47 protein-coding genes and 1 riboswitch (2 of these 48 only partly in view) are annotated in these 57,671 nt (G+C 64.5%); of the genes, 16 read left to right on the top strand and 31 right to left on the bottom strand.

The genetic code is table 11. The features are described from left to right. The 3 genes in view from WDO72_20535 to WDO72_20525 are tightly spaced (each overlapping or abutting the next) and all read right to left on the bottom strand, a layout consistent with a single transcriptional unit that may run on beyond the window. Positions 1-197 carry the 5' portion of a GMC family oxidoreductase N-terminal domain-containing protein gene (locus WDO72_20535; GenBank protein ID MEJ0088062.1) on the bottom strand. The gene continues 1,429 nt to the left of window position 1, outside the view, so only the first 197 of its 1,626 coding nucleotides appear in the window; its start codon is at positions 195-197; its stop codon lies off the left edge, out of view. Then, the gene (locus tag WDO72_20530) at positions 194-1,699 is read right to left on the bottom strand and encodes an aldehyde dehydrogenase family protein (GenBank protein MEJ0088061.1); all 1,506 of its coding nucleotides are present in this window, start codon (positions 1,697-1,699) and stop codon (positions 194-196) included. The genes WDO72_20535 and WDO72_20530 overlap by 4 nt, the downstream gene beginning before the upstream one ends. Next, positions 1,699-2,178 (bottom strand): DUF3237 domain-containing protein, encoded by a 480-nt coding sequence (locus WDO72_20525; GenBank protein MEJ0088060.1) that lies wholly within the window; start codon positions 2,176-2,178, stop codon positions 1,699-1,701. Before WDO72_20525 ends, WDO72_20530 begins: the two co-directional genes overlap by 1 nt. Before the next feature lie 304 nt (positions 2,179-2,482). On the opposite strand from WDO72_20525, the gene WDO72_20520 reads away from it, so the two are divergent. Together WDO72_20520 and WDO72_20515 are read left to right on the top strand one after the other, a co-directional pair. Beyond that, complete coding sequence (locus WDO72_20520; protein ID MEJ0088059.1) at positions 2,483-4,252, top strand: flagellinolysin; 1,770 nt, start codon at positions 2,483-2,485, stop codon at positions 4,250-4,252. 64 nt (positions 4,253-4,316) lie between these two features. After that, positions 4,317-4,643, top strand: a complete 327-nt coding sequence (locus WDO72_20515) for an XRE family transcriptional regulator (GenBank protein MEJ0088058.1) — start codon at positions 4,317-4,319, stop codon at positions 4,641-4,643. A 13-nt stretch (positions 4,644-4,656) separates the two neighbouring features. On the opposite strand, the gene WDO72_20510 is transcribed toward WDO72_20515, so the two are convergent. The 11 genes from WDO72_20510 to WDO72_20460 form a co-directional block, all read right to left on the bottom strand. Beyond that, the gene (locus tag WDO72_20510) at positions 4,657-5,544 is read right to left on the bottom strand and encodes a methylenetetrahydrofolate reductase (protein MEJ0088057.1); all 888 of its coding nucleotides are present in this window, start codon (positions 5,542-5,544) and stop codon (positions 4,657-4,659) included. Between the two features lie 55 nt (positions 5,545-5,599). Continuing rightward, a complete protein-coding gene (locus WDO72_20505; GenBank protein MEJ0088056.1) occupies positions 5,600-5,833 on the bottom strand; it encodes a formate dehydrogenase subunit delta in 234 nt (77 codons plus the stop codon). Positions 5,834-5,837: 4 nt separating this feature from the next. Continuing rightward, positions 5,838-8,663, bottom strand: coding sequence for a formate dehydrogenase subunit alpha (gene fdhF / locus WDO72_20500; GenBank protein ID MEJ0088055.1), 2,826 nt, complete (start codon positions 8,661-8,663; stop codon positions 5,838-5,840). An 89-nt stretch (positions 8,664-8,752) separates the two neighbouring features. Further along, entirely contained in the window at positions 8,753-10,297 is a 1,545-nt protein-coding gene (locus WDO72_20495; protein ID MEJ0088054.1) for an NADH-ubiquinone oxidoreductase-F iron-sulfur binding region domain-containing protein, read from the bottom strand. Then, entirely contained in the window at positions 10,294-10,773 is a 480-nt protein-coding gene (locus tag WDO72_20490; protein ID MEJ0088053.1) for a formate dehydrogenase subunit gamma, read from the bottom strand. The genes WDO72_20495 and WDO72_20490 overlap by 4 nt, the downstream gene beginning before the upstream one ends. Beyond that, positions 10,770-11,630, bottom strand: a complete 861-nt coding sequence (gene fdhD, locus WDO72_20485; GenBank protein MEJ0088052.1) for a formate dehydrogenase accessory sulfurtransferase FdhD — start codon at positions 11,628-11,630, stop codon at positions 10,770-10,772. The genes WDO72_20490 and fdhD overlap by 4 nt, the downstream gene beginning before the upstream one ends. 26 nt (positions 11,631-11,656) lie before the next feature. Then, a complete protein-coding gene (folD, locus tag WDO72_20480; GenBank protein ID MEJ0088051.1) occupies positions 11,657-12,532 on the bottom strand; it encodes a bifunctional methylenetetrahydrofolate dehydrogenase/methenyltetrahydrofolate cyclohydrolase FolD in 876 nt (291 codons plus the stop codon). 16 nt (positions 12,533-12,548) lie between these two features. Then, a complete protein-coding gene (ahcY, locus tag WDO72_20475) occupies positions 12,549-13,967 on the bottom strand; it encodes an adenosylhomocysteinase (protein MEJ0088050.1) in 1,419 nt (472 codons plus the stop codon). 24 nt (positions 13,968-13,991) lie between these two features. Next, positions 13,992-14,068, bottom strand: a riboswitch (S-adenosyl-L-homocysteine riboswitch). 16 nt (positions 14,069-14,084) lie between these two features. Beyond that, positions 14,085-15,260, bottom strand: coding sequence for a methionine adenosyltransferase (gene metK, locus WDO72_20470; GenBank protein ID MEJ0088049.1), 1,176 nt, complete (start codon positions 15,258-15,260; stop codon positions 14,085-14,087). Between the two features lie 22 nt (positions 15,261-15,282). Then, a complete protein-coding gene (locus WDO72_20465; GenBank protein MEJ0088048.1) occupies positions 15,283-16,242 on the bottom strand; it encodes a carbohydrate kinase family protein in 960 nt (319 codons plus the stop codon). A 20-nt stretch (positions 16,243-16,262) separates the two neighbouring features. Beyond that, complete coding sequence (locus WDO72_20460) at positions 16,263-17,258, bottom strand: methylenetetrahydrofolate reductase (GenBank protein MEJ0088047.1); 996 nt, start codon at positions 17,256-17,258, stop codon at positions 16,263-16,265. Between the two features lie 37 nt (positions 17,259-17,295). On the opposite strand from WDO72_20460, the gene WDO72_20455 reads away from it, so the two are divergent. The 3 genes from WDO72_20455 to WDO72_20445 all read left to right on the top strand — a co-directional run bounded on the left by WDO72_20455 (position 17,296) and on the right by WDO72_20445 (position 21,520). After that, positions 17,296-18,732, top strand: a complete 1,437-nt coding sequence (locus WDO72_20455) for an MFS transporter (GenBank protein MEJ0088046.1) — start codon at positions 17,296-17,298, stop codon at positions 18,730-18,732. A 3-nt stretch (positions 18,733-18,735) separates the two neighbouring features. Further along, positions 18,736-20,190 (top strand): carotenoid oxygenase family protein, encoded by a 1,455-nt coding sequence (locus WDO72_20450; protein ID MEJ0088045.1) that lies wholly within the window; start codon positions 18,736-18,738, stop codon positions 20,188-20,190. A 76-nt stretch (positions 20,191-20,266) separates the two neighbouring features. Continuing rightward, positions 20,267-21,520 (top strand): gallate dioxygenase, encoded by a 1,254-nt coding sequence (locus WDO72_20445; GenBank protein MEJ0088044.1) that lies wholly within the window; start codon positions 20,267-20,269, stop codon positions 21,518-21,520. A 181-nt stretch (positions 21,521-21,701) separates the two neighbouring features. On the opposite strand, the gene WDO72_20440 is transcribed toward WDO72_20445, so the two are convergent. From WDO72_20440 to WDO72_20430, 3 genes are all read right to left on the bottom strand, one after another. Beyond that, on the bottom strand, positions 21,702-24,239 hold the full coding sequence (locus tag WDO72_20440) for a TonB-dependent receptor (protein MEJ0088043.1): 2,538 nt from the start codon (positions 24,237-24,239) through the stop codon (positions 21,702-21,704). A 182-nt stretch (positions 24,240-24,421) separates the two neighbouring features. Continuing rightward, entirely contained in the window at positions 24,422-25,501 is a 1,080-nt protein-coding gene (locus WDO72_20435; protein MEJ0088042.1) for an SDR family NAD(P)-dependent oxidoreductase, read from the bottom strand. 25 nt (positions 25,502-25,526) lie between these two features. Next, complete coding sequence (locus WDO72_20430) at positions 25,527-27,710, bottom strand: PQQ-dependent dehydrogenase, methanol/ethanol family (GenBank protein MEJ0088041.1); 2,184 nt, start codon at positions 27,708-27,710, stop codon at positions 25,527-25,529. Positions 27,711-28,005: 295 nt separating this feature from the next. Here WDO72_20430 and WDO72_20425 point away from each other — a divergent pair, with 295 nt between their 5' ends. After that, positions 28,006-28,389, top strand: a complete 384-nt coding sequence (locus tag WDO72_20425; protein ID MEJ0088040.1) for an EthD family reductase — start codon at positions 28,006-28,008, stop codon at positions 28,387-28,389. Positions 28,390-28,398: 9 nt separating this feature from the next. Next, a complete protein-coding gene (locus WDO72_20420; protein ID MEJ0088039.1) occupies positions 28,399-29,889 on the top strand; it encodes an amidohydrolase family protein in 1,491 nt (496 codons plus the stop codon). Between the two features lies 1 nt (position 29,890). On the opposite strand, the gene WDO72_20415 is transcribed toward WDO72_20420, so the two are convergent. Both WDO72_20415 and WDO72_20410 read right to left on the bottom strand, forming a co-directional pair. Next, positions 29,891-30,775, bottom strand: a complete 885-nt coding sequence (locus WDO72_20415) for an SDR family oxidoreductase (protein ID MEJ0088038.1) — start codon at positions 30,773-30,775, stop codon at positions 29,891-29,893. 76 nt (positions 30,776-30,851) lie between these two features. Further along, a complete protein-coding gene (locus tag WDO72_20410; protein MEJ0088037.1) occupies positions 30,852-33,407 on the bottom strand; it encodes a TonB-dependent receptor in 2,556 nt (851 codons plus the stop codon). A 194-nt stretch (positions 33,408-33,601) separates the two neighbouring features. Between WDO72_20410 and WDO72_20405 the strand changes: the two genes are divergently transcribed. Both WDO72_20405 and WDO72_20400 read left to right on the top strand, forming a co-directional pair. Beyond that, the gene (locus WDO72_20405; GenBank protein ID MEJ0088036.1) at positions 33,602-34,543 is read left to right on the top strand and encodes a LysR family transcriptional regulator; all 942 of its coding nucleotides are present in this window, start codon (positions 33,602-33,604) and stop codon (positions 34,541-34,543) included. After that, positions 34,540-35,220: a YoaK family protein gene (locus tag WDO72_20400; GenBank protein MEJ0088035.1), complete on the top strand. Its 681-nt coding sequence runs from the start codon at positions 34,540-34,542 to the stop codon at positions 35,218-35,220. Before WDO72_20405 ends, WDO72_20400 begins: the two co-directional genes overlap by 4 nt. Before the next feature lie 137 nt (positions 35,221-35,357). On the opposite strand, the gene WDO72_20395 is transcribed toward WDO72_20400, so the two are convergent. Genes WDO72_20395 through WDO72_20365 form a run of 7 tightly spaced genes read right to left on the bottom strand, consistent with a single transcriptional unit; the run spans position 35,358 to position 42,021 of the window. Continuing rightward, the gene (locus WDO72_20395; GenBank protein ID MEJ0088034.1) at positions 35,358-36,446 is read right to left on the bottom strand and encodes a fatty acid desaturase; all 1,089 of its coding nucleotides are present in this window, start codon (positions 36,444-36,446) and stop codon (positions 35,358-35,360) included. A gap of 28 nt (positions 36,447-36,474) precedes the next feature. Next, complete coding sequence (locus WDO72_20390; protein ID MEJ0088033.1) at positions 36,475-37,467, bottom strand: aldo/keto reductase; 993 nt, start codon at positions 37,465-37,467, stop codon at positions 36,475-36,477. 1 nt (position 37,468) lies between these two features. Continuing rightward, entirely contained in the window at positions 37,469-38,473 is a 1,005-nt protein-coding gene (locus WDO72_20385; GenBank protein ID MEJ0088032.1) for an amidohydrolase family protein, read from the bottom strand. Next, a complete protein-coding gene (locus tag WDO72_20380) occupies positions 38,470-39,351 on the bottom strand; it encodes a DUF1932 domain-containing protein (GenBank protein MEJ0088031.1) in 882 nt (293 codons plus the stop codon). Before WDO72_20380 ends, WDO72_20385 begins: the two co-directional genes overlap by 4 nt. 5 nt (positions 39,352-39,356) lie before the next feature. Beyond that, positions 39,357-40,238: an amidohydrolase family protein gene (locus WDO72_20375; protein MEJ0088030.1), complete on the bottom strand. Its 882-nt coding sequence runs from the start codon at positions 40,236-40,238 to the stop codon at positions 39,357-39,359. Further along, complete coding sequence (locus WDO72_20370; GenBank protein MEJ0088029.1) at positions 40,235-40,939, bottom strand: 4-carboxy-4-hydroxy-2-oxoadipate aldolase/oxaloacetate decarboxylase; 705 nt, start codon at positions 40,937-40,939, stop codon at positions 40,235-40,237. Before WDO72_20370 ends, WDO72_20375 begins: the two co-directional genes overlap by 4 nt. Beyond that, complete coding sequence (locus WDO72_20365) at positions 40,936-42,021, bottom strand: 4-oxalomesaconate tautomerase (GenBank protein ID MEJ0088028.1); 1,086 nt, start codon at positions 42,019-42,021, stop codon at positions 40,936-40,938. The genes WDO72_20370 and WDO72_20365 overlap by 4 nt, the downstream gene beginning before the upstream one ends. A 140-nt stretch (positions 42,022-42,161) precedes the next feature. On the opposite strand from WDO72_20365, the gene ligA reads away from it, so the two are divergent. From ligA to WDO72_20330, 7 genes are all read left to right on the top strand, one after another. Then, positions 42,162-42,548 (top strand): protocatechuate 4,5-dioxygenase subunit alpha, encoded by a 387-nt coding sequence (gene ligA / locus WDO72_20360; GenBank protein MEJ0088027.1) that lies wholly within the window; start codon positions 42,162-42,164, stop codon positions 42,546-42,548. Further along, positions 42,548-43,387 carry a class III extradiol dioxygenase subunit beta gene (locus tag WDO72_20355; GenBank protein MEJ0088026.1) on the top strand — a complete coding sequence of 280 codons (840 nt, stop codon included), beginning with the start codon at positions 42,548-42,550 and terminating at the stop codon, positions 43,385-43,387. The genes ligA and WDO72_20355 overlap by 1 nt, the downstream gene beginning before the upstream one ends. A gap of 13 nt (positions 43,388-43,400) precedes the next feature. After that, a complete protein-coding gene (locus WDO72_20350; protein ID MEJ0088025.1) occupies positions 43,401-44,342 on the top strand; it encodes a Gfo/Idh/MocA family oxidoreductase in 942 nt (313 codons plus the stop codon). Between the two features lie 95 nt (positions 44,343-44,437). Next, positions 44,438-45,625 carry a 4-hydroxybenzoate 3-monooxygenase gene (pobA, locus tag WDO72_20345; protein MEJ0088024.1) on the top strand — a complete coding sequence of 396 codons (1,188 nt, stop codon included), beginning with the start codon at positions 44,438-44,440 and terminating at the stop codon, positions 45,623-45,625. A gap of 45 nt (positions 45,626-45,670) precedes the next feature. Continuing rightward, complete coding sequence (locus WDO72_20340) at positions 45,671-46,201, top strand: GNAT family N-acetyltransferase (GenBank protein ID MEJ0088023.1); 531 nt, start codon at positions 45,671-45,673, stop codon at positions 46,199-46,201. Positions 46,202-46,253: 52 nt separating this feature from the next. Then, entirely contained in the window at positions 46,254-47,552 is a 1,299-nt protein-coding gene (locus WDO72_20335; GenBank protein MEJ0088022.1) for an enolase C-terminal domain-like protein, read from the top strand. A gap of 24 nt (positions 47,553-47,576) precedes the next feature. Then, positions 47,577-49,022: a M20/M25/M40 family metallo-hydrolase gene (locus tag WDO72_20330; GenBank protein MEJ0088021.1), complete on the top strand. Its 1,446-nt coding sequence runs from the start codon at positions 47,577-47,579 to the stop codon at positions 49,020-49,022. A 12-nt stretch (positions 49,023-49,034) separates the two neighbouring features. Here the strand turns inward: WDO72_20330 and WDO72_20325 are convergent, their stop codons facing one another. The 5 genes from WDO72_20325 to WDO72_20305 all read right to left on the bottom strand — a co-directional run. Continuing rightward, a complete protein-coding gene (locus WDO72_20325) occupies positions 49,035-50,036 on the bottom strand; it encodes an amidohydrolase family protein (protein ID MEJ0088020.1) in 1,002 nt (333 codons plus the stop codon). A 3-nt stretch (positions 50,037-50,039) separates the two neighbouring features. Beyond that, the gene (locus tag WDO72_20320) at positions 50,040-51,173 is read right to left on the bottom strand and encodes a D-2-hydroxyacid dehydrogenase (protein MEJ0088019.1); all 1,134 of its coding nucleotides are present in this window, start codon (positions 51,171-51,173) and stop codon (positions 50,040-50,042) included. Between the two features lie 64 nt (positions 51,174-51,237). Further along, on the bottom strand, positions 51,238-53,733 hold the full coding sequence (locus WDO72_20315) for a TonB-dependent siderophore receptor (GenBank protein ID MEJ0088018.1): 2,496 nt from the start codon (positions 53,731-53,733) through the stop codon (positions 51,238-51,240). A gap of 144 nt (positions 53,734-53,877) precedes the next feature. Then, complete coding sequence (locus WDO72_20310) at positions 53,878-56,418, bottom strand: glycogen/starch/alpha-glucan phosphorylase (GenBank protein MEJ0088017.1); 2,541 nt, start codon at positions 56,416-56,418, stop codon at positions 53,878-53,880. A 290-nt stretch (positions 56,419-56,708) separates the two neighbouring features. After that, a protein-coding gene (locus tag WDO72_20305; protein ID MEJ0088016.1) for a hypothetical protein crosses the window boundary here: on the bottom strand, positions 56,709-57,671 show its end. The gene runs 1,161 nt beyond the window's last position; 963 of the gene's 2,124 nt are visible here — the last part of the coding sequence; the start codon falls outside the window, past its right edge — the gene reads right to left on this strand; the stop codon is at positions 56,709-56,711.

The following is a 57,671-nucleotide window of genomic DNA, read 5'->3' as shown; positions in this document are numbered from 1 at the left end:
GGCTCGCTGCTGTAGCCCCAGGTGATCGAAGGATCGCGGAACGCGCGCAGGAACCCGAGCGGCATACGAATGAGAAAGCGATCGTCGCTGCCGCCGGCTTCGATCAGCAACACACGCGCCTGCGGGTCTTCGCTCAGCCGATTCGCCAACACGCAGCCGGCAGCACCCGCGCCGACGATGACGTAGTCGTAATTCACAGGCCCACGGTCACCGACTTCACTTCGGTGTAGATCTCGGTTCCTTCGCGGCCGTTTTCGCGGCCCCAGCCCGATTGTTTGAAGCCGCCGAGCGGCATCGCCGGATCGACCGTACCGGCCGTGTTGATGCGCACGGAGCCCGCGCGGATTTTCTTCGCCAGTTTGTGCGCGGTGGAGATGTCGCGCGTCCAGATACTCGCGGCCAGGCCGTACTCGGTGTCGTTGGCCAGGCGCGCGATGGCGTTGAGGTCGATGTCGCTGAACTTCATCGCGCACAGCACCGGACCGAATATTTCCTCGCGCACGACTTTCATTTCGCGCGTCGTGTCGGCCAGCACGGTAGGCTCCACGAAATATCCCGGGCGGGATACCGCGCCTCCGCCGGTCAACACGCGCGCACCGTCAGCACGGCCGGACTCTATGTAGCCGAGCACGCGCCGGCGTTGTTCGTCGGAAACCACGGGGCCGAGATCGGTGGCAGGCTCGGTGCCCGCTCCCAGCGTCAGCTTTTTCGCGCGCGCCACCACGCCTTCGACCACCTGGTCGAAAACCTTCTCGTGGACGAACAGCCGCGACCCGGCAGCGCACACCTGGCCGGAGTTCAAGAAGATGCCGCGCGCCGCGGTTTCGGTGGCCGGCTCGATGGCAGCATCGGGAAACACGATGACCGGGGATTTGCCACCGAGCTCGAGCGTGACACGTTTGAGATTGCCGGCGCAGGCCTTGAGGATCTCCTTGCCCACGCTGGTCGAACCAGTGAACGCGATCTTGTTCACGTCCGGATGCGCCACCAGCGCACGCCCGGCCTTCTCACCGAATCCGGTCACGATGTTGACCACGCCCGCCGGGAAGCCCGCCTCCGCAATCAGCTCGCCCAGCCGCAGGGTAGTGAGCGGCGTCTGTTCGGCCGGCTTCAGCACCACCGTGCAGCCCACCGCGAGAGCCGGCGCAATCTTCGCGACGCCCATCACGAACGGAAAATTCCACGGCACGATCTGACCGACGACTCCGACCGGCTCGCGCAACGTGAACGCATGCCACTCGCCAGGCGTGCTCAGGTTCACGGTGCTGCCATGCAGCTTCGTCGCCCAGCCCGCGTGATACCGCAGGCTCTCGGCAGCTCCGAACACGCCGCCGAACTTCGCCATGCGGAATGGCATGCCGTTGTCGAGCGTTTCGAGCAGTGCGATCTCGTCCGCATTCGCTTCGATGAGGTCCGCGAGCTTGAGCAGCAGGCGGGCACGTTGCGCCGGCGTCATCGCGCTCCACGGCGGCGATTCGAATGCGCGGCGCGCCGAACGGACGGCGGCGTCGATATCCGCGGCATCACCGGCCGCCGCGCGCGCGAACACCGTCGCACTGGCGGGATCGACGACTTCGAAAGTCTCGCCGCTCTGTGCCGCGCGCCATTGGCCGCCGATGAACAACTCGCGTGGCTGCGCGGTGAAACCGGCCGCACGCGTCCTGGCCACCTGGGAGATCATGGGTGCCGGGGCATTCATCACAGCACCTTGAAGTAGTGGATGCGATTGCCCTCGGGCGTCTTTTCCGCGCGGCCTACGAACACGTGCCGGTTGAGCCAGTCGTACTTGCCGGCCGGCGCCTCGAACTTGGGCGCCACGCGCATGTAATAAGAGTCGTCGTCGACCGGTTCGCGCCGCGCCATCTTCGCCATGGCCTCGGGTGTGCCCCAGCGATAGCCGCGGTTCTGGAAGTAGATGTTCGCGCCGTCGTCGGTCTGCAGCATGTAGCGCGCGTCGAAATCGATGACGCCGTCGGGGCGCAGCCAGGGAAAGTCTCCGCCGCTGCCGGGAATGACGATGCCGTGGATGTGCGGCCCGGTTACCGTGCCGTCGAGCAGGTAGACCGCCGCGCGCTCCGAGCCGTATTGGGTGGGCTTGACCCAGTAGACCTTGCCGAGGTTGATCGCGATGGTCATCGCGAATTCCAGTCGCGGCGCTGCGGGAATGCTGTCCGTCATGCGCGGATTCTCCGCGTGACTTACCCCGCGATTCGACCGTGGGCGAACTGGGACACGCTTGCCGCGGAATTGGGGACGGGTCGCGGGCGCCGGACCATTGCGGACCGCTGCTCGAACGCCGGGGATCCTGAAATCCCGCGATCGGTATCTGCCCTGCCGTAGTTAGCGGCCGCGGCTGGATGGACTTTAGTCCGAACTACCGAATGCGTCGCGATGCCCGTGGCCACCGCGCGCGTTGCGGGATTCCCCCGATTCAGGGCGGCAAAACGACGCCGTTAATCTGTCGAATGGACAGGTCCCACAGGTGCAGATAAACACCAACATTCCGGCGCTGAACTCGCAGCGCATGCTCACGCGTGCGGACGAGGGAGTGGCGCGCAGTCTGCAAAGGCTGTCTTCGGGCTTGCGGATCAATTCCGCGCGCGATGACGCGGCTGGCCTCGCCATTTCCGAACGCATGACGGCGCAGATCCGCGGCTTCACGCAGGCGTCGCGCAATGCCATGGACGCGGTGTCCCTGCTGCAGACCGGCGAAGGGGGACTCGCGGAAATGGCCAATCTTCTGCAGCGCGGCCGCGAACTCGCATTGCAGGCGGCCAACGCCACCAACAGCGCGGGCGATCGCAGGGCCTTGCAGGCGGAAGTCACGCAATTGATCGCCGAGATAGACCGCATCGGCGCCGCAACGGATTTCAACGGCGTGAAGATCCTGGGCGGCGGCCTGGGTGGCGCTGCCGTTGTCTCCGGCGGGCCCGAGCCGACCGCCACCGACAAACTCGCGATCATCGATGCATTGAAGCGTTCCTGGCTGCGCGAGGGAGAGGCGCTGGTCGAACAGTTCTTCGGCATCGAAGGCGACGGCGCACCCATCGAAGTCCAATTCGTCGAGGGACAGCCCTATCTTGCGGCCGTGAGCTTCACCGGGTACGAGACCGCGACCGGCAAACTCACCGGCATGACGCTCAATGTCGACTTCTCGGATTTCGACCCGGCGGACTGGCCCAACGGCGCCGGCGCCAGCGGACTCAACAACGACCGCATCATCGCGCACGAACTGACGCACGCCATCATGGCGCGCTCGATGGACATGCACGACCTGCCGCTGTGGTTCATCGAAGGCACGGCCGAGTTCATCCACGGCGCCGATACGCGGCTGTTCAACGACCTGAGCAACACGGCGGGCGGCAGCACGGCAGCGAAGGTCGCCACGTTGATGAGCACCTACCTTACGGCCAATGGCAGCGAGCAGTTGTATTCGGCCGGTTACGCCGCCGCGCGGTACATCCACAGCGAAATCCTCGCCAACGGCGGCAGCGGCATCCGTGAAGTCTTCGCCTATCTATCCGCGCATCCGCTTTCGACGCTCGACGACGCGCTGGCGGCCGCCGCAAGCGCGCATCCGGGCATGGATTTCAACAGCGTGGCGTCAATGACCGCCCTGTTCGCGAGCGGTCAAGCCGGCAATGACTACATCGCCGGCCTGTTCGACGACGGCAGCCTGCAGAACGCCGACACCGGCGCCATCGGCGGCGCTGATTCCACGCCGGGGGGCACGCGCATCACGAGCAACGATGGCGTCGTGCCCGACTTCGCATCGTTCTCCGAACATCCGCTGCATCACCTAGACGCCTCGTTCGCGGCGGTCGACACGACGAGCCATGCGACGCTCACGCTCTCGACCATCGGCATGCTCAATTTCCAGGTGGGCGCGAACGCCAACCAGACGATCACCATCGAGATGCGCGCCGTGCAGGCGTCGACGTTGAACCTTCAGGCCGTGAACATCGAAGGCAACCCGCAGTACTCCATCAGCATCTTCGACGCGGCGATCGATGCGGTGGCCAGCGAGCGGGCGCGGCTCGGGGCGGCCCAGAACCGCATGGAGATGACGGTCAATACGCTGGCCGTCATGAACGAGAACATCAGCGCCAGCCGCTCGCGCATCGTGGACGCGGATTTCGCCACCGAGACCGCCGAGCTCACGCGCGCGCAGATCCTGCGTGAGGCCGGGACGGCCATCGCCGCGCAGGCGAATGCGCTGCCGATAAACACTTTGCAGCTGCTGCAGTTCTAGCCGGCGCCGACCGCGGGTTGCCTCCGTCATGACAGCGAGACGGACGCGGAGTACGCTCGCGCGTATGAACACCGCCGTCGTCACGCCCACCGCCCTCACCTCCGCGCAATGCCGTGCCGCACGCGCGCTCATCGAATGGTCGCAGGCGCAGCTCTCGCAATCCGCGTCGATCGACATCCAGACCATCGCCGACTTCGAGAAGCGCTTTCGCCGGCCCGACGAGACCACGCGCCGCCGCCTGCGCGCGACGCTCGAAGCGGCCGGCGTGGTGTTCATCGCCGAGAACGGCGGCGGCGCCGGCGCACGGCTCAAGTTCAGCCGCGAGGAAGTCTGGGAAGTGAATCGCTGGGAGGATGAAGGCGGCGTGACGGGCGAGGACGACATCCTCTGACGGCCCGCGCTGCCTAGCCGCGGACGCCGGCCGCCGCGAGAATGTGCGGCACTTCGGCTTCCCAGCCGATGGCCATCACGTGAACACCCTGGCAGATTCCCGCCAGCTCGCGCACCACGCGCGCGGTGAGCTCGAGCCCGCGTTCGCGCGCCACGCCATCCTTCGCGGCCTGATCCATCGCCGCGACGATGTCTGGCGGGACGACGACGCCCGGAAGGTTGGCCATCAGCCACGGTGCGCTCTTTTCGGACTTGAGCGGAATCACGCCGGCCAGGATTGCGACCCCGTCGGGCTTGACCGCATCCATGAATCGCTTGATCACGTCGCCGTGATAGACGGCCTGCGTCTGCAGCATCTTCGCGCCTGCGTCGATCTTGCGGCGCGTGTTCTCGACTTCGGCGGTGAAGTTGGTCGCGCCTGGATTGCAGGTAGCGCCGAGGAACAGCTCCGGTGTACCGGAGAGCGCGTGGCCCGCGAAGTCGTGGCCGCCGCGCAGCGCCTGCGCCGCGGCTAACAACCCGGAGGCCGTCAGGTCGAACACCGGCTTCGCGTCGGGATGATCCCCGCCGGCGGGGGAATCTCCGCCCATGAACACGAAATTCCTGAGGCCGAGCGCCGCGGCGCCGAGGAGGTCGGACTGGATGGCGATGCGGTTGCGGTCCCGGCTCGTCACCTGCACCACGGTTTCGATGCCGCGATCGAGCAGCAGTTTGCCGACTGCGCGCGGATCCATCGCCATGCGCGCGCGCGGCGATTCGGTGATGTTGAGCGCGTCGACCGAGCCGCGCAGCAGCTCCGCCGTTGCAAACAACTTCGAGAGATCGATTCCCTTTGGTGGAGTCAGTTCACCGGTGACGACGAACTGGCGGGCGGCCACTTTGACCGCGAGGCTTGAATTCATGGGGCGCGATTCTGGCACGGCGTTCCGCCGGCCGTGCGCGCGGCCGTCATCAAATTCATTGATTTGAGCTATTAGGCGGCGGGGACAGCGCTTTGATGGCTGTGACCGCAGTTGCGCTCATCCCTTCAGCGCCCGCCTGGACGTGCGCGATGATTTCGCGCCGCATGCGCGGATCCCAGAAACGCGCAATGTGAAATCGCACGCCTTCGGCCGCCACCGCCTTGTCGGGCTCGGCATCGAAGAACGCGGCGATATCGTTCGCCATGGCGACCAGTCGCTCGATGTTCATTCGATCAGCTGCTGGCAGGTTCGGCCGGGATCTTCGCCTGGCGGCGCTGCTGCCAGGCCGACGGCTGCGCGACCTTCACCACCTGCACCGCGGTCACCTTGTATTCGGGGCAATTGGTGGCCCAGTCGGAGTTGTCGGTGGTGATCAGGTTCGCGCCGGATTCGGGGAAGTGGAACGTGGTGTACACGACTCCGGGCGCGACCTTGTCGGTGATCTCCACGCGCAACACGGTGTCGCCCGCACGGCTGGTGACACCCACCCAGTCGCCGTGTTCGATGCCGCGCGCTTCCGCGTCGTGTGGATGCAGTTCGAGACGGTCTTCGCTGTGCCAGGCCATGTTCGCCGTGCGGCGCGTCTGCGCGCCGACGTTGTACTGCGTGAGCACGCGCCCGGTGGTCAGCAGCAGTGGGTAGCGGCTCGAAGTGCGCTCGTTCGTGGGCACATAAGCCGTGACGTAGAACTTGCCCTTGCCGCGCACGAAGCTGCCGATATGCATCGTGGGCGTACCCTCCGGCGTCTTCTCGTTGCAGGGCCACTGGATGGAACCCAGACGATCCAGCTTCTCGTAACTCACGCCCGTGAAGGTCGGCGTCAACGCGGCGATCTCGTCCATGATCTGCGATGGATGCGTGTAGTTCATGGGATAGCCGAGTGCGTTCGACAACCGCACTGTCACTTCCCAGTCGGCGAGGCCCGCCAGCGGCTCGATCACTTTGCGTACACGGGAAATGCGCCGTTCGGCATTCGTGAAAGTGCCGTCTTTCTCCAGGAATGAAGATCCGGGCAAAAAGACATGGGCGAATCTGGCGGTTTCGTTGTGAAAGATGTCTTGAATGACGAGGCATTCGAGCGCCGACAACGCCGCCGTGACGTGCGAGGTGTTCGGATCGGACTGCGCCAGGTCTTCGCCCTGGATGTACATGCCGCGGAAAGAACCATCGAGCGCGGCCTCGAACATGTTCGGAATGCGCAGCCCGGGCTCCGAACCCAGCTGGACCTTCCACATGGATTCGAACAGCGAACGGGTGGCGTCATCCGACACGTGGCGATAACCGGAGAACTCGTGCGGGAACGAACCCATGTCGCACGAGCCCTGCACGTTGTTCTGGCCGCGCAACGGGCTCACGCCCACGCCTTCGCGACCGAGATTTCCCGTGGCCATCGCGAGATTGGCGATGCCCATCACCATGGTGGTGCCCTGGCTGTGCTCGGTGACTCCGAGGCCGTAGTAGATAGCGCTGTTCGGGCCGGCCGCATACAGCCGCGCCGCGCCGCGAATCGTCTCGGCCGGCACGCCGCTGATCTTCTCCATCGCTTCGGGCGAGTTGACAGGATCCGCGACGAATTTCTTCCAGGTTTCGTACGACGCCTTCTCGCAGCGATCGGCGATGTACTGCTCCTTCGCGAGGCCCTCGGTGACGACGACGTGTGCGAGTGCGTTGATCACCGCGACGTTCGTGCCGGGCATGAGCCGCAGATGGAAGTCGGCCTCGATGTGCGGCGACTTGACCAGCGGGATGCCGCGCGGATCGATCACGATGAGCTTCGCGCCGGCACGCAGGCGGCGTTTCATCTGCGAGGCGAACACCGGATGCGCTTCCGTCGGGCTCGCGCCGATCACCATGATCACGTCCGCGTGCTGCACCGACACGAATTCCTGGGTACCCGCGGATTCACCCAATGTGTGTTTTAGGCCGTAGCCAGTGGGTGAATGGCAGACGCGCGCGCAGGTGTCGACATTGTTCGTGCCGAACGCGGCGCGCACCAGTTTCTGCACGAGGAAGGTCTCCTCGTTCGTGCAACGCGACGAGGTGATGCCACCGACGGAATCGCGGCCGTGCGCGGCCTGGATGCGCCGGAACTCGGACGCCGCGTAGCTGAACGCCTCGTCCCAGCTCACTTCGCGCCATTCGTCGGTGATGCGTTTGCGGATCATCGGCTTCGTGACACGGTCTGTGTGGGTGGCATAGCCGTACGCGAAGCGGCCCTTGACGCAGGCATGGCCTTGGTTGGCGCGGCCGTTGCGGTTGGGCACCATGCGCGAGACCGCGCCGTCCGTGACCTCCGCGATCAGCGAGCAACCGACGCCGCAATACGCGCAGGTGGTCGTCACGGCTTGTTGTGGCAGGCCGGCGGTGATGACGGATTTTTCCATCAACGCGCCGGTCGGGCACGCCTCCACGCAGGCGCCGCAGGAAACGCATTCGGATTCCAGGAAGGGTTGCGCAGCGGAGGCGGCGACATGCGATTCGATGCCGCGGCCTTCGATCGTCAGTGCGAATGTGCCCTGCGTTTCCTCGCAGGCGCGCACGCAGCGCGAGCAGACGATGCACAGATCGTTGTCGAAACGGAAATACGGGTTGCTGGCATCCACCGGCTCGTGCGTGTGCAGGTCGCGCGCGGTCGCCGGCCCTGCGAATCGCGATTCACCGATGCCGTGTTCGCGCGCGAGATGCTCGAGGTCGCAGCGGCTGCTGTCGGGGCAGCTACCCATTGGATGTTCGGAGACGTAGAGCTCGAGCACACCGCGGCGCAATTTGGCGAGCGCTTCGCTGTGAGTACGCACCTTCATGCCCGCCGCCACTTCGGTGGTGCAGGACGCCGGAAAGCCCTTGCGGCCTTCGATCTCGACCAGGCAGACGCGGCAAGAACCGAATGCTTTCAGCGTATCCGTGGCGCACAGCTTGGGAATGTCGCCGCCCGCGAGCGCCGCGGCGCGCATGATCGACGTGCCAGCCGGCACCGTGACCGTGGCGCCATCCACTTCGAGCGTGACCGCGCCGCCGGTGCTGCCCGGCGTCCCCAAATCGTGATAACCCTTCGCGTACATATCAGTCCTCCGTAAAAGGGGACATGCCTATTTATTGGCGACGTAACCTGGTGTCACGCGGCACCTTCAATAAATAGGCATGTCCCCTTTTACTTCATGAAGTCGTTGCGGAAATGTTTGAGGGCGCTGCGCACGGGGAACGGCGTCATGCCGCCCAGGCCGCACAGGGATCCGTTGAACATCGTGTCGCAGAGCTCATCGAGCAGCGCCAGGTCCGCCGCGCGCGAGCCGTTGGCTCCGGCCACGATGCGGTCCACCAGTTCGACCCCGCGCGTCGAGCCGATGCGGCACGGCGTGCACTTGCCGCAGGATTCCACCGCGCAGAACTCGAGCGCATAACGCGCCATCTTCGCCATGTCGACGCTGTCGTCGAACACCACGACGCCGCCGTGGCCGAGCAGCGCGCTCCTCGCCGACAAGGCTTCGTATTCGAGCGGCGTATCGAACTGCGACTCCGGTAGATAGGCCCCGAGCGGGCCACCGATCTGCACGGCGCGCACCGGCCGGCCGCTCGCGCTGCCGCCGCCGTAGTCGTACACCAGCTGATTGACGGTGAGGCCGAACGCACGCTCGACCAGGCCGCCACGTTTCACGTTGCCGGCCAGCTGCAGCGGGATCGTGCCGCGCGAGCGGCCCACGCCGAAATCCTGGTAGAACTGCGCGCCTTTCGCCAGCACCACGGGCACGGTCGCGAGCGTCACGACGTTGTTCACCACCGTGGGCTGGCCGAACAATCCCTTGATCGCCGGCAGTGGCGGCCGCACCCGCACCTCCCCGCGCCGGCCTTCGAGACTCTCGAGCATCGAAGTCTCTTCGCCGCAGATGTAAGCGCCGGCGCCGAGCCGTATGGAGATGTCGAAACTGAAGCCGCTCTCGCGGATGTTTTCGCCGAGGTAACCGCGCGCTCGCGCCGCGCTCAGCGCCTTCGCCAGCGCCCGCGCGGCGTGCGGATATTCGACGCGCAGGTAGATGTAGCCGCGATTGGCGCCCACGGCGCGCGCCGCGATGGTCATGCCTTCGATCAAGGCGAACGGATCGCCTTCCATCAGCATGCGATCGGAGAACGTGCCCGAATCGCCCTCGTCGGCATTGCAGGCGATGTATTTCTGCGCCACGGGCTGATCGAGCACCGTCTGCCACTTGATGCCGGTGGGAAACGCGGCCCCACCCCGTCCCCGCAATCCGGAATCCGTGATCATCTTGACGATCGCGGCCGGCGCCAGCGTCAACGCGGTAGATAGGCCGATGTAACCGCCATGCGCAATGTAGTCGTCGATGTCGGCCGGATTCACGATGCCCAGCCGCGCGCCCGTCAGCCGCTGCTGGCTCTTGAGCCAGTCGAGTGATTCGATGTCACCCCGTCGCAGCGCATGCGGCGCTCCTTCGAGCAGCCCGGCTTCGAGCAGCGCGGTCACGTCGCCGGCATTCACCGGACCGTAGGCCACGCGCCCCGCGGGCGTGACCACTTCAACGAGCGGCTCGAGCCAGTACAGGCCGCGCGAACCGTTGCGCACCAGGTTCACATTCTGACCACGCGCGCTCGCGCCCGCGACGATGGCAGACGCCACGCGATCCGCGCCCAGCGACAGGGCACCGGCATCCGCCGGCACGTACACGGTGACGGGAGCGTTCATGAACGCTGCCCCCACTCCGCGGCGAGCTCGGCGAACCGTTCCGGAGTCACGCGGCCGTGCAATTCGCCGTTCACCATGATCGACGGCGCGCAGGCGCAGTTGCCCAGGCAGTACACGGCCTCGAGCGTGACGCGGCCATCCGCGGTGGTCGAACCCATGTCCACGCCCAGCAATTCCCTGGCGCGAGTTTCGGTGGCCTGCGCATTCATCGACTGGCAGGCTTCGGCGCGGCACAACTGCACCACGTAGCGCCCAGGCGCCGCCGCGCGGAAGTGATGATAGAAACTCACCACGCCGTGCACTTCGGCGCGCGAGAGATTCAGCGCATCGGCCAGCGGCGCGATCGCCTCGCCCGGCACGCAGCCCAGCTCGTTCTGCACCGCATGCAGGATTTCGAGCAGCGGTCCGTTCTCGCCCGCGTGGCGCTGAACCGCGCCCGCCACCACTCGCCTCACCTTGTCATCCGGCTCACTCACGACTCGCCCCGGCCCGCACGCACGCGGATGGGGTGGCAATACACATTGCACCCCGCATCGCGCAGAAAGGCGACCAGTGTGATGCCTGCCGATTCAGCCAACTCGACTGCGAGTGTGGACGGCGCGCCGATGGCGGCAACCACCGGGGCGCCCGCCATCATCGCCTTCTGCAGCAACTCGAAACTCGCGCGTCCCGACAGCAACACGACGCGGTCTTTCCACGGCAGCTGCCCGTCGCGCAAAGCGGCACCGACCAGTTTGTCCATCGCATTGTGACGGCCGACGTCTTCGCGGCTGGCGAGCAACTCACCTTCCGCGCTGAACAGGCCGACCGCATGCATGCCGCCGGTTTCCGCGAAACCGGTCTGGGAGGCGCGCAAGGCATCCGGCAGCCCGCGTAATACGGACTCCCTAACTACCAGGTCGCTGTCGATGCGCCGCGGGCCGGCATTGGCGCTGACCGCTTCGATGGACGCCTTGCCGCACACGCCGCAGCTCGAGGTGGTGTAGAAATTGCGCGCGAGTCGTGCCAGGTCGAGTGGCAGATCGGCGCGCGCCCGGATACGAATCACATTGCCGGTGGGGCCGCAGAAGCCGACATCGACGATGTCGCGCGCTTCGCGCAGCAGCCCTTCGCCGTACAGGAATCCGACAGCGAGCTCCGCGTCGTGGCCGGGAGTGCGCATGGTGATCGAGATGGAGCGCCCGGTGCCGCCGTTGTCGTCGGCCTCGGGCAGGCCGTCCCTCATCAGGCGGATTTCGAGAGGTTCTTCGACCGCGATGGCGTCCGCGCGGCGCACGTTGCCTGCGTCCCGCAACGCATCGATTTGCATGTCCCGATGAGCCGGGCTTTTCATGCGGGCATCTTACACCCGCACAGCGGTCACGAACCCGAGACGGCCTTCGCACCCTTGCGCGCCAGTGCCGCATCGACCGTATTGGACAGAAGCATGGCGATCGTCATCGGTCCCACGCCGCCCGGGACGGGGGTGATCCACGCCGCGCGCTCGGCCGCCGCCGCGTACTCAACGTCGCCACAGAGTTTGCCGTCCGCGCCACGATTGATGCCCACGTCCATGACGATGGCGCCATCACGAATCCATATACCAGGGATGTACGCAGCCTTGCCCACCGCGGCCACTACGAGATCCGCCCGCTCCACTTCCCCGCGCAGATCGCGCGTTCCCGTGTGACAGACCGTGACCGTCGAACGCGCGAGCAGCAGCTCGAGCGCCATCGGCCGCCCGACGATGTTCGAAGCACCCACCACCACGGCGCGCAGACCGGTGAGGTCGAGCTGGTAATGATGGGCCAGGCGAATGACCCCCCACGGCGTGCACGGCCGCAGGCCCGGACGCTTCTGGGCTAACAACCCGGTATTGGTGGGATGAAAACCGTCGACATCCTTCGCCGGGTCGATGGTGTCCATGATCTCGGTGCTGTCGAGACCCTTCGGCAACGGCAGCTGCAGCAGGATGCCGTCGACGCGGTCATCGGCATTCAATGCCTTGATGAGCGCGAGCAGTTCGGCGCGCGTGGTCGTCACGGGCAGATCGTGCGCGAACGAGGCGATGCCGCACTCCTCGCAGGCCTTGCGCTTGTTACGCACATAAACCGCGGAGGCCGGGTCTTCGCCCACCTTCACCACCGCCAGGCCCGGCGCGCGGCCGTACTTCGAAACGAAGTCGGCGGCTCGCGCCGCCGACTTCACTCTTTCACTTGCTGCGACGGCTTTTCCGTCGAGAATCCTGGCCGTCACAGTTTCCCTTGTTTGCTCAATAACGATAGTGGTCGGCCTTGAACGGGCCGGTCTTCGCAACGCCGATATATTTGGCCTGCGTATCGGAGAGCACGCTCAACGTTGCGTTCAGCGTCTTCAACTGCAAGCGAGCCACTTTCTCGTCGAGGTGCTTCGGCAGCACGTACACACCGAGCGGGTACTTCGCCGTCTGCGTGAACAGCTCGATCTGCGCGATGGTCTGGTTCGCGAAGCTCGAGCTCATCACGTAGCTCGGGTGGCCCGTGCCACAGCCGAGGTTCACGAGCCGGCCTTCGGCCAGCAGGATGATGCGTTTGCCGTCCGGGAAGATGATGTGATCGACCTGCGGCTTGATGTTGTCCCACTTGTACTGCTTGAGCGACGCGCAATCGATCTCGTTGTCGAAGTGGCCGATGTTGCAGACGATGGCGTTGTTCTTCATCGCCTTCATGTGATCGTGCGAGATCACGTGGAAATTGCCGGTGGCCGTGACGAAGATGTCGGCCTTGTCGGCCGCGTATTCCATCGTCACCACGCGGTACCCTTCCATCGCCGCCTGCAGCGCGCAGATCGGATCGACTTCCGTCACCCACACCTGGGCGGACAACGCGCGCAGCGCCTGCGCCGAACCCTTGCCCACGTCGCCATAACCGGCAACTACCGCGACCTTGCCCGCGATCATGACGTCGGTGGCGCGCTTGATGGCATCCACCAGCGATTCACGGCAACCGTACAGGTTGTCGAACTTGCTCTTGGTGACCGAGTCATTGACGTTGATGGCGGGGAACGCCAGCTCACCGCGCTTGTGCATGTCGTAGAGGCGATGCACGCCGGTGGTGGTTTCTTCCGTCACACCCTTGATCTGCTTGAGGCGCGTCGAATACCACTTCGGGTCGCGCTTGAGCGTGGCCTTGATGGAATTGAACAGCTCGATCTCTTCCTCGCTGCCCGGCTTGTCGAGCAGGCTCAGGTCCTTCTCGGCCTTGGTGCCCAGGTGCAGCAGCAACGTGGCGTCGCCGCCATCATCGAGGATCATGTTGCTGTACTCGCCGCTGGGCCACTCGAAGATGCGATGGGTGTAATCCCAATAATCCTTGAGCGTCTCGCCCTTCACCGCGAATACCGGCGTGCCCTTGACGGCAATCGCCGCGGCCGCGTGATCCTGTGTCGAGAAGATATTGCACGACGCCCAGCGCACCTTGGCGCCGAGCGCCTGCAGCGTCTCGATCAACACGGCGGTCTGGATGGTCATGTGCAGGGAGCCCGTGATGCGGGCGCCCGCGAGCGGCTGGGTCTTGGCGTATTCCTCGCGGATCGCCATGAGGCCGGGCATTTCGCCCTCGGCGATGTTGAGCTCTTTGCGGCCCCAGTCGGCGAGTTTGATGTCGGCGATGACGTAATCGGCGCCCGTGCCGGGCTTCACTACAGCGTTCATAAAACCTCTCTATCTAGTTTCTAAAGTTAGAGAGCGCCGTTGGAATCGATCGGCGATCCTCCGAGCCTCGCGTCCATGACGCTGCAGCGCTCCTCGGTAGAACCGCCTTTGGAAACGTTACGCGGTCTTGCGAATTCCGGCATCCGCGGCGAGAGCCGCGGCCTTGTCGGTCTTTTCCCAGGTGAATTCCGGCTCGTTGCGGCCGAAGTGGCCGTACGCGGCGGTCTTCTTGTAGATGGGACGCAGCAGGTCGAGCATCTGCACGATACCCTTCGGGCGCAGATCGAAATGCTGGCGGACCAGCGCTTCGAGCTTCTCGTCCGAGACCTTGCCGGTGCCGAAGGTGGTGACCATGACGCTGGTGGGCTGGGCCACGCCGATCGCGTACGAAATCTGCACCTGCGCCTTGCTGGCGAGACCGGCGGCGACGATGTTCTTCGCCACATAGCGTGCCGCATAGGCCGCCGAGCGATCGACCTTCGAAGGATCCTTGCCCGAGAACGCGCCGCCGCCATGCGGCGCGGCGCCGCCATACGTGTCGACGATGATCTTGCGGCCCGTGAGCCCGCAGTCGCCCTGCGGCCCGCCGATCACGAAGCGCCCGGTCGGATTGACCAGGTACTTGATGTTCTTCGACAGCGTCTGCCCGGCCAGCACCGGCTTGATGATCTCCTCGATCACGGCCTGCTCGATGTGTTTGTGCTCGACTTCCGGATGATGCTGGGTCGACAACACGATGGTGTCGATCTCCGACGGCTTGCCGTCGACATACTTCACCGTGACCTGCGACTTCGCATCCGGGCGCAGCCACTTGAGCTTGCCGTTCTTGCGCAGCTGCGCCTGCTTCTCCACCAGCCGGTGCGAGAGGTAGATAGGCAGCGGCATGAGGCTCTCGGTCTCGGTGCACGCGTAGCCGAACATCATGCCCTGGTCGCCGGCGCCCTGTTCGAGGTTCAGGCCCTTGCCTTCATCCACGCCCTGGGCGATGTCCGGGGACTGCTTGTCGTAGGCCACGAGCACGGCGCAACCCTTGTAGTCGATGCCGTAGTCGGAGTTGTCGTAACCGATGTCCTTGATGGTGTCGCGCGTGATGGCGTGGAAATCGACCACGGCCTTCGTGGTGATCTCACCGGCGAGCACGACCAGACCGGTATTGCAGAGCGTCTCGGCGCCGACGCGCGAGAACTTGTCCTGCGTCAGCAACGCATCGAGCACCGCGTCCGAAATCTGGTCCGCGACCTTGTCCGGGTGGCCTTCAGAAACCGACTCCGACGTAAACAGAAAACTGCTCATTGCCTACCTCTTGCCTGATGTCCTAACTGGCGGCGCGCAACGGTGCGCCGAAAGCGGCCGCGTACATTTGCGCGAACCCCGCCGCCGTGAATGTATGGTTCTGCGTGCCGCGAACGGCGATCTTGATGGCGCCCATGAGCGAAGCGATACGCCCCGTGGTGTCCCAGTCGAGTCCGCGAAGGATGCCGTGAATCAGGCCCGCGCGGTAGGCGTCGCCGCAACCGGTCGGATCGACGACTTCGCGCGCCGGCGCACACGGGATGTGATGGACCTTGCCATTGGCGTGGATCACCGAGCCCTCGCCGCCGCGCGTGATGATCAGCGCCTTGACGTGTTTGCACACGTCGGCTTCGTTCCAGCCGGTGCGTTCCTGCAACAGGGCCCATTCGTAATCGTTGACCGCCAGCCAATCCGCAATCGAGATGAAGCGCTTGAAATCGTCGCCGGCGAACAGCGGCATCGCCTGGCCCGGATCGAAGATGAACGGGATGTTGGCGGCCTTGAACTGCTCGGCGTGCTGCAGCATGCCTTCGCGGCTGTCCGGGGCGATAACACCGATCGATATACCGTCATTCGCCGGCACCTTGATGCGATGCGAATGGTTCATGGCGCCGGGATGGAAGGCGGTGATCTGGTTGGAATCGAGGTCGGTGGTGATGAACGCCTGGGCGCAATGTTCCTCGGGGATGGTCACGAGATACTTCCCGGACATCCCGACCTTCTGCATCCACTCCCGGTACGGCGCGAAATCCGAGCCGATACCGCCCATGGGGTAGCCCGTGTCGCCGAGCAACTTGAGGTTGTAGGCGATGTTGCCCGCGCAGCCGCCGAACTCGCGCCGCATCTGCGGCACCAGGAAGGCGACGTTCAGCATGTGCAGCTTGTCGGCGAGGATGTGTTTCTGAAAGCGGTCCGGGAACACCATGATGGTGTCGTAGGCAACCGATCCGCAGATGAGAGCGCTCTTGTCTATTGCCGCCATGCCGAATCCAGGCCAATCCTTTATGTGTCGATATCGGCGAACCCCGTTCCGGACTCATTGAGCTCGAACGACCCGTCGGTCACCGCCCGCAGCCAGCGCGCCGTCTCCAGAACGCCGCCGAACGCGAAGAAATGGGGCGCAAAGATACGCGAATCAGGGGTTGCTTGCTTGGCCGCATAAACGCCCAGCAGCATTTCATCGACCCGCGTTACGAGGTGGGGTAAGCGCCCGATAGTTAAGGAATTTCCCGTCACTGCCTGGAGCGAGGCACCGACACCGCATTGCATCGCGTACTTGAGCAGGCGCGTCAGCGGCGTGGGTCCGGCGACACCCGCGTGGATAGGCAGGGTGATGCCCCGCGCGGCGAGGCCTCGTTCCCAGACTCCAAGCGCCCGCGCGTCGAAGCCGAACTGCGTGGCGATGTGCATCCGGGTACCACTGGCCGCGGCGAAAGCCTGCTTTTGCGCGAGTGCCTCCCACAGCGTGGCCTCCGGCACGACCGGGTGGCCCTCCGGATGACCGGCCACTCCGATCCGGTGGATACCGGCATCGAGCGTGACGCGCGACTCGAGCAATTCGAGCGTGCTCGTGAAGCAGCCCTGCGAAGCCGCGCGATCACCGGCGATGAGCAGGATCTGCTCGACGCCGGCCGACACGAGTTTCCGCAGCGCGCCACGCAGCCCGTCGAGATCGTCCACGCGCCGCGCCACGATATGTGGTGAAACACTGAGGCCGTGCGCGCGCAGCCGCAGCGCCACGCGCACCACGTCCTCGAGGCTGGCCTTCGGCGTGTGCGCCACATACACACACATGCTGGGCGGGATCAGGCGTGCAAATTCGTCAAGCCGCGCCTCGTCATGCGGCGTGACCTCGGTCGAACCCGCCGCGACGAACTCGCGCAGGCGTTGCTTGAGGGCGTGGGTATCGGTCTGCGACGGCTGCATGTGTGCATTCATGCGGCGCACGGTACGTGCGCGTGCGCGTGCGATGAAATTGCTTGTGCGGATGAGAGCCATCGGTTTTCGCGTCGCATCCGCCGCGAACGAAAACTCGATGCACAGCGCAAACGCCGTGGCCCGCGTTGTCGGTACGATGCCGGTGGACACCACGATGGAAACGCACGCCCTTCCGCAGCCTTTCATCACGCCCGCTTCGAGCGAGCCGTGGCCGAGCGCGGCGCGTTCCTGGTACGGCGTCACGATCTTCGGCCTCACCGTGATGACGCTGTTCGGCAATCAATTCGTCGTGAGCCTGCTGATCGAACCCATCAAGCGCGATCTGGCGCTGTCGGATCTGCAGGTGGCGCTGATCGTCGGCACCGCGGCCGGGTTCATCAACGCCCTGGTCAGCCTGCCCATCGGCCGATACCTGGTGGACCGGTTCAGCCGCAAGCTCATCATCGGCCTCGGGCTGCTGGTGCTCGGCGTCACCAGCGTCTGGAGCGGCCTCGCGGCCACCGCAGCCATGCTGTTGCTGGCGCGACTCGCCAGCGGCGTCGGCGGCGCGGGTAACGGCCCGGCTACCTACTCCATGCTCGGCGACATGTTCCCTGCGTCGAAACTGGCGAAGGCCGTGTCGGTCATGAACATCGGCTTCATGTTCGGGCTCGGCGCCGCCATGTTGTTGGGCGCGACGCTGATCGGCGCGCTCTCGAGCGTGCCCGACATCACGCTGCCGCTGGTGGGGACGCTGCGGCCATGGCAATTCGTGTTCCTCGTGCTCGCCATCCCCGACCTTGCGCTGGCATTCCTGATGCTCGCGACGGTGACCGAGCCGGTGCGCCGCGGCCTGCGCAATGCCGCCGCCACCACCACGCAGAAGATTGCGCTGATGCCGCTGCGCGAGGTGACCGGCTACTTCTGGAAGAACCGCAGCGCGTTCGGCCCGCTGTACCTCGGACTGCTGTGCAATTGCATCGCGATGGGCGCGGCCTTCTGGATGGCGCCTTTCTACTCACGCACCTTCGGCTGGTCGCCGCAGCAGTACGGAATCATCCAGGGCATCCTGACGGTGATTCTCGCGCCCGCGGGCCTGTTGTTCGGCGGGTGGCTCGCCGAACGGCTGGCGAAACGCGGCGTGCCGGACGCGAATCTGCGCGTGGTGTTCTACGGCTCGCTGCTGCACCTGCCCTTCGCGATCGGGTTCGCGCTGGTGCCCAATCCATATCTGGCACTGGTGATGTCGGTGCTGAGCACCTCGCTCATCAGCATCGGCACGGGGCCGCTGAACGCGGCTTTCCAGTCCATCGTGCCGAACGAGATGCGCGGCCAGATCACCGCATCGTTCCTGTTCGTGTTCACGGTGGGCGCCGCCATCGGCCCGCCGTTCATCGGCTGGCTCAACGACAGCGTGTTTGCGGATCCCGGCGCGGTGCGTTACTCGCTCGCGCTGACACACGCGGTGTTCGGACCGCTCGCGGTGTTCATTTTCTGGAAGGGCCTCAAACCGTACGCGCAGGCGTTCGAACGCGCACGCGCCTGGCATGGCTGAGCCGTGGCGCCGCGTTTTCTCGATCCGATGTTTCGGGGGCCGTTCGCGCCGTTGCGCGCCGAGATCGACATCGCGGACTGTGAAGTCGAAGGAACGATCCCCGCTGGGCTCGCCGGCTCGTTCTACCGGGTCGGGCCGGACTTTCAGTATCCGCCCCGGCTGCCCAACATCCCGTTCGATGGTGAAGGCCACGTCGGCATGTTTCGTTTCTCCGAAGGGCGCGTCGACTACAAGAGCCGCTACATCCGTACGCAGCGCTTCAAAGCGCAGGAGGCCGCGCGCGAATCGCTGTTCGGCACGTACCGCAATCCGCACAGCGACGACCCGCGCGTCGCAGGCGTGAGCCGCGGCACGGCCAACACGGCAGTGGTGTTTCACCACGGCAAGCTGCTGGCGCTCAAGGAAGACAGCCCGCCGGTGGCGATGGACCCGGACACGCTGGCCACCACCGACGACTACTACACCTTTGGCGGCGCGCTGAGTAGTTTGACGTTCAGCGCTCATCCCAAGATCGACCCGGAAACCGGCGAGCTGATCGCCTTCGGTTATGAAGCGCGCGGCGAAGCCAGCGACGATGTCGCGATCGTCGCGGTCGACAAACACGGCACGCTCCTGCGCGAGCGCTGGATCAAGGTGCCGTACGTCGGCATGGTCCACGACTTCGCCGTGACCCAGAAGCACATAGCGCTGCTGGTGATCCCGATGGTGACGGACGTGCCGGGCATGAAGGCCGGCCGCGTGCACTTTGCCTGGGACTCGACGCAGCCGACCTGGCTGGGCGTCATGCGGCGCGACGGCGACGGATCCGACCTGCGCTGGTTCAGGGGGCCCGAGCGTTGCGCGACACACACGATGGGGTGTTTCTCGGATGGCGAGCGCGTGTTTGTCGACATGGATATGGGCGCCAGAAACCAGTTCCCGTTCTTCCCTAACAAGGATGGCAGCCCGTTCGATGCCGTCGCCGCGCAGGGGCGCATCACGCGGTTATCCGTCGACCTGGCTGACGCCGCCCGCCCCGGCTACGAGATGGAAGTGCTCTATCCGCACACCGGCGTGTTGTCGCGGCAGGACGATCGGTACCAGACGATTCCATATTCCGTAGGCTTCATGCCCTGCCTCGATGCCACGCAACCGCTCGATCCGCGGCTGGCGGCTGCTCCGGTGCGGCCGCTCAACACCTGGGTTCGCTTCGATCACGCCGCACGAAAGGCGCAACAGTATTTCGTCGGAGCCGATTCGGGTTTGCAGGAGCCCTGCTTCGTACCGCGCAGCGCCCGTGCCGCCGAAGGTGAAGGTTATCTGATCGGCACCGCGCATCGGCCATTCGAGGCACGCACCGACCTGCTGATCCTCGATGCGCAGCGCCTGGCGGAAGGCCCGCTGGCGACCGTGCGATTGCCGTTCCGGATTTTCAGCCAGATCCACGGCTGGTGGGTGCCGCAATCTGCCCGCGCCTAATAAAGTCTGTTCAGGCAGTTCGAGCGCGTGAACACGAACAGCACACGACCGCTCCGACAACGAGGAAATCGATTCTATGGCAACCATCGTAGGTGGCATCGCAACTTCGCATACGCCGACCATTGGCTTCGCGCTCGATGCAAAGAAGCAAAACGACCCGGTATGGGCGCCGATCTTCGCGGGATATGAACCCGTGCGTGCGTGGCTGGCCGAGCGCAAGCCCGATGTGCTGGTGATGATCTACAACGATCACATCACCTCCTTCTTCTTCGATCACTACTCGCAGTTCGCGCTGGGGGTCGGCGACCGGTACTGGCCGGCGGACGAAGGCGGGGGACCGCGCAAGCTGCCTGCGATCGCGGGGCATCCCGCGCTCGCGCAACACATCGCGACCTCGCTGGTCGCCGACGAGTTCGATCTGTCGTATTTCCAGGGCAAGGGCCTCGACCACGGCTGCTTCTCGCCGCTGTCGGTGGTGTGGCCGCACGACACCACCTGGCCCGGCGCCATCGTGCCGCTGCAGGTGGGCGTGCTGCAGTTTCCGATTCCGTCCGCGCGGCGTTGTTACAAGCTCGGGCAGGCGCTGCGGCGCGCGATCGAGAGTTTTCCGCAGGATCTGAAGGTCGCGATCGTAGGTACCGGTGGACTGTCGCACCAGGTGCATGGCGAACGCGCGGGCTTCAACAACACACCGTGGGACATGGAGTTTCTCGAATTGCTCGAGAAGGACCCGGAGCAGCTGACGCAGCTCACGATCGCCGAGTACGCCCGGCGCGGCGGACTCGAAGGCTCCGAAGTGATCATGTGGCTGCTGATGCGCGGCGCGCTCAACAAACGCGTACGCAAGCTGCACCAGTCTTACTACCTGCCGTCGATGACCCCCATCGCGACGCTGATCTTCGAGAACGTGCCGGACGACGAGGTGGCCGAGTCACCGGCGGCGCACCGCGAACGGATCGGGCGCGAATGGGTGGGGATCGATCAGCTGCCGGGGACCTACCCCTTCACGCTCGATCGCAGCGTCAAGGCGTACCGCCTCAATCATTTCCTGCACGGGTTGATCGAGCCCGACTACCGCAAGCGATTTCTCGCGGACCCGGAGCCGATGTTCGCGCAGGCCGGTCTGACGGATGAGGAACAGGATCTGGTGCGCCGCCGCGACTGGCTGGGACTGATCCGCTACGGCGTGATCTTCTTCCTGCTGGAAAAACTCGCGGCGGTGGTGGGCACCACCAACCTGCACGTCTACGCCGCGTTCCGCGGCCTCACCCTCGAGGAATTCCAGAAGACGCGCAACGCGCAGATCCTGTATTCGGTCGCGGGGAAGTAGATTGGAAGGTCGGTGGAGTCAGTTGGTGCCAGGTGGGACTTGCGGGAATTAGCTTGAGAAGCTAGTTCCCGCAAGTCCCACCTGGCACCAACTGACCCGCCACCAACTGGCTTCTGCCCGGGGGTCCGGCGTCAGCCAAACGGGGGTGGCATTGCTGCCACCCCCGTCCTTCAACTGCGAATCAATTGAACGATTTCTTCACCGTGATGGCCCAGGTGCGCGGCTTGCCCGGCGAGCCATAGACATGGCCAACCGAGTAGGAGTCGTTCACCTTGGTCCCGAGGTAGTACTTGTCGGTCAGGTTCTGGACTTCGAGCGCCAGACCCCAACCGCTTGCCTCGGATTCCCACCAGATACGCGCGTTGGCCAGCGTGTACGCATCGATCAGATTGTCGACCAGCAGGTTCGCGATCGGACCACCACCGCCAGCCTGGCTGTAAGGCGCGACTCTCGCGTTGGTGCTGGAGACGATCTGACCGGGGACATTCCCGGCTTCCGTGAAGATCTCCGACTGGTAGGACGCGTCGACACGGAACGACAGTTTGCCGCCCAGAACGTCGTCGACGTCGTATTGCACGCCGAGGCTCGCCTTCTTCTCCGGCGTGTACGGCGTGATGTCGTTGATGCCGACGCCCGTACCCGCGGTTTCGACGATATCCGTGTACTGGAAATCGAGCAGGCTGAACGACGCATCGATGCTGAAGTTCGCCGTCGGGTTGAAGTACGCCTCGAGCTCGACGCCCTTCACTTCCGCCGAACCGACGTTGTCCGGACGCAGGCAAGGTGTCTGCTGTCCAACGGGCAGGTTCGCGCAGAAGGTCGACAGCAGCACGATGTCGTCGTAGTCGAAGTAGAACCCGGCCAGGTTCAGGCGCAGCTTGTTGTCGAACAGGTCGGTCTTCATGCCCAACTCGTACGACGTGATCGTCTCCGGCACGTGCGGCGTTGCCTGGCTCGGGAAATACGGCCGTGCGTTGAATCCGCCCGCGCGATAGCCGGTGGCCGCCTGCGTGTAGAGCATCAGGTCTTCCGTGAAGCGGTAGTCGAGCGCGACGCGCCAGTCGAGCTGGTCGTTCTTGAAATGCGCTGTCGTGCCGTTCACCCCGAACAACAAGCAGTTGGGCTGGTTGCCGACGGCGGTCGGACCGGCAATCGGAGCGCCGAGGAAGAAGTTGCAGGGGCCCTGCACATCCGTGTAGTCCGGATTGTGCCGGCGGTACTCGTAGTCCTTCTTGTCCCACGACTCGCGCACACCCGCCGTCAGGTGGAACGCTTCCGTGAAGCTGAGGGTTGCATTGGCAAACAGCGCCTTGTTGGTCGAAGGCGTCGGATCCGGTCCGTGGATGAAGTCGAGGCCGCCATACGGAATATCGATGCGTCCGGTGTAGAAGCCGTCCGTGTCGAAGTAGAACGCACCCACAGTGAAGTCCACGATGCCGACCTTGCCGTTGAAGCGCAGCTCCTGGCTGATCTGCTCGTTCGTCTGCGTCTGGTTGAGCAGGTTGGACGTGAGCGGCGCGCCGTCCACGTCGTATGACCAGTCGGTCTTGTAGTCGCGATAGGACGTGATCGACACGAACGAGAACGCATCGCTGAGCTGCCATTCGGCGGACAGCGCAATGCCCCAGTTGTCCATGTCGCGATGCGGATCGAGGGTCAGCGGCTTGTAAGGCATCTGCGTATCGCCGACATACAGATCGGCGTACGTCGAATACGTGATGTAACGGCCGTCATACCGCGTCTGCGTGTCGCAGCTGTTCGGACCCGAAGGCACGAACTGGCAGTTGTAGCGGACGGGTTGACCGTCGGTGCCGCGCAGCCAGGGCCGCGACTCAGTGCCGTTGAGCACGCCCGCCGCGTTTGCGTACAGCAGTGTCGCGACGCCGGGATCGTTGCGTTCACGCGTGTAGTCGGTCGACAGGTTGATGTCGACCGCGTCGCTCGGCTGCCAGCGCAGCGCGATCTTGCCGGCCGCCATGGCAACACCGCCATCGTGCCCGAGCACGGGGCTCAGCCCGTGGGCCTGCGTGGGCACGTTGGAGTCCGGGTGTGTCAGCGCGAAATCGACACGCTTGATATAGCCGGTCTCGTTCTTGCTGACTCCCGACACGCGCAAGGAAACGGTATCGGAAAGCTTGGCATCGAAGATACCGCGCAGGTCGACGCGGTCATACGATCCAAACGTCGCCTGGAATGCGCCGGAGTCGTCGCCCTGCGGCCGCACCGAATACATCTTGATGGCGCCGCCGATCGAGTTGCGCCCGGCAAGAGTGCCTTGCGGTCCGCGCAGGATTTCCACCCGTTCGACATCCATCAGATCGAGCAGCGAGCCGGTCAGGGTCGGCAGGTAGACATCGTCGACGTAGATGCCGACGCCCGGCTCGACCGCGAAATTTGGATCGTTCTGGCCGATGCCGCGAATGTAGGCGATGAGGCCGGAGGCATATTCCTGGTTCTGCGCCGCCAGCGTGACGTTGGGCGCCTGGCGGGCGACTTCAGCGATGTCCGTCTGGCTGCGGCGCTCGAGCATGTCGCCCGAGACGGCCGTGATGGCCAGCGGTGTGTCCTGCAGGTTCTGCTTACGAAACTGCGCGGTGACGATGACTTCTTCGAGTGTGTCGGCCTCGGCGGCCTGCTGTGCCAGCAAGGGCCCGGCGGCGGCGACACCCAGAATTGCGGCAATGGACTCTACCAACGGCTTGCGGCGCGTAGCTCTCACGTTAACCCCCCTTCTCAAACGAATATTCTGTGGATCAGGAATCGGCTACTTTGATAGTTAGAGTTTGGGCCGAATCAGTGGCGGACTTGCAACTGGCAGCGCAATGCGTTTCAACCGCGCGCGCCGCCGGAGGGGTGGCGGCCACGCCACGGAGGATCGGGCTCGGCAGGTAGCCGGCGGGATCATCGTCCCGACAAGCGCCGGTCGCGCTCCCGCGCGTACAGATCGGTCATGAAGCGCTTCGCCGCCTCGCTTCGCCCGCGCGGCGCCTTTGCAACCGGAAAAGAAGCCAGCAACGCCTCCATGCGTTCGCGCGTCGGCTGCTCGAACTCCTGGTGCGTGAAGATATAAAGATCGTTGCGGCGGATGCCGTCGAGCACGTGATTTCCGGCCACCACCGCATCCATGCCGATCGACATGAACTTGCGCGCCAGCGCTTCGTCCTGGGCCGACATCGCCGCGGAACTGGGTTTCGGCACCTCGTTCACGTATTCCGAGGGACGGAATTTTTCGGACTCGATCAGGTTCGACTGCACGAACCCCGGGCAGAAGATGGAAACGCCGACGTTCTCCCCCTCCATCTCCTCGCGCAGCGATTCCATCATGCCGACGATGGCGAACTTCGAAGTCACATAGATGCCGATGCGCCCGCCAGCGACGAGGCCGGCCGACGACGAAGTGACGATGACGTGTGCGCCCTCGCCGTGCGCGCGCATGCGCGGCAGCAGCGTGGCAATGCCGTTGATCACGCCGCCCAGGTTGACGCCGAGGCCCCAGTCCCAGTCCTTGAACGTGGCCTCTCCCGTTCCGACGCGGATGCCGACGCCGGCATTGTTCGCCAGCAGATGGACCTTGCCGAAGGTCTTTTCCGCCTCGTCGGCGGCGCGCGCGAAACCGTCGCGATCGGTGACGTCGAGCCTGATCGCGTGGACGCCGGGATTGTCGGTACCTAACAACTTGAGTGCCTCGTCGCGATGATCCTCGCGGCGATAGGTGAATATCACCTTCATGCCGGCCGCCGAGAACGCGCGCGCCATTCCGAGGCCAATGCCGCTCGAACCGCCGGTGATGAAGGCGACTTTGCCTTTCACGTCCGCGAGTGGCTTCTGGATTTTCGTCACCGCGGGATTGACGCCCGCGCCCCCGGTCTGAGCTGAAGCGTCCGCGCCCAGCCCCATCACGCCGGCCGTGCCGGCGGCGACCGCCAGCGTGCCCGCCCCGAGAAACTCGCGCCGCGAAGCGCCATTCGATTCCCTGCGCATGGATTCATCCTCCACTGGGTCTGGCTCATGTGGGCGGCGGTGCGCCGGTGGACTCGAGCGAGCCCGGTGGTTTGGGCGGCTCCTGATTCTCGGCAGGCTTTTCGGCTTCGACGGGCTTTGGCGCCTCGACCGGTGGCGCAACGCCATTCGGACGTGTCGCGAGCCGCGCGCGGTATCGGACGTAGTTGCGCAGCGCGTCGAGCTCGCGATCGCTGAGCTCGCCGAACTTCGGCATGCCGCGCGACTCGAGCCCGCCCTTGACCACGGTTGCGAAGGACGCCGGATTCAGCACGATCTGCGACGCGCGCAGGTCGGGCGCCGTACCGCCAGCCACGGCGCCCGGGCCATGACAGAGCTGGCAACGCGACCATTGCTGAATACCTTCCTTCACGAGCGCATCATCGACATTCATCTCGGGCGCGTCGAGCGGCTTCGCAAACACCGGCGGCGGGGTGGGCGGTAGTTTGCCCTTGCCGTCCAGCACGAACGTGAGCAGGCGCCGCGGATGGATGCGCGGGTCCCAGCCGAACTTCGCGGCCATCGAACCGAAACCACCCGGCGCGCCGTGCAGCGGGCCGGTCAGGATCGACACGTATTGTTGTTTGCCGATGGCGAACGTGATCGGGGTGCCGAGCGCCGCGGTGGCGGCGTAGAACGACCAGACGCGCCGGCCGTCGGACGCGCCGTAGGCGTTGATGTATCCGTCCGCCTGGCCCTGGAACACCAGGTCGCCGCCGGTCGCGAGCGTGCCGCCGTTGTGCGGGCCGGGCGTCGGCTGCTGCCAGGCGGCGCGCTGTTTCACCGGATCCCAGGCGGTCAGATAACTCTTGCCGGCGTCGGCCGGCGGATCGCCGTCGGCGGTCGGAAAACCCGTGAACTGGATGGACGATGGCAGTGGATGCCAGTTCTTCACGTCGACGTCGCCGCCGAACTGCGCCGGCATCTCGATGGTCGGCACATAGACCAGCTTCGTCAGCGGGCTGAACGATTGCGGATAAAGATTGTGCACGCCCTGGAAACTCGGCCACAACGTGACGGGCCCATTCTCGTAGCGCGCGTTGGGCGTGAGGATCGGGCGGCCGGTGGCGAGGTCCACCTTCGTCGCCCAGGTGACCGTGCCTAACTTCTCGGCGGAGACCAGTTTGCCCGTGGCGCGATCGAGCACGTAGAAGAAGCCGTTCTTGGGCGCGTGCAGGATGACCTTGCGCGGCGCACCGCCGATGTCGAGCGTGGCCAGCGTCATGTCCATCGCGGAGTTGTAGTCCCACGAATCGCCGGGAGTAGTTTGGTAGTGCCAGACGTATTCGCCGGTGTCGGCGTTCAGCGCGACCACCGAACACAGGAACAGGTTGTCGCCGCCCCCGGGACTGCGGATCTTCCAGTTCCAAGGACCGCCGTTGCCCGTCCCGATGTAGAGCCGGTTGAACTCCGGGTCGTAGGTCATGGCGTTCCAGACCGTGCCGCCGCCGCCGTATTTCCACCACTCGCCGGTCCAGGTTTTTGCCGCCATCTCCATCGCGGCGTTTTCGAAACCCTTGGACGGGTCGCCCGGCACGGTGAACCAGCGCCACAGTTGTTTGCCGGTGTTGGTGTCGTAGGCGGTCACGTAGCCGCGTACGGCGCCGAAGTCGCCGCCGCCGAACCCGATCACCACCTTGTCGTTGAATACACGCGGCGGGCCGGAAACGAAGGAGCCATCGGCGGTGTCGATGGTCTGCACGCTCCAGACCTGCTGGCCGGTTTTTGCGTCGATCGCGATCAATCGGCCATCGTGTGTGCCGACGAACAGTCGGCCTTTCCAGAACGCGAGGCCGCGAATGCCCCAGCCGGTGCGCAGCTTGTTGCCGGCGGCTTTCAGGACTTCGGGGTCGAAACGCCACAGCAGTTTGCCGGTTTTGGCGTCCACCGCGTGAACGAAGCTGTAACCCGAGGCGACGTAGATGACGCCGTCGACGGCGAGCGGCGTGGAGAGATTGTTGGTGACGTCGAGGTCGAGCGTCCACGCCAGATTCAATCGCGGCACCGTCTGGCGATTGATCTCCGCGAGCGGGCTGTAGTGGGTTTCGCCGAAAGTGCGGCCGTACGCCGCCCAGTTGCGCCCGTCGGCATCGTTGTTGAGTGCGGTATTGTCGATCGTCGGAGTGGCCGCCGGCGCGGCTGCCACCGCGGCCCACAGCGCTGCGAAGCAAACGTAACGCAAGACCGGCATGTCCCCTCTCCGCTGGCTCGTTGAATCACTCTCGACTTCACCACGATTCGACACTCGACTCAAACTGAAACCGGACTCGTCATTCGCGACAGCGGCGCGCCGGAGCGCCGTGATAACTTGCGGTCGGAAGTGGTGCCGCAGAGTGGTGCCGGGGTGCAATTCTCGTAATTGCGCGAGCGCTGGCTGAAACTCGGCGTTCGCGCAATTACGAGAATTGCACCCCGGCACCACTCTGCGGCACCACTCTGGAAGACGGGGGAGAAATTCAGTGCGAATAACGAGACGAGACGCCGCCGTGACAGTGCTCGGCGGCTTCACCGCTTTGTCCAGCCTGTTGAGCGCGCCGCTCGCGGCCGCCGCGTCCACCCGACGTCACTGCCTGACCGTGCTGTATCCCTGGCAGCCGGACGTACGCTTCGATTTCGACTACTACCGCGACAAACACCTCGGCATGATGCGCGAGTGGTTCGGAGCGTCGGCGGGCACGATGCAGATACGCAAGGGCATCCGCAAGGGCGATGGTTCGCCGCCCGCTTTCGTCGCGTCAGTGACCATCGAAATCTTCTCGATGGAAGGTTTCGACGCGGCCACCAAAGAGCACATCGGCCAACTCATCGCCGACGTGCCTAACTTCTCGAGCGTCCCGCCGGTGGCGCAGATCGAGGAAATCGTCGAATAGGAGACCGCCATGCGCTTCATCAGCGATACGGAACTTGCGACGTTCACGCCCGCCGAGCAGCGCGACTCGGGCTCGCCGATTCCCACGCAGGTGGTCAGCAACGGCGAATTCACGCCGCTGCCGCAGAGCGACGATCAGCGGCGCGTAGAAGCCCGCATCAGCGCCCTCGCCGACGAGCTCGCGCCGCGACACGGACTGAACCGCCGCTCGTTCCTCTCCTCCGCGGCCGGCATGTCCGCCGCCTTTCTCGCGTTCAACGAAGTGTTTGGCCCGGTGTTCACCGCGTCGCGTGCCGAAGCCGCGACGCCCGGCCTGGCGGATGCACGCGCCAAAGCGCTTTCCAACCAGTTCATCGTCGACTGCCAGACGCATTTCGTGCGCGACGACTACACGCAGCAATTGCTGGTCTTCTCCGCCGACTTCGCGAAGAAGCACTGGAATCCCGACATCCCCGGCAGCGATGGGCTCACGCGCTACAAGTTCCAGAACTACGTGAAGGAGATCTTCGTCGACAGCGACACCAAGGTCGCGATGATCTCGGGCACGCCGACCGACGACTACGAATATCTCTTCCTGACCAACGACCAGATCGCCGCGGCGCGCGACGTCGTGAACAAGGTGGCGGGGTCGCGCCGCTGCCTCGGGCACGGCATCGTGACGCCCGGCACTCCCGGATGGTTCGAGGAAATCGTCCGCGTGATGGACCAGCTCAAGCCCGACAGCATCAAGGGCTACACGATCGGCGATCCTATCTACCAGACGAAGAAGAAGACCAACTGGCGCCTCGACGACGAGAAGCTGGTGTATCCGCTGTACGAAGCCATGCTCAAGCGCGGCATCAACACCATCTGCGTGCACAAGGGCCTGATGCCCGCCGACTACATGACCTCGTGGGCCGACATGTGGCAATACGCCACCGTCTGGGACGTGGGCAAGGCTGCGAAGGACTGGCCGCAGATCAACTTCGTCATCTATCACTCGGCGATGCGCCCGTTCCTCGAGCTGCCGGATCGCGAGCTCGCGCAGTTCGAGAAGACCGGCCGGTTCGACTGGGTCTCCGATCTCGCCGACATCCCCGCGAAGTTCGGCGTGAAAAACGTGTACGGCGAACTCGGCGCGTGTTTCGCCAATACCTGTGTGACGCATCCGAAACTCGCCGCCGCGCTGATGGGCACGCTGATCAAGGGGCTGGGCGAAGACCGCGTCGTATGGGGCACGGATTCGGTGTGGTGGGGTTCGCCGCAATGGCAGATCGAAGCGATGCGTCGCCTGGAAATCCCCGAGGACATGCAGAAGAAGCATGGCTACAAATCGCTCGGCGCCGCCGACGGGCCCGTGAAGTCGAAGATCTTCGCGGGCAACGCGTCGAAGCTCTACAAGATCGATCCCGCAGCGGCGACCAGGTTATCGGCCGACAATTTCGAGGCGATCAAGGGCGAATATCTCTCGATGGGTGGCCTGCCCAGCAACCTGCGATACGGGTACGTCGCACCCGCGTGAGTCAGTTCTTGAAGATGGGATTCGACAGCAGGAATTTGATCCCGTCGGCACGCGCCTGATTGATCGGCTCATCCGGAAACGACGCCAGCAGTTTGTCGCAGCGCTCGCGCGCTCCGTCCTTGAACTCCGGATGCGTGAAGATGTACAGGTCGTTGCGCTCGATGCCGCGCACGACGCGCCGTCCGCATTCGACCGCGTCCATCCACAGCTCGCTGGTAGGCCGCGTCGCGAGCTGCTTCTCGAAATCCCCGAGGCCCGAATCCTTCTTGTACTTGTCGGGCCGCAGCTTGCCGAGCTCGCGGATATTGCTCTGCACCGGCCCCGGACAAAACGCCGACACCCCGATGTTGTGCGGCGCGAGCTCGCCGGCCAGGCATTCCGACAACCCGACCAGCGCCGATTTTGCGGTGATGTAGATGGAACAATTCGGGATCGGCACCAGCGCCGCCATGCTCGAGGTGTTGACGATGTGCCCGCCCTCGCCGTGCGCGCGCATGCGCGGCAGGATCGTGAGGATGCCGTTGATGACGCCGCCGATCATCACGTCCATGCCCCAGTCCCAGTCGTCGAACTTCGTCTTGTCGATGGTGCCTAACAAGCCCAGGCCGGCGTTGTTGACCAGCACGTGGATCCTGCCGAACGCCGCCTCGGCCTTGTCGGCCGCGCGCGCGTAGGCCTTGCGATTCGTCACATCGAGCTTGATCGTCTTGATGCGCCGGCTCTGCTTCTGCGAGACGAACCAGGCACGCGCGTCCGCGAGATGATCGTCGCGCACGTCGGCAATAACCACGCGCATGCCGGATTCCACCATCGCCTTGGCGATGCCGAGACCGATGCCGCTCGCGCCACCCGTCACGAAGGCCACCTTGTCGCGCAGTGTTTCCATCGAAGCTCTCCGCCGTGAACGAAAAAGGGCGCGTCGAAACGACGCGCCCCCATTCTCTACCCGAGTCGCGCCGGCTTCAGTTGAAGTTGCGCGTCAGCTGCAGGTACCACTCGCGCGGCGCACCCGGCTGACCTTCGACGGTCGGTTGGCCGAACGCGGACAGATCGAACTTGTTCAGGTAGTACTTTTCTTCCGTCAGGTTGGTCGCGCCGAGCGCCACGCGCCAGGTGTCATTGGGGCTCGCCCACTCGATGCGGGCGTTGAGCATCTCGTAGCCCTGCGCACACGCCTGCTCCACGGTCGTGTCGATCGTGGTCACGGAGACGTTGGTGCGGATGCCGAAGCAGATCTCGCTCTGACCGTAGTAATCGAGCCGCGGCGTGATGCTGCCGAAGCCGCCGACCTCTCGCTTGTACGCGACCGAAAGGCTCCAGTTGTCCGTCGGCACGTAGACAGGGTTGTCGCTGGTGATGCGCGTCACGTTGGGATTTCCCAGCAGTCCCGGGTTGTCGAATTCGTCGCCCTGGAAATCCGTGTAGCCGTACTGACCACTGAGCGTGAGCCCCTCGACCGGTACAAACTGAACTTCCAGCTCCGCACCGGTGATGGTGGCCGGGATATTGTTGTAATAGGTGCGCGAGGTCGTGGAGGTACAGGTCTGCCCGAGGGAGTCCTGCACGGAGCCGGGCGTACCGGGCGGCACCAGATTGATGTACTCGCCGTCGGAGTTGGCCAGGCACTCCGTACCGCCGACCGGCAGGATGCGCTGGTTGTAGTCGACGTAGAACCCGGCAAGGTTCACGCGCAGGCGGTTGTCCAACCAGTCGCTCTTGAAGCCGAGCTCGTACGAAGTCGCTTCCTCGCCGTCCACGCCGACGAACTGGGTCACCTGGAATGGCCGCGGATTGAATGCCTGGGGACGATAGCTGGTCGCCGCCGAGGCATAAACCAGCATCGAGTCGGTGATCTTGAAGTCCGCGCCAAACTTCCAGTCGAAGTGATTTTCGTCCGTGTCCAGCGAGGTGATGACGATGGAGTTGTCGAACTCCTCATCCTTCTTGTCGGTGGAATAGCGCAGGCCGGCCGACAGCGAAAACCTGTCGGTGACATGGAATACACCATTCGCAAAGGCCGAGAGATTTTCCGAGCTGGTGGTGTTCTTGCCGTTCACCAGCAAGGCAGTGGGAACGAATGCCGGAATCGAAACCTGCTGCGCATTCGTGAAGTCTCCCTGGTACCAGAACGCGCCGACGGTCCAGTCCAGCTTGTCCGCCGCGTGACCTGACAACCGCACTTCCGCCGTCTTGGAGTCGACCGTCTGAATGCCGTCGACCAGCTGCACGCTGAATGGCGACTGGTCGGAATCGGTGGCGAAAGCACCGGTAAATTTGGCGTACGACCCGATCACTTCCAGCAGCAGGTTGTCGGAGAGCTGGATGTTGGCCTTCGCGCTCAGCGCATCCTGCTCGAACGAGGCCTTCGGATTGGCGGTGAAGCCGGTCACGGGGTCTTGGTACGTGGCGTAGCTCGTGTAGATGTCGTCCGGCACGAAGCGGTCGTCGAACGGCACGCCGGTCCGCGCGACCTGGGCGTCGCTCCAGAAATTGAACGGCACCGGCAGTGTGGTCGCACCCGGTGGACGGCCGATGTGCACGAGCGTATCCGCGCGCGCTTCGGAGTTGTCGTCCATGTATTCGGCGGTGAGCGTGAAGTCGAACTTGTCGCTGGGCGCAAAGCGCAGCGCGGCGCGTGCTCCGGTGACGTCCTGGCCACCCTGCGTGCCGACCTTGCACTTCGAATCGCGATTCTGCGTCCGGCGCGGGATCGCGAAGGCATTGTCCGCGGCGCTGCCCGGCGTTACGACGTCCGGCGCCGTGCCGTCATCGGAACCATCGGCGGCGAGGCCATCGCCGTAGCCGGCCAACAGGGGGTTGCGGCAGGCGAAGTCGTAGACGGTCTGATAACCCTCGCGTTTCTTCGAGACGCCGGAGACGCGCGCAAACACCGTGTCCGACAACTTGAAGTCGTAGCTCGCGCGGATGTCGACGCGGTTGAAGTCGCCGTACGTGACGGAGACGTTGCCGGTCTCGTCACCCTGTGGCGCCTTGCTGATGTAACGGATGGCGCCGCCGATCGAACCGCGCCCGAACAACGTACCCTGCGGGCCGCGCAGCACTTCGACGCGCTCGAGGTCCATCAGGTCGATGCTCGAAGCGAAGGTCACCGGGTGCAGCACATCGTCGAAGTAGATAGCTACGCCCGGCTCGAATTCGGGCAGGAAATCGTACTGGCCGATGCCACGGATGTAGGCGGACATCGAGGCGCCGAAGGCGGCCGCGGCCGGCCGCAGCGAGGCATTGGGGACGGTGTAAGCCACTTCGTATGCGGAATTGAGGCCGCGGGAGCTCAGCTCCTCGGCCGTGATCGCGGTGATCGCGAGCGGCGTTTCCTGCAGGTTTTCCTGGATGAATCGCGCGGTGACGGTGATCTCTTCGAGGCCGCCCTCCTCGGCGCCAGCGGGTTTTGCGGTCTGCGCCTGTACGCTCGCTGCCGCGACCGTGAGCGCCATGGCTACGGCCAGGGACAGTGGATTGCGGCTCATCAGGGCGAATGGATCTCGTGGCTCGTTCATTGCGAACTCCCTCTCGGCCAGGTTTGAATGGCTTCCCCTTGGGAGCGCGCAGCGCTGACGCATCAACGCCACAGTCCCCTCGTGGCCGCATGAGAGCGCAATGCAATTGGCGGGACTCCACCCACGCGGAATATCCCCTCAACTCGCCGGGAAGCCCCGTAAGGCTGCCGTGAACGGCTATGATCACGTGCGTCATGCAACTCAACCGCTTCGATCTGAACCTCCTTGTCGCGCTGGATGCACTGTTGCGCGAGAAGAACGTCACGCGCGCTGCCGAACGTGTGTTCGTCTCACAACCCGCGATGAGCGCCGCGCTGCACAAACTACGCGAATACTTCAACGATCAGCTGCTGGTGCGCGTCGGTCGCGAGATGGAGCTCACTCCGCGCGGCTCCTCACTACTGGAGCCGGTGCGCGAAGCGCTGCTGCGCATCCAGGTGATGGTCGGCACGCAGCCGGTCTTCGATCCGAAGACGGCACGCCGCGAGTTCACCGTGATCATGTCCGAGGAAGCGGTGCCGGGCGTCATGCCCGCCCTGCTGCGCACCTTGTCGCACGAATCGCCCGAGCTCGACGTGCACATCGAGATGATCTCGCCGACCGCGCTGTCGCGGCTCGAATACGGTGAAGCCGACCTGTGTCTGTGTCTCGAAAACCTGCAGCTGTTCGATCTGCGCGCCTATCCAGAGAGCATCCGCTCGATGGCGTTGCGCCCCGTGACCTGGGTGTGCGCGGTGAGCGTCGACCACCCGACGGTGAAGGATTCGCTCACCATCGAGGAATACATCCCGTTGCGCCACATGTTCGGCCGGCCGGGCGGGTACACCGGCAGCGCGGACCAGCTCGTGCGGCACCTGCTCAACATCGATCTCAAGGTTCACATGACTTTGGCGAGCCTGTTGCAGCTGCCGCTGGCGCTGCCCGGTTCGACACTGGCGGCGACCCTGCCGGAGCGCGTGGCGCGCCTCTACCTGCCCGAGCTGCCGATCAAGATTTTGCCGCTGCCTTTCGAGGTGCCGCCCACGCAGGAAGTGCTGCTGTGGCACAAACGGCATGAGCCAGACCCAGCGCACACCTGGCTGCGCGAGCTGATCGTGCGCATCGCCCGCGAAAGCACGGAGTCGCCGCGCGTTTGATCAACAAATTACCCAGGTGGGTCGAGATCGGCGGGTTCTTTCTCGCCCTGGTCGCCGGCAGCGTCAACGCGATCGCGCTGCGCGGCTTCAATCACCAGGGTGTCTCTCATCTGTCCGGCAGTTCCACGTTGCTAGGCGTCGAGCTGGCGGCCGGCAACGAACCGGCGGTGATCCACCTGGCGTTGATCCTGCTGAGCTTCGTCGTGGGCGCGGTCGTCAGCGGCTTCGTGATAGGCGGCGAATCGCTGAAGCTCGGCCGCCGCTACAGCCTGGCGCTGCTGGCGGAATCCGCACTGCTGCTGTCCGCAATCGTGTTCCTCAATCGCGGCTCGCTGCTGGGCCACTACCTGGCGTCGGGCGCATGTGGATTGCAGAACGCGATGACGAGTACGTTCAGCGGCGCGGTGGTGCGGACCACACACGTCACTGGACTGTTCACCGATCTCGGCGTGACGCTGGGACTTTGGCTGCGTGGGCAACGCGTAGAGAACCGGCGCGTGCTGCTGTACTTCACTCTTATCGCGGGCTTCATTCTCGGCGGCGTGTTCGGCGCGCTCGGCTTCAGCGCATATCGCTTCGAGACGCTGATCGCGCCAGCAACACTGACGGCCGCGATGGCGCTGGCCTGTCTGCTGTATTGGCGGCGCTCTCGCCCGCCGTCGGTAAGAGCGGGATGAGCAACCGGCTGGAACCCACGCGCGACAGAGGAACTGAGCGCTCGATCCGAAAGCAGGCGCCCGAAACGAATACGCCGGCTCAGGGCCGGCGCGTCGTATAGAAGTCAGGACCTCTGTGCGAGGCCTTCAAGGCAGTCTCAAGCTGGCGTCGGCTCCGGGAACAACGGCGATGCCGTTACGCGGCCTTTGAAATCCATCCAGCGGTGATTGGCGTAGTCGTACAGCTTGCAGGTACGCACGGTCGCCCAGTAACGCTTCCAGTTGAGCACGTGCACGCGCGCCAGCTGTGGCACGGCGCTCTTCAGCGCGGCCTGCGCGGCGCGCAGGCGATACAGCGGCACGCCGGTGTTCACGTGGTGGGCGCCATGCTCGAGAATGTCGTGCAGCATCTGGCCCAGTGTCTTTGGCACGACCACGTTGATGGTGGTGGTGACGAAGCCGAACTTGGCCTGCCATTCGTCGCGGCGGTCGAACCAGGCGACTTCCGGGTGCGTGTGCTGGACGTAGATCACCCAGCCCATGATGCAGTTGAAGGCGAGGAACGGAATGACGAAGCCGCACAGCAGCGTGATCGTCACGGAGTGGTTGCCGAATAAAGCCCACAACACGAGGCCCGTGATCCAGACCGCGCCGACGCTTAACACGAGCGCGTTGTCCCACAGGAAGATCGCGCGGCGCACGCCGACATGTTTCTTCGACGGGAGGATCAGTTTCTTCCACCACATCTCGATGAGGTAGTAGAGACCCTGGCCAAAACCCGAGCGATAGATGCGCTCGAGGCCGCGGCGGAGTTTCGAGGCGGCATTCCACTCTTCCACCGACATCGGCACCCAGACCTGGTCGCGGCCTTTGAGGTTGGTGAAACCGTGATGGGCGACATTGTGGCCCACGTCCCAGAGCGAGAACGGCGTGAGCGACGGCAGGAACGCGATACGCCCGACGATCTTGTTGAGCCAGTCGTAACGCGTGTAGCTGCCATGGCAGGCGTCGTGGCCGATGACAAACAACCTTGCGATGGCGACCGAAGCCGGCACGACCATCAGGGCCTTGGCCCACCAGGAACTGAAGTAGCACGCGCCCGCGATGCAGACGGCAAGGAATACGAGATCCAGCAACAAACGCAGCACGGGCCGGACGGCGTCGCGGCGCAGATATTCCTGCATGGCGACACGAACGGTTTTGCGGGCGTCGGAACCTTTGGACACGGGCTTGGCGGGTTCAGTCATAGGCTCGCAAGCCTATACGATTCAAGCGCTAAGAACCAAAATCTTCGGTGTCATTTTCGACCTGCGTCGCAGGTGGATATCGGGCACCCGAGGCCTTCCCTGGGGGCGACATCGCGTCGAGTTGAGCAATCGTTGCGGCATCAAGACGAATCGCGTCCGCACCACAGTTTTCCTCGAGGTGCGTCACTTTCGTGGTGCCCGGGATAACGATTACGTTATCCCCCCGCGACAGCACCCAGGCCAGCGCCAGCTGGGCGCGCGAACAGCCGAGGCGCGCCGCGATGTCGTCCATGGGCGCGAGCTGGCGGCTGTTTTCATCGAAATGCGGGTGCTGGAACCGCGGCATCGTGCGCCGGATGTCGCCCTCGAAGAGCTCGGCGGGACTTTGCATCGTTCCGGCGAGGAATCCGCGTCCGAGCGGCGAAAAGGCGACCAGTGTGATGCCGAGCCGCCGGCACTCTTCGAGCACCGCGATCTCGGGATTACGCGTCCACAGCGAGTATTCGGACTGCAGCGCTGCAATGGGATGCACCGCGTGGGCGCGGCGCAGACTCGCGGCGCCCACCTCGGAGAGCCCGATCGCGCGGATCTTGCCGGCGCGTTTGAGATCGGCCAGCGCGCCGACGGAGTCCTCGATGGGAATGCGCTTGTCCCAGCGATGTAAATAGTACAAGTCGATGCGATCGGTACGCAGGTTGCGCAGCGATTCCTCGCAGGTGGCGCGGATGGCTTCGGGCCGGCCGTCGATCACGCGCTGGCCGTCGCGGCCGAACAGGCCGCATTTGCTCGCGATGATGATGTGGTCTGGGCGCTTCGCGAACACGTCCCCGACCAGCTTTTCGTTGGCGCCGAATCCGTAGAGGGCGGCGGTATCGAAATGCGTGACGCCAAGATCGAGCGCGAGGCGCAATACGTGCTCGGACACTTCGCGCGGCTGCGGCGGCCCGTAGGCGTGCGAGAGGTTCATGCAGCCGAAGCTGACCGCGGTCACGTCGTAGGCGCCGAGCTTCCGTGTGTGCATGTCAGATCTTCAAACGGGGAAACACGCGGCGGATATTACCCTCGAATATCTTGTGCTTGTCCGCCGCCGACAGCGACGAGCCGTCGATGTAGCGCTTGGTGTCGTCGTAGTAGTGGCCGGTTTCGGGGTCGATGCCGCGGACTGCCCCGACCATCTCCGAGGCGAACAGGATGTTGTCGATGGGCACGACCTTGAGCAGCAGGTCGATGCCGGGCTGGTGATAGACGCAGGTATCAAAGAAGACGTTGTTGCTCATGAGCTCAGGGAGAGGCGGACGTTTCATGTCCTGCGCAATGCCGCGGAAGCGGCCCCAATGGAAAGGCACCGCACCGCCGCCGTGCGGGATGATGAGGCGCAGCGTCGGGAAATCCTTGAACAGGTCGGAAGTCATCAGCTGCATGAACGCCACGGTGTCGGCGGATAGATAGTACGAGCCGGTCGAGTGGAATGCCGGGTTGCAGGACTGGCTGACGTGCACCATGGCGGGCACGTCGAGCTCGCAGAGCTTCTCGTACACCGGGTACCACCACTTGTCCGTCAGCGGCGGTTCCGAGAATTTGCCGCCGGAAGGATCGGGATTGAGATTGCAGCCGACGAAACCGAACTCGTTGATGCAGCGCTCGAGCTCGGGGATCACGCCGCGCGGATCCACACCGGGGGACTGCGGCAACTGGCACACGCCGATGAAATTATCCGGGTAGAGCGTGCAGACACGATGGATCAGCTCGTTGCAATGCTCGCTCCAGTGTTTGCTGGTGGTTTCGTTACCGAGGTGATGGCCCATCGCGCTGGCGCGCGGCGAGAAGATGGTGACGTCCGTGCCGCGCGAGCGCTGCAGCTTGAGCTGCGCATTTTCGAGCGAGTCGCGGATCTGATCGTCGCTGATCGTGACTCTGCCCTTGGCGGGCGTGAGTGCCGGCGTCTTCAGCGCTTCGGTCTGCTGCTTGCGCCAGACGTTGAGCGGCTCGGGTGCGGTCGTGTAGTGCCCGTGGCAGTCGATGATCATGGGGACATCTCATCTGCGCGTTCGCGCCAGGGTTTCATGACGGTGGGATCGTCGAACATGCCGGCAGCACGCAATTGCGCCACCTGGGCCTGGCGCTGCGCGATCGCCGCGGCCAACACGCCGCCCACGGCCGTCGCATCGAGCATCGCGGCGCTGGCGCGCATTTCCTCGGCGCGCCGCTTGCCGTGCTGGATCACGCGCGAGAACAGGTAGTCGCCCTGCTGCTCCCAGTCGAACTGCGGATAGGTCTCGGCCAGTGACGCGAGCACCTGCTGCTCGACGCCCAACACGCGCGCAGCGGTGAAACTTTCGATGACCAGCGATTCCAGCCCCTTGATGACGACGCTGCGGCACAACTTGATCGCCGAGGCGATGCCGAGATCCGCCGAAACCGTCTGCGCGACGAAGCCGAGCTCGCGCATCACCCGCTCACATTCGGCGGCGTGCGCACCGCCTAACAACATGGGCACTCGAATGCCGTGCGGCGGCACCGACGTCATCACCGCCGCTTCGACATAACGCCCGCCCGCGGCGGCCACCAGCGCAGCGCATTCGATCTTGGCGGCGGGCGCCGCGGAATTCACGTCGATCACCCAGGCATTGTCGAGCGGCCGCGAGCACAACGAACGGGCCGCCGCGACGGTCTGATCCGCGGTGACGGCACTGAAGATGAGATCCGCGGAGCCGGCCAATGCCGCCGCATCCGCGCACGTCGCGATGCCACGCGCATCGGCATACCGTCGCAACCCGTCGCCCACCGCCTGCTGCAGCTGCAGGTCGAACATGGCGATCGCGCGATCCGCATCCGCCGCACGCAGGTCGAACGCGAAACGCTGCCCGACTTCGCCGAACCCGAGAAATCCGATGCGCACCGCCATGTGCTTCAGCTCCAGTACAGACGCGTCGGGTTGTCGACCAGGATACGCGCGCGCACCGCTTCGTCCGGGCACATCTCGCCTAACAAGTCGACCAGTTCACCATCGTTCGGCATGTCTTTGGTGATGTTCGGATGCGGCCAATCCGTTCCCCACAGCAGCCGGCTCGCGTCGATCTCCAGCAGCGCCTGGGCAAATGGCAACGCATCGCGAAATGGACGTTTGCCGGCCGAGACGCGCTCGGCTCCGCAGATCTTGATCCACGCCAGAGGGTTGCTTCGATACAGCGCGAGCAGCGACTGAAACGGCTGCTGCGTTAGCCCCTCCGCCGCCTTCACGCGCCCCATGTGATCGATGATGAACGGCACGTCGATGCGCGCCAGCAATTCACGCTGCTCGAGCAGATCTCCGGCATCGAAATGCAGCACGACGTGCCAGCCCAGCGGCTTGATCCTCGCCAGCAGCCGGTAGAACACGGCGAGGTCCGGCACGCCGCCCAGGTGTTTGACGAAATTGAAGCGGATGCCGCGGATGCCACCGGCATGCAGGCGCGCCAGCTCCGCGTCGCTGACGGAATCCCTGACGACCGCCACGCCGCGATACTGGCCACCGCTCGACGCGATCGCATCGAGCGTGACGTCCATCTCGCTGCCGTGACAACTCGCATGCACGATGACCGCGCGCGAGATGCCGAGAGTGGCGTGCAGGCGGCGCAGATTCCCGACCGGCGCATCGGGCGGCGTGTAACTGCGATCTGCGGCGTAGGGAAACCGCGACGCCGGGCCGAACACGTGGCAGTGAGCATCGCAGGCACCCGGCGGCAACTCGATCCGCGGCGTCGCCGGGTTCGGGTCCGGCGGCAAACAACTCTTGTTCGGATCGACGCTCACTTCACGTCTTCGGGCTTGTCGTAGTACTTGAGGCCGGCCGCGGCGAGTTTCGCGCGCATGTCATAGATATCGAGGCCCAATTCTCCGGCCTTGAGGCGGGCGCGCATGGCCGTTTCCTTGGCTTCGCGTGCCTGCGCGGCCTGGGCAACGTCGGCGGCCTGCGCGGCCGGCACCACGACCAGGCCGTCGTCATCGCCGACGATGACATCTCCCGGATTCACCAGCGCCCCGGCACACAGGATGGGCGTGTTCACCGAACCCACCGTCGCCTTGATCGTGCCCTTGGCATTCACCTGCTTCGACCAGACGGGGAACTGCATTTCGCGCAACTCGGCCGTGTCGCGCACGCTGGCGTCGATTACCAGGCCGAGCGCGCCGCGCGCGCGGAACGACGTCGCCAGCAGGTCGCCAAACATTCCGTCGGCGTTGGCGGACGACAAACCCATCACCACCACGTCGCCCTGCTGCAACAGCTCGGCCGCGACGTGCAGCATCCAGTTATCGCCCGGATGCCCGAGCACGGTGACCGCCGGGCCGCACACCCGCGCGCCCGGGTAGATAGGCCGCATGTACGGCGCCAGCAGGCCGACACGCGCCATGGCCTCGTGGACGGTCGCGACGCCGAGTTTCGCCAGTTGCACGACCGCGGCGGCCGGGGCACGCTGGATGTGGCGCACTGCCACGCCGGATTTACCGATCATGATTCACCTGTCCAGACTCCATCGGGGATCAATACTTCGCCGCGCATGATGAGCCGGGCGGTGCGCAGCAATGACGCGCGCGCCACTTCGTCCGGATGATGCGCATTCATCTCGAGTGCGACCGTGAACTCGCCGCTCGGGTGTTCGACCGAGATCAGCTTGTTCGGCCCCGGCGCCACGCGCGCGATGCGCCGCGCGACCGTGCCCGGCGTCACCGCCGCGGTCGCCACCGTCACCGCACCCAGCACGCCGACGGCGGAATGGCAGGTGTGCGGGATAAAAGTTCGCGTGCAGATGTGGCCGCCCGCACGCGGCGCGGCCACCAGGCACATCTTGGGCACCACCTTGTGCGTGACGTCGCCCAACTTCATGAGAGGACCGGCGGCGAGGCGGATCGATTCGATGCGCTTCTTGAGAGCGTCGTTCGCGTTGAGCTCATCGCGCGACTCGTAACCGGTTACGCCAAGATCGGTGGCGAGCATGATGACCACCGGCATGCCGTTGTCGATGCAGGTCACGGCCAGGCCATCGATGCGATCGAGGTGATTGCCGGTGGGAAACAGCGCGCCGCACACCGAGCCCGCGGTATCCAGAAACGTGATGTTGATGGGCGCGGCCGTGCCGGGAACGCCGTCGATGCGCGCGTCGCCGGCATATTCCACGCGGCCACCCGGCGTCTGCACTTCAATGTCGCACAACGTATCGGTGTTGAGCGTGAGCACCCGCAACGTCGTCACGTCCTCGCCCGCCTTCACCATGCCGCTCTCGATCGCAAAGGGCACGACCGCGGCGAGCATGTTGCCGCAATTCGGAGTGGTGTCCACGGAAGCGTCCTTGATAGACACCTGGGCAAACAGAAATTCGAGGTCGATGTCGCCGGTGCCGGGTTTCACGATGCCCGCCTTGCTGGTGAGCGGGTCCGCGCCACCCAGGCCGTCGATCTGCCGGACATCGGGCGAGCCCATGACGGCGAGCAGCACGCGATCGCGCGCGACGATGTCGGATGGCAGATCGGAGGCGCGGAAGAACGGGCCCCGTGAGGTGCCGCCACGCATGAACCAACAGGGGATCGGACGCTGCATAGGGGTTTCCGGCGCCTATACTAACAGCGCATGACGACACGGGACGTTGCGCTCGAAATCGAAATGATTTCCGCCATCATCGAGTTTGCAAAAATGCCCCGCGGGCATGCTGTCGGAGAACTTTCCCACACGAGATCTGCATGAGCGCACCGCGCGACTACGAAGACATTCCGGGCACCTACGTGTACGACTCCGAGCGCGGCCGTGTGGGTTACCAGCTCAACCAGTTCTGCATGTCGCTGAACCAGCCGGAGAACCGTGCGGCGTTCAAGGCGAACGAGGCCTTGTACCTCGACCGGTTTCCGCTGACGGCCGAACAACGCGAGACCGTGCTCAAGCGCGACTGGTTAGGGATGCTCAAGGTCGGCGGCAACATCTATTACACGATCAAGATCGCGTTCTGCGACGGCCTCACCTTCCAGGACGTCGCCGGCATGATGTGCGGCATGCCGAAGGACGAGTACGCGAAGATGATGCTCGCGGGCGGCCGCGCTCCGGAAGGCAATCTCTACAAGGAGCCGCGCTAGTGGCTCGCATCGTGGCTGGAATCGCCTGCTCGCACGTCCCCGCGATCGGCGCCGCGCTCGACAAAGGCACCGCGGGCAATCCGTACTGGGCGCCCTACTTTTCCGGCACCGCGCCGGCACGCGACTGGCTCGCAAAACTCAAACCGGACGTCGCCATCCTGGTCTACAACGATCACGCCAATGCGTTCTCTTTGCAGATCATCCCCACGTTCCTGTTAGGCGTGGCCGAATCCTTTCCGGTGGCCGACGAAGGCTTCGGCCCCCGGCCCGTGCCCAAGGTGATCGGCCACCCGAAGTTCGCCTGGCACCTGGCCGAGTCGCTGATCCTCGACGAATTCGACATGACCATCGCGAACGAGATGCCGGTGGATCATGGCCTCACAGTGCCGCTGTCGGTGACCTGTGGTCAGCCGGCGGAATGGCCTTTCAAGGTCGTGCCGCTGTGCGTGAACGTCGTGCAGTACCCGCCGCCCACCGGCCTGCGCTGCTTCAAGCTGGGGGCCGCGATCGCCAAGGCGGTGGCGAGTTTTCCGGAAGACCTGCGCGTGGTCGTCTACGGCACGGGCGGCATGTCGCACCAGTTGCAGGGTGAGCGCGCAGGGTTCGTCAATCGCGAGTTCGACAACGATTTCCTCGACGGCATGGTCAGCGATCCCGAGCGCCTCACGAAGATTTCGCACACGCAGTACATGCGCGAGTCCGGCTCCGAAGGCATCGAGATGGTGATGTGGCTGGTGATGCGCGGCGCCGTCGGCAGCAAGGTGCGCGAAGCATTCCGCTTCTATCACGTGCCCACCTCCAACACCGCGTCGGGCCTGCTGTGCCTGGATGTTCAATAGACAGGAACAACCCATGAAGGTCTGCGTCGCGGGACAAGGCGCATTCGGCGTCAAACACATCGAAGCCATCCAGAAGATCCCCGGCATCGAGATCGCTACGCTCGCCGGTGGCAGCGCGGATTCCACCGCGGAGGTCGCGAACAGGTTCGGCATCCCGCACTGGTCGCTCGATCTCGCAGAGTGCCTGGCGCGGCCCGGCGTGGCCGCGGCGATTCTTGCGACCCCCACGCAGATGCACGCCCGGCAAGGCATTCAATGCATGCGCGCGGGCAAACACGTGCAGATCGAGATTCCGGTCGCGGACAACCTCGCCGATGCCGAAGAGCTGTTGCGCGTGCAGCAGGAAACCGGGCTCATCTGCATGGGCGGCCATACGCGCAGGTTCAACCCCAGCCATCAGTGGATTCACAAACGCATCAAGGCCGGTGAACTCAGGATCCTGCAGATGGACGTGCAGACGTATTTCTTCCGCCGCACCAACATGAACGCGCTCGGCAAGCCGCGCAGCTGGACGGATCACCTGCTCTGGCATCACGCCTGCCACACCGTTGATTTATTCCAGTACCAGACCGGCGAGAACGCCAGCGTGGCGCGCGCAGTTCAGGGCCCGCTGCATCCCGATCTCAAGATCGCGATGGACATGAGCATCCAGATGAAGGTGCCGTCGGGTGCCGTGTGCACATTGTCGCTGTCGTTCAACAACGACGGACCGCTGGGCACGTTCTTCCGCTACATCTGCGACCACGGCACGTACATCGCGCGGTACGACGATCTGCTCGATGGCAAGAACAACGCGATCGATGTTTCCAAGGTCGACGTGTCGATGAACGGCATCGAACTGCAGGATCGCGAGTTCTTCGCGGCCATCAAGGCGAAGCGCGAGCCGAATGCCAGCGTGGCGCAATGCCTGACGGCGATGCGCACGCTCGATACGTTGGAGAAATCCCTGCTCTAGGCACCGCGTCGTCATCGGGGAGAAAACAATGGGCGCGTACGTACGCGCGGCCGCGCCAGTGGTTCGCAGATATCCCACATGACTCCCGAACGTCGATGACTGCGACGGCCCGCGGGCGCACCCAGGTCGTCATCGTCGGCGCGGGCCCCGCCGGCCTGCTGCTTGGGCAACTGCTGCATAACGAGGGCATCGATGCGGTCATCGTCGAGCGGCGCAGCGCCGACCATGTCCGCGGTCGCATTCGCGCCGGCGTGCTCGAGCAAGGAACGGTGGACGTACTCGCACGCGCGGGCGTCGCCACGCGCCTGCGCACCGAGGGACTGGTCCACGAAGGCTTCGAGATCGGCTTTCACGGCCGCCGCCATCGCATTCCGCTCAAGGCGTTGGTCGGCAAGACCGTGACCGTCTACGGACAGACGGAACTGACACGCGATCTGATGGACGCGCGCGCGGCCAGCGGCGCACCCACGGTCTACGACGCGCAGGACGTCGAGTTGCACGACGCAGGCGGTTCTTCGCCGCGGGTTTCCTATCGTCGCGCCGGTGTCGCACACGAAATCGCCTGCGACTTCATCGCCGGCTGCGACGGTCATCACGGTGTGAGCCGGCGCAGCATCCCCGCCGAGCAGCTCGTTTCGCACGAGCGTGTCTATCCATTCGGATGGTTGGGGGTGCTCGCCGACGTACCCCCGCCCTGGAACGAACTCATCTATGCGAACTCGGAGCGCGGCTTCGCACTCGCCAGCATCCGTTCGCCGACACGTGTGCGTTGCTACATACAATGCGCGCTCGAAGAAAAGGTCGAAAACTGGAGCGACGCGCGTTTCTGGGACGAGTTCCGGGGCCGCATCGGCGAGGACGTCGGCGCCGCGCTCGCGACGCCACCCTCGATCGAGAAGAGCATTGCGCCACTGCGCAGCTTCGTGGTGGAACCGCTGCGCCATGGCAGTCTGTTCCTGGCCGGCGACGCCGCGCACATCGTGCCGCCGACCGGCGCGAAGGGCCTGAACCTCGCGGTCAGCGACGTGTTCTACCTCCACGAGGCGCTGCGCGACTACTACCGGGAAGGCTCGCAACAGCCACTCGACGAATACTCGTCGCGTTGCCTGCGGCGTATCTGGAAAGCCGAGCGCTTTTCCTGGTGGATGACGCGGCAGCTGCATCATTTTCCCGACGACGCCATCGCGACACATATGCAGGAAACAGAGCTCGAGCACCTGTTCGATTCGGAAGCGGCCCAGATAAGCCTGGCGGAGAATTACGTCGGCCTGCCGCTGATCTGAGCGCCGGCTGGCGCAATCCGAATGCCATCCAGTACATTCGATGGCATGGACAACACGGTCGCGGTTCGCAAACTCGAAGTCGTGACGTCGCGCGAATTCGCCGGACTCTGCGATCTGCTCATCGATTGCGTCGAAGGCGGCGCCTCGGTGAGCTTCATGCAGCCGATGACGATGCCGAAGGCTGCGGACTTCTGGCGCGAAGTCGCTGGCGGCGTGTCGCGCGGCGAACGCGTGCTGGTCGTCGCCGAAGACGTGCACGGAACCATCGTCGGGACAGCGCAGGCCGTCTGGCCCGTCGCGGAGAATCAGCCGCATCGCGCGGACGTCGAAAAAATGCTCGTGCTCCGCCGCGCTCGCGGCAAAGGCGTCGGAGCCCTGTTGCTCGCCGCGGTGGAAAAGGCCGCCCGCGATGCCGGCAGGACTTTGCTCGTGCTCGATACGGCCAGCGCCGCAGCCGAGCGGCTCTACGAGCGCGGCGGTTGGCAACGCGTCGGCATCATTCCGAAATACGCGCTGATGCCCGATGGCCCGCTCTGCGACACCGTGTTCTTCTACAAAGACCTCGCCGCCGATTGACGCCGGCGCGCACGTTCCACAAGCTCGCTCATTCGTTCGAAGGGGAGCCGCTATGAGACGCCGCGAATTTCTGGAAACGCTGGGTACGGGAGCGGCGTTCGCTTTTCTGCCGGCATTCACGCGTGACGCGTTCGCCGCGGCGGCCACGCTCGACGACCTGGTCATCAGTGAAGTCGAGATCGTGAAGGTCTCGGGTACTCATGAGCTCGTGCCCGGTCTCAACCGCCAATACCAGGTGAATCCGCTGCACGTGTACGCGGAGCGGCGCCCGAAGCCGTTCAAGGATCCACCCGAGGGCACGCGGCCCGAAAGCCGGCCGCTGTCGCATTTCTATGTCCGCATTCGCACCAAGGGCGGCCTCGAGGGCCTGTACGGCGCGGTCGACAAGGAAGCGTTGCCGGTGTTGTTAGGCACGCTGCGGCCGCTGGTCATCGGCCAGAACGCGCTCGCCGTCGAGCGCATCTGGGACCAGATGTACCGCTCCAACCGGCATTCGCGCGCCAGCCATTTCATGATGGCCATCAGCTACATCGACAATGCGCTGTGGGATCTGCGCGGCCGGCACTTCGATGCACCCGTGTTCCGCCTGCTGGGCGGGCCGACGCAATTGCCGGTGCGCGTGTACGGCAGCTGCCTCGGCTTCTCGGTGGATCCGCCGCTCGCGGGCAAACGCGCCGCGCAATTGAAGAAGGACGGCTTCATCCAGCAGAAATGGTTCCTGGGTTACGGCCCGGGCGATGGCGCGCGCGGCATGGATCTGAACGTGCAGCTGGTCAAGGCGCTGCGCGAGGCGGTGGGCGACGACGTGCAGCTCATGTTCGACGCCTACCAAGGCTGGGATCTGCAGTACGCGCTCGAGTGGTGCCGCAAGGTCGAGCAGTACCGCCCCTACTTCGTCGAAGAAGCCGTGCCCATGTCGGATCTCGAGAGCTTCATCCGCCTGTCGAAGTCGACGACGATTCCGATCGCCACCGGCGAACACCTGTACGGACGCTGGGAGGCCGAGCAGTTCTTCAAGGCCGACGCCTTGCAGTTCATCCAGGCGGATCCGGAATGGTGTGGCGGCGTGAGCGAGACGGTGAAGATCGCGCACCTGGCCTCGGTGCACGGCGTCAAACTACTGCCCCATTGCCACAACGTGCACGCCGCGTTGCACATCGTGGCCAGCCAGTCGCCGTCGGTGTGCCCTTTCGGCGAGTACCTCATCAACCATGTGCCCGAGAAGCTGCATTTCATGAAAGACCCGCTGCTCACCACCAATGGTCTCGTGCAGCTGTCCGAGAAACCCGGCTTCGGTATCGAATTCGATCCGGCCAAGGTCGAGAAGCAGGAAGTGTTGACGTCGGTCTGATTCCCCCGCTCCACGGAGAAGAATGTGCTCAAGCGTATGGTCATCGCGATTCTGGGTTCGCTGTCGATTCTCACCGCAGTGCAGGCCGCGGACATCACCGCGAGCCGCCAGACAGCGGCATCCAGGCAGGCGCGCGCCGGTGAGCCGGAATTCCGGTCGCTCTACCGGGAACTCGTCGAGATCAATACGACATTGTCGGCGGGTTCGTGCACCGACGCCGCGACGGCGATGAAGGCGCGCCTGACGGCTGCGGGATACGCCGAGTCCGAGGCGCAGGTGGTCGTGCCGGAAGGCTGGCCAAAACAAGGCAACCTCATCGCGCTGCTGCCCGGCACGGACCAGAAGCTCAAACCTTTGCTGCTGCTCGCGCATATCGACGTGGTCGAGGCGAAGCGCGAGGAATGGGTGCGCGATCCATTCAAACTCATCGAGGAAGACGGCTTCTTCTATGCGCGCGGCGCGTCGGACGACAAGGCGATGGCCGCCGTGTTCACCGACATGATGGTGCGCTTCAAGAAGGACGGTTACCGGCCGAAGCGCGGCATCAAGCTGGCGCTCACCTGCGGCGAGGAAACGCCGAACGTGTTCAACGGCGTCAAATACCTGATCGAAAATCATCGCGGCCTCATCGATGCCGCGTTCGCGCTCAACGAGGGCGGCGGCGGACGGTACGACCAGAAGACCGGTGCGTATCGCTACGTGTCAGTGCTCGCGGCGGAAAAGGTCTACCAGGATTTCACGCTATCTACCGCCAACAAGGGCGGGCATTCCGCGCGGCCTACGCCTGACAACGCCATCTATCAGCTGGCGCACGCGCTCGACAAGATCGAAGCGCACGCCTTCAAGGTGGAATTCAACGACACCTCGCGCGCGTACTTCGAGAAGTTCGGCGCGATCGAAGGCGGCACCGTGGGCGCGGACATGATCGCAGCGGCGACAGCCGGCGACGAAGCGGCCATCGCCCGGCTGCTCAAGGACCCGTCGTCGAACGCCATCCTGCATACCAATTGCGTGGCCACGCAGATCAACGGCGGACACGCGCCGAACGCGCTGCCGCAGCGCGCGACCGCCAACGTGAACTGCCGCATCTTCCCCGGACACAAACAGACCGAGATTCTGGAGGAACTCGTGCGCGTGATCGGCGATCCCGGCGTCACGGTCGAGTTCCAGGCGAAGCCCGAGACTCCCGGTGCGCCGCCGCCGCTGTCACGCGAAGTGATGGGGCCGATCGAAGCATTGAGCCGCGACATGTTTCCCGGCGTCCCGGTCATCCCGACCATCAGCGCTGGCGCGACCGACGGCCGCTTCCTCACGCCCGCGGGCATCCCGACCTATGGCGTCTCCGGAATGTTCGGCGATGGTGCGACCGGCAACGCGCATGGACTCAACGAACGCATGCGCGTGCAGGCGTTGATCGAAGGCCGAGAGTTCCTCTACCGGCTCACGAAGCAATACGCCGGCGGCAAGTAACGCGCGCGGCCGCTACGGCGCGAGCTGAGCGGCCCTTTCGGCGGGTGTCAGTCGCAGAAACCGTGCGGCGTTGTTGTAGAAGATGTCGCGTTTCTGCGCAGGCGTCAGGAACGGCGCCTTCTCGATCGTATCGATGGCCACCTCGATGGTGCCCGGCCAGACCATCTGATCGGAACCCCACAGGATGCGTTTGCCGAAGCCGGCATCGACCAGCCGCTCGAGCTGCGAATAGAAATGCGCGCGCGGAAATCCCCAGTCGTTCTGCGCGACGTCGACGAACACCTGCGGATGCGAATACAGCAAGGCGATCATGTCGTCGACGAACGGCGAGCCGTAGTGCATCACATACAGGCGCAGCTTCGGATGTTTGACGAGCACGGACTCGAGTTGCAGAGGATTGCCAAGCGCTGCGCGGTAATCGGTATAACCGCCCACGTGCGGCCCGCCGGGCGGGCCCTCGCCGAGATGCACACCGACCGGAATGTCGAGCTCCTCGGCCAGCGCGAAGAACGGCTCAAGCGAGGCGTGATCGAGTTGCAGGCCACGGTACTGCGCGCCGATCTCCGCGAATACCGCGAACTTGCCGGCGGCGAATAGTTTTCTCAACTCGGCGGGATTGCGCGCCGGTTCCGTCAGGAACGAAATCGCCGGGATCACGCGCCGCGGCGCCGCCGCGCGCCACTTCTCGACGACCTCGAGCGGCCCCGATGTGACGGCGAAGATGTTGCGCCGTTCGAGCGCGGCCAGCGATTCGCGCATCACCGCGTCATCGGAACTCGCGGACTCGACCGGATGTGCGCATTGCATGACCGCGTCGATCGTGATCGGTTGCCGCGGATCCACGCCCGGCCACTCGATGGGCTCGTTGCTCGTGCACACGCGCCCGCCTCCGCCGTAATCCTCGAGCGTGTGCGCGTGCAGATGCATGTCGATGATGGGCGCCGGCCCGGCTGCCCGCGCCAGAGCGCACACCACCAGCGCCGAAATTCCCAGGATCGGCCGCCAGCAGTGCACGGGCTAGTACCCCTTCTTGAAATCGACAACCGCCAGTAGTTTGTCGCCAGTGGCGAACCGGCGCAGCTGCTCCCGCAGGAGCAGCACCCGCGTCGCCTGGCCGAGATCGGATAGCGGCGCCATGTGCGGCGTGATGATGATGTTCTTCGCCTTCCACAGCGGATGGTCCTTCGGCAACGGCTCGGGTTCGGTGACGTCGAGCCCGGCACCGGCGATGACGCCGTTGTTGAGTGCCGCGACGAGGTCGTCGGTCACGACACTGCCGCCGCGGCCCACGTTGATGAAGAACGCGGACTTCTTCATGCGCGCGAACATCTTTGCGTCGAAAAGGTTGGTAGTCGCCGGGGTCAGCGGCAACGTGGCGACCACCACGTCGGCCTGTGCGATGAGCGTCGGCAGCTCCACCGAGAGCCCCACGTGTTTCACATACGCCGGCCCTTCACGTGAGCTGGCGCGCGTTGCGATGACTTCCATGCCGAGTCCGTGCGCGCGTTCCGCGACTTCGAGACCGGTGCCGCCGAGACCCACGACGAGCAGCGTCTTGCCGGTCAGCGACTGTGGTTGTGAGCCCGCGAACCCGCCGCCCCAGCCTTCGCCGCGTGCCTGCCGGGCAATCGACACCTGCAGCCCGCGCGCGAGCGCGTAGGCCAGCGCGATGGTGTGCTCGGCCATGACCGGTCCCGCCACCGCGCGCATGTTCGTGACCGTGACGCCCGGGCGTTCGAGCGCTGGCTTGCCGAGGCAGGACTCGACTCCCGCCGAATACACGGCCACCCACCGCACGTTTTTCGCGGCGGCCAACACGCGGTCGTCGCACACCACGTCATCACCGGAGAAGATCGCGTCGGCGTCCGCAGCCTGGGCGGCCATTTCTTTCGGACCCTTGACGACGATGAATTCGACACCCGGAGCGACGGCCTTCATGGCGTCGAGATTGCCAAGGCCGGTCAGCACGATTTTCCTCGGGGCGCGCCACCCCGGCATATCGCGTAACGCGACCGGGCCTTCGAGCAGGCCCATCTCGCGCACGACCTCGATGGTCTGCGGATCGGGTGCGACGGCGTCGTCCGCGTTCACCGCCATGGCAAACAATCCAGTCGCCGCAACCGAAGCCGCGCGGCCAATCGATTCACGCATTTTTCTCTCCTGGTGCGGGCCGCTATCTTGCCACGCGCCGCCATCGCCCGCGGGCCGCAGCTTGTTAGAAGGTGCCGTCCACACGCAGCAACAGGTTGCGCGGCTCGCCGTACCACCCATTGGTCAGTGGTGCCGTGATCGAATCGTAGTAGATCTTGTCGAACACGTTGTTGACCGAGAGCGCCAGCCGCCAGTTTTCGTTGAGCTGGTAGCCGCCGCGCAAATCCAGCACCGCGAATGGCTCCTGGAAGAGCTCGATGTCCCGGCATTGCGGTGTTCTGCCCGAGTAGCAGTACTGTTGTATGCCGCTCGCGGCGCGATTCTGCGCGCGCAGGCTGCCGCCGAGCGACCAGTTCGCCAGCGCGCCCGGCAGCTCCCAGCTGGTCCAGAGTTTGAGCATGTGCCGCGGCGTCGGCGATTCGAGCCGCCCACCGATGGCGCGTTCGTTCACGTTGTAGGTGTAGCCGCCGCCGACCAGCAGGCCGGGCACCAGTTGGCCGTTCAGATCGAGTTCCACGCCATAGCTGTAGGACGTCGCGCCGCGATAGCAGCAGTTAGGGGGCCTGTCCGCCGGGCGTCCCGGCCAACGCACCGAAAACGGGAGTCCCCGTTGTGCGATCCGGTACAGCGCGAGAAATCCGTTCAGCGCGCCATCCCGCCATACGCCCTTGATGCCGGTCTCCAGGTTCACGCCATGCGCGGGCGGGAGCTTCGAACCGTCCACTGCCAGGCGCGTGCTCTGGGTGAGATATACGTCGGCGAGGCTGGTGTACAAGGTGTGGTGCCCGTCGATGCGGTACATGACCGCGGCGTACGGCGTTCGCACATCGCTGCTGCCGAAGGTGACTTCGTCCTGCAACTCAAGTCCCGCGTTGACTCCTTGGTTGATGCCGATTGTGGCCGCGCCGTCGAATACATCGGTCGACAGCCGGCCGCCCAGCGTGGTGCTCCAGCGTTCCCCCAGGTGCACACGCCAGGATGCGAACACACCGTATTGCTCGAGCTGCAGCGTCTGCGCCAACCAGGCCGGTGGCAGCCCGGCGCGGCGCGGATCGGGATAGTTGCGCGGGTCGAAGTCGTACACATTCTCGAGCCGCGCGACATCTACGTAAGCGATCACACTCCGGTTCACCCTGAAGTGCGAATAGTCGCCGCCGAATGAAACCTCGTGGCGAAGTCCGAGCCAATCGAACTCCCCAGCGAGCGTGACATCGGCCGTGATCTGGGTGTGCATATCGGGCCGCAGGGTGAACCCAGCCGCCGGCAGCGAATCCAGGCTGCGATTTTCGCGGATCACGGCACCGAGGAACGCCACGTAGCCGTAGTCGACCTTGGCGCGCGTCGCCTGCGTATTGACGGCCAGGGTCCAGCCATCCCATGGCCGCCCGCGATACTGTAGATAGGCATTACCGATGTCCGCATCGAAGAACGCCCACGGAGCTATCAGCGACAGATTACGCGGCAGGCGCGAATCGCTGCCGTCGTCGTTCAGCGGCAACCCTGCGATGGCGGGCACCGCGTCATCGCGTTGAAAACTGCCGCCGGCGGTCAGCATCGAATCTTCGGTGAGATCGTATTCGAGCACGCCATAGAGCTTCTTGCGCTCGAGGTGCGCCCGGTCGAAGTAATAGTCGCGGTCGGTGTACGTGGCATCCGCCCGTCCACGCAAGCTGCCGTCGCCATTCAGCGGGCCGCTCATGTCGAGCTCCACGCGACGGTGGTTCCAGGAGCCGAGCGTGGCGGTCAGCTCCACACGCGGCGTGGCCGTCGGCCGCTTGCGCACCAGGCTTACCGCGCCACCTGGATTGGTGTTGCCCGAAAAAAATGCGTCCGAGCCGCGCAATACTTCGACGCGGTCGAACTCGGACAAGTCGGTCGGGCCCGAGTAGAGACTCGGCAGCTGCGAACCGCCGCCATCCACGTGGAACGAACTGATCTGAAAGCCGCGGGAGTAAAAATACATCTCCAGCGAGTTCACGCGGCGAGTGCTCACACCGGCCGCACGTTTCAGCACGTCGCCGAGCTCCTCCTGGTTCTGCTGGCGCATTTGTTCGGCGGACATCACTGACACGCTCTGCGGGATATCGATCAGCGGCGTTGGAATGCGCGAGGCCACCAGTTGCTCCGCCATGCCCACCACGAGGATTTCTTCCATCGGCTCGGGCGCCCAGGCTCCCGCACGCCGTGAGCGCCGAGCCGAGCGCGGCCGCGAACCGGGTGCTGCGGCATCGGCAGCCGCGCCGGGCACTCCGCTCAGAACTTCGATCGCGCGCCCGTTGATCTGGCGGAAGCCGAGCCCGGAGCCAGCCAGCAATCGCTGCAGCGCGTCGTTCACGGTGAATTCTCCGGCCAGCGCCGGCGCCTCCAGTCCTTCGGTGACGCTGGAAAGGAACACGATCTGTTTGCCACTGCTTTCGGCGAGCTGCTGCAGTGAAGCCGCCAGCGGCTGCGCCGGCATCTCCAGTAGATAGTGCGTAGCCACGGACCGCGGCGTGGTGCCCGCGTCGACGGACGCCGCGCACAGCAGCAAGACCAGCAGCTGCAATGCCCGTGACTTCACCTGAGTGTCCCTGTGCACCGATTCGCCCTGCGACGCGGCTTTTCGAGCGAGGATACTGCGGGAATGCCGGCTCGGGCCGGTTTGTGTCAATTGAAACCGGGGTTTCGCGCCCGGCCCGCCCGGGAAACGGGCCCGCCGATTCCGCTATTGCAGCAGACCCGCCTTCACTTCTTCCTGCGACATCAATTGCACCTGCACGGGCTTCGCGTGCCAGATCTCGTTGCAGTATTCGCGGATCGTGCGATCCGAAGAGAACTTGCCCGAACGCGCGGAGTTGAGGATCGACATGCGGGTCCAGCGATCGACGTCGCGATAGGCCTCATCGACCTGCATCTGGCAATCGGCGTACGACTGGTAGTCCGCGAATACGAAATACGGATCGTGATAGACCAGGTTGTCGACCAGTGGAAGGAACTGGGAACTGTTGCCGCGCGAGAAGAATCCGTCGCGGATCAGGTCGATGACGGCCCGCAGCTCGTCGTTGGTTTCGAGGATTTCCATGGGCCGATATCCCATCGAACGCCGGGCAGCAACTTCATGCGCCTCGAGGCCGAACAGGAAGAAATTCTCGACGCCCACCTCCTCGCAGATCTCGATGTTGGCGCCGTCCACCGTGCCGATGGTGAGCGCGCCGTTCATCTGGAATTTCATGTTGCCCGTGCCGGAGGCTTCCTTGCCGGCAGTCGAAATCTGCTCGGACAGATCCGCGGCCGGGTAGATCTTCTGGCCGTTGGTCACGTTGAAGTTCGGTAGATAGACCACCTTGATCAGGTCGCGCACGCCCGGGTCGCGGTTGATGATCTCCGCGGCGGCGGTGATCAGCCGGATGATCAGCTTGGCGAGGTGATATCCCGGCGCGGACTTGCCGCCGAACACGAACACGCGCGGCTCCATCGTGAACTTCGGATCCGTCTTCAGGCGGTGATAGAGCCCGATGACGTGCAGGATGTTGAGATGCTGGCGCTTGTACTCGTGAATACGCTTGACCTGCACGTCGAAGATGGCGGCCGGGTTCACGATGACGCCGGTGCGTTGTTCAATGAGACCGGCGAGCGCGGTCTTGTTGGCGTGTTTGATCTTGTGCCACTCGGCGCGGAAATCCGCGTCGTCGGCCAAGGGCTCGAGCTTGCGCAGCTCGTACAGATCGCGAATCCACTCCTCGCCGATGCGTTGCGAGATGCAATGCGCGAGGCGCGGATTGGAGAGGACCATCCAACGGCGCGGCGTCACGCCGTTGGTCTTGTTGGAGAACTTCTCCGGCCACAGCTCGGCGAAGTCTTTCAACACGTCGCTCTTGAGCAGCTCGGAATGCAGCGCGGCGACGCCGTTGATGGCGTGGCTGCCGACGCTCGCCAGGTGCGCCATGCGCACGTATTTCTCGCCCTGCTCGTCGATCAACGACAGGCGCGAGATGCGCTCCTCGTCGCCGAAGAACGCCATGCGCACTTCGTCGAGAAAACGCGCGTTGATCTCGTAGATGATCTCGAGCAGCCGCGGCAGAAGCCGGCCGAACATTGGCAGCGGCCAGCGCTCGAGCGCTTCGGGCAGCAGCGTGTGATTGGTGTACGCGAAGGTCTGGCGCGTGATGCTCCAGGCGCGGTCCCACTCCATGTTCTGTTCGTCGACCAGCAGGCGCATGAGCTCGGCGACGGCGATGGATGGATGCGTGTCGTTCAGCTGGATGGCAAACTTCTCGTGGAAACGCTCGGGAGAGATCTTCTGGATCTTGCAGATGCGCAACATGTCCTGCAGTGAGCACGACACGAAGAAATATTGCTGCTCGAGCCGCAGCTCCTTGCCACGCGCCTGTTCGTCGTTCGGGTACAGGACCTTGGTGAGATTTTCGCTGGCGACCTTCTGGTTGACGGCGCCGTAGTAGTCGCCGCGGTTGAAGGTGCCAAAGTCGAAGGACTCCGGTGCCTCCGCCTTCCACAGGCGCAGCGTGTTCGAGGTGTTGACGTGATAACCCAGGATCGGCGTGTCGTAGGGAATGCCGTTGACCACGTGGCCCGGCACCCAACGCGTGCGCTTGCGGCTGTATTCGTCGTACCAGACTTCCGTGTGGCCGCCGAACTTCACGTCGCAGCACCACTCGGGGCGCGCGATCTCCCACGGATTTCCGTAACGCAGCCACTTGTCGGTCTTCTCCACCTGCCAACCGTCGATGATCTCCTGCTGGAAGATGCCGAACTCGTAGCGGATGCCGTAGCCGAGTGCCGGCACTTCGAGCGTCGCGAGCGAATCGATGAAACACGCGGCGAGACGGCCGAGGCCGCCGTTGCCGAGGCCGGGCTCATCTTCGTGGGCTAACAACTCTTCGAGATCGAGCCCGAGCTCGGCGACCGCGGTGCGCGCGGTTTCGTAGATGCCCAGGTTGATGAGGTTGTTGCCGAGATGGGGGCCCATCAGGAATTCGGCGGACAGGTACGCGACCGTGCGAGAGCCCTGCTTGGTGTAGGCCGCCGCGGTGCTGATCCAGCGCTGCAACATGCGATCGCGGACGGCATAGGCCAGCGCCATGTAGTAGTCGGTCTTGGTGGCGAGGGCCGGGAACTTGCCCTGTATATAGAAGAGGTTGTCGAGGAAGGCGTGTTTGAGCGCTTCCTTGGTGAGCGCGGTGCGGTCTTCATCGACCTTGGCGGGCTGGCCTGCAAGGCTCGGGAGGCTGGAAACGGTTGAGCTCACGGCGGGCGCCTCGCTATTTGTAATGGCGGGACTCTGCAAGATTCGTGCAGGAATTACCCGATCAATTTGCCCCCATCGAGTTGCAACTTGCACCGCCGCGAAGCGAGCGGCTCACCCACAGCGCCGATTCGGTGCGAAAAATAAGTGGTGCCGGGGTGCAATTGTCGTAATTAGCTCTGCCTCCGCGCGTGAACGGACGCTGACTTAATTACGACAATTGCACCCCGGCACCAAGGCAAGGGGCGCCCAGACTCCCGTCGTCTGGGCGCCCTCCTGAACGGGACGAGTGCTTAGTCCCGGCAGGATTCCCTATCGGAGTCCGCGCGGACCGACACTCTCGGCCGGTCTCGCTCGGACATACGCAGTCTTTCGACCTGCTTCTTGAGCGAATCGTGGCCCGGTGCGGCCCAGTCCAGCTTCTTGTAGTCGAACAGGCTGCGCGGATCGTTGATCGGGAACGGCTGGATATGGAACTTCGGATCGAGATCCTTGTTCTTGAACACCGCCGTCATGAACTCACCCAACTCGTACTTCTCGCGCAACGGGTTGGCGTGATTGATCAGGTGCATGTTGAGACCTAGCTTCTCGGGAACACCCAGGAAGCGATAGATCTCCCGCGCCGCGAGATATCCGAAATACGTGCCTTCCGGATTGGTGTTGTTGCTCAGGTATCCGTCCTGGATCAGGACCGCGCGCGGCGCGATCATGCCCACGAGGAAATGCTGATCGAACGGCTCGGTGATGATGTAACCGTACTCACCGCGATTCACCCGCTTGATGATGTCCACATCGGCGAACTGCGGAAGAATCGGCCACTGCCGGAACCGCGGGCTGAACCAGGCGCCGTATCCCCACCGCACATCGGTGAAGTTCTGCGTGCCCTGGTTGTGACCCTGCTCCGCGCCCGCACCCGTCTGGATGCCGAAGTTGATGACCGCATAGCCGGGCTTGATGTTGCCACCATGTCCGACGCCGGTCGTGGTGTTGGCATTCGCACCCGTCGCGAGCGGATTCACCTGGCCATCGGCAACCTTGAGGCCCGCCGCGAAATCCAGATAGTCCCCGTCGGTCTGATAAGCACTGGCTGCGGTCGTGCCACCGTCGGGCCGCCCGCGCGGATCGATGAGCGCTTCAGCGGGCAGAACCGCATCCGCGCGCCACGTCGTATCCACCGTGCTCGCGTTGGTGATCTTGACGTAGTAGTACTTCTTGTTGAGTGGATAGTCGTAGCCCCACGACGGCTCGAGACCGAG

It is taken from the genome of Pseudomonadota bacterium, assembly GCA_037200975.1.
Lineage (GTDB): Bacteria > Pseudomonadota > Gammaproteobacteria > Steroidobacterales > Steroidobacteraceae > CADEED01.
Note: the sequence above shows the minus strand (reverse complement) of the source record. Positions and strands in the feature narration are given on the sequence as shown.

Bases quoted from the DNA above. Each gene is read 5' to 3' on its own strand.
- fdhD (MEJ0088052.1), bottom strand. From the start codon at position 11,630: ATGAAAAGCCCGGCTCATCGGGACATGCAAATCGATGCGTTGCGGGAC.
- WDO72_20505 (MEJ0088056.1), bottom strand. From the start codon at position 5,833: ATGAACATCGAGCGACTGGTCGCCATGGCGAACGATATCGCCGCGTTC.
- WDO72_20465 (MEJ0088048.1), bottom strand. From the start codon at position 16,242: ATGGCGGCAATAGACAAGAGCGCTCTCATCTGCGGATCGGTTGCCTAC.
- WDO72_20420 (MEJ0088039.1), top strand. From the start codon at position 28,399: ATGCGCTTCATCAGCGATACGGAACTTGCGACGTTCACGCCCGCCGAG.
- WDO72_20435 (MEJ0088042.1), bottom strand. From the start codon at position 25,501: ATGCGCAGGGAATCGAATGGCGCTTCGCGGCGCGAGTTTCTCGGGGCG.
- WDO72_20320 (MEJ0088019.1), bottom strand. From the start codon at position 51,173: ATGCGTGAATCGATTGGCCGCGCGGCTTCGGTTGCGGCGACTGGATTG.
- WDO72_20370 (MEJ0088029.1), bottom strand. From the start codon at position 40,939: ATGATCGGTAAATCCGGCGTGGCAGTGCGCCACATCCAGCGTGCCCCG.
- metK (MEJ0088049.1), bottom strand. From the start codon at position 15,260: ATGAGCAGTTTTCTGTTTACGTCGGAGTCGGTTTCTGAAGGCCACCCG.
- WDO72_20405 (MEJ0088036.1), top strand. From the start codon at position 33,602: ATGCAACTCAACCGCTTCGATCTGAACCTCCTTGTCGCGCTGGATGCA.
- fdhF (MEJ0088055.1), bottom strand. From the start codon at position 8,663: ATGTACGCGAAGGGTTATCACGATTTGGGGACGCCGGGCAGCACCGGC.
- WDO72_20515 (MEJ0088058.1), top strand. From the start codon at position 4,317: ATGAACACCGCCGTCGTCACGCCCACCGCCCTCACCTCCGCGCAATGC.
- WDO72_20380 (MEJ0088031.1), bottom strand. From the start codon at position 39,351: ATGGCGGTGCGCATCGGATTTCTCGGGTTCGGCGAAGTCGGGCAGCGT.
- WDO72_20525 (MEJ0088060.1), bottom strand. From the start codon at position 2,178: ATGACGGACAGCATTCCCGCAGCGCCGCGACTGGAATTCGCGATGACC.
- WDO72_20445 (MEJ0088044.1), top strand. From the start codon at position 20,267: ATGGCAACCATCGTAGGTGGCATCGCAACTTCGCATACGCCGACCATT.
- WDO72_20395 (MEJ0088034.1), bottom strand. From the start codon at position 36,446: ATGACTGAACCCGCCAAGCCCGTGTCCAAAGGTTCCGACGCCCGCAAA.
- WDO72_20385 (MEJ0088032.1), bottom strand. From the start codon at position 38,473: ATGATCATCGACTGCCACGGGCACTACACGACCGCACCCGAGCCGCTC.
- ligA (MEJ0088027.1), top strand. From the start codon at position 42,162: ATGAGCGCACCGCGCGACTACGAAGACATTCCGGGCACCTACGTGTAC.
- WDO72_20510 (MEJ0088057.1), bottom strand. From the start codon at position 5,544: ATGAATTCAAGCCTCGCGGTCAAAGTGGCCGCCCGCCAGTTCGTCGTC.
- WDO72_20455 (MEJ0088046.1), top strand. From the start codon at position 17,296: ATGCACAGCGCAAACGCCGTGGCCCGCGTTGTCGGTACGATGCCGGTG.
- WDO72_20365 (MEJ0088028.1), bottom strand. From the start codon at position 42,021: ATGCAGCGTCCGATCCCCTGTTGGTTCATGCGTGGCGGCACCTCACGG.
- WDO72_20350 (MEJ0088025.1), top strand. From the start codon at position 43,401: ATGAAGGTCTGCGTCGCGGGACAAGGCGCATTCGGCGTCAAACACATC.
- WDO72_20460 (MEJ0088047.1), bottom strand. From the start codon at position 17,258: ATGGCTCTCATCCGCACAAGCAATTTCATCGCACGCGCACGCGCACGT.
- WDO72_20335 (MEJ0088022.1), top strand. From the start codon at position 46,254: ATGAGACGCCGCGAATTTCTGGAAACGCTGGGTACGGGAGCGGCGTTC.
- WDO72_20410 (MEJ0088037.1), bottom strand. From the start codon at position 33,407: ATGAACGAGCCACGAGATCCATTCGCCCTGATGAGCCGCAATCCACTG.
- WDO72_20340 (MEJ0088023.1), top strand. From the start codon at position 45,671: ATGGACAACACGGTCGCGGTTCGCAAACTCGAAGTCGTGACGTCGCGC.
- WDO72_20390 (MEJ0088033.1), bottom strand. From the start codon at position 37,467: ATGCACACACGGAAGCTCGGCGCCTACGACGTGACCGCGGTCAGCTTC.
- WDO72_20495 (MEJ0088054.1), bottom strand. From the start codon at position 10,297: ATGAACGCTCCCGTCACCGTGTACGTGCCGGCGGATGCCGGTGCCCTG.
- WDO72_20530 (MEJ0088061.1), bottom strand. From the start codon at position 1,699: ATGAATGCCCCGGCACCCATGATCTCCCAGGTGGCCAGGACGCGTGCG.
- WDO72_20430 (MEJ0088041.1), bottom strand. From the start codon at position 27,710: ATGCCGGTCTTGCGTTACGTTTGCTTCGCAGCGCTGTGGGCCGCGGTG.
- pobA (MEJ0088024.1), top strand. From the start codon at position 44,438: ATGACTGCGACGGCCCGCGGGCGCACCCAGGTCGTCATCGTCGGCGCG.
- ahcY (MEJ0088050.1), bottom strand. From the start codon at position 13,967: ATGAACGCTGTAGTGAAGCCCGGCACGGGCGCCGATTACGTCATCGCC.
- WDO72_20415 (MEJ0088038.1), bottom strand. From the start codon at position 30,775: ATGGAAACACTGCGCGACAAGGTGGCCTTCGTGACGGGTGGCGCGAGC.